This window comes from Sphaerisporangium sp. NPDC004334, from assembly GCF_053602655.1.
Map to the genome: position 1 here is coordinate 1 of NZ_JBSGDZ010000016.1, position 57,671 is coordinate 57,671.

Here is a 57,671-nt window from a genome sequence, read left to right on the forward strand (position 1 = left end):
ACTGTGCCTGGACGCCACCGGACAGGGCACCGCCAACGGCACCACCATCCAGCTCTACACCTGCCACGGCGGCACCAACCAGAAATGGACCTGGAGCGGCGGCACCAGCACCCCCACCCCGACTCCCACCCCGACCGTGACCCCCACGCCGACTCCCACCCCGACGCCCGGCGGGGGCACGCTCCCCTCCAGCCTCCAGTGGAGCTCCAGCGGCTCGCTGATCGCGCCCAAGCCGGACTCCTCGCACAACATCGCGGGGATCAAGGACCCGACGGTGGTCTACTCGGGCGGCAAGTACCACGTGTTCGCCAGCACCGCGCAGGCCTCGGGCTACAACCTGGTGTACCTGAGCTTCAGCGACTGGTCGCAAGCCGGGTCGGCGACGCACTACTACCTGGACAGCACGCCGATCGGATCGGGTTACCGCGCGGCGCCGGAGGTGTTCTACTTCGCCCCGCAGGGCCTGTGGTACCTGATCTACCAGACCGGTAACGCCTCGTACTCCACCAACCCGGACATCTCCAACCCGGCCGGCTGGAGCGCGCCGAAGAACTTCTACTCCAGCATGCCCAGCATCATCTCCCAGAACATCGGCAACGGTTACTGGGTCGACATGTGGGTGATCTGCGACAGCGCCAACTGCTACCTGTTCTCCTCCGACGACAACGGGCACCTGTACCGCTCGGAGACCAGCCTCGCCAACTTCCCCAACGGCATGACCAACACCGTCATCGCCATGCAGGACTCCAACAAGAACAACCTGTTCGAGGCCTCCAACGTCTACAAGGTGCAGGGGCAGAACCAGTACCTGCTGATCGTCGAGGCCATCGGCTCCAACGGCCGGCGCTACTTCCGCTCCTGGACCTCCTCGGCCATCACCGGCCCCTGGTCCCAGCACGCCGCCAGCGAGAGCAACCCCTTCGCCCGCGCGAACAACGTCACCTTCCCCGGCGGGGCCTGGACCCAGGACATCAGCCACGGCGAGATGGTGCGCACCATGACCGACCAGACCCTGACCATCAGCCCCTGCAACATGCGCTACCTCTACCAGGGCATGGACCCCAGCGCCGGCGGCGACTACAACTCCCTGCCCTGGCGCCTGGGCCTGCTCACCCAGACCAACTCCACCTGCTGACCACTCACTCAGACCAATGAGGGGCGTCTCCGGATCGGCACACCCCGCCGCCCCGGAGACGCCCTAGCGCGCCCGACCGCCCCGGCGGCCGCCTGGACGCTGCACCCTGGCCGCACATCCTGGCCATTCCGGGCACCGGCGACCCGGACCACCTCGCCGAGAACATCGCCGCCGGCGCCCTCCGACTCTCCGCCGAGGACCTGACGCGGCTGCAGTCCTCATGACAGGCGCCCATGCCTGAGCGGCCGCTTCGCGAGCGCCAGGCGCCTGGCCGACGACGACGAACAAGCACTAGTCCGCTTGCCCGCTGAAGGCTTCGGCGCGGATGGATCAGCCCGTCGCCATCAGAGCCATCGCCGCGGGGTTCTGGTACTCCCGCCACAGGGCGACCCGTCCGTCCCGGACCCGCACCACCACCGCGAAGGGGGCCGCGGCACGCAGGCCGTCGGTCTCGCGAACCCCTTCGATCTCGTACTCGATGACGGCGAGCTCGGGGTCGGCCGTCTGGTGGACGACCACATCGCGCACGGCCGTGAACCTGACGCGTCCGCGCAGCGCCTCCCGCCGCGGGACGGCGATCGCCGCGAACGCCTCACGTCCCTCGATGCGCCGCGGCGCACCGGGCGGCGCGAACGGGCTCTCCACCACGCCGTCGTCGGCGAGAAGGCTCTCCAGCCCGGCCGCCGTCCCATCCAGCAGGTGGTCCCGGAAGCGTTCGAACGCCTCGCGCGGACCCGTCAGCGCCCCGTCGTTCATCTCGGCCACCGTACACTCCTAACATGAGTCATCACTCAGCATCCTGCGGGCCAGAATATGAGTCACCACTCATCTTGTCCATGTCCGGAGTCCCCCGTGTCTGAGCCGGCTCTGCGCGCCGACGCTCGACGCAACCGGGCCCGTATCCTCGCCGCCGCGGTCGAGGTCTTCGACGAGCACGGCACGTCCGCCTCGACCGAGGAGGTCGCGCGGCGTGCGGGCGTCGCGGTGGGCACGGTTTTCCGGCACTTCCCCACCAAGTCCGACCTGCTCGCCGCGATCATGAAAGAGCTGCAGGGACGCCTCGCCGCGCGGGCCGAGACGCTCGCCGCCGAGGGCGACCCCGCCGCGTTGTTCACCTTCTTCGCCGAGGTCGTCGAGCGCGCGGCCGGCGCCCGCACGGTGGTCCACCTTCTCGCCGCCGATGGGACGGACGTAGGCGTCGCCCCTCAGATCGCGGGACTGGGCGAGGCACTCGACGCCCTCCTCGCGCGGGCCCGGGAGGCGGGCGCCGTCCGCGCCGAGGTGCGACTCGACGAGGTCATCGCACTGCTCACCGCCGCCTGCCACGGCGCCCTCGCCGCCGGCTGGACCCCCGACCTCCGCCACCGCACCGTCACCCGCCTCCTCGACGCCCTACGCCCCTAGATCCACACTGGGGCTGACCGGATTCGTCCGCAGTGCTCCGGCCTTGAGGCCGGGGAGCGCGTCAGTGCTCCGTGCCGTCCGCCAGCAGGCGCTCCGGCAGGCCGAGCCGCGGGAACCGGTCGGCGTGGAAGATGACGATCTCGGTGATCGCCCCGCCGGTGACGCGCAGGACGTCGATCGTCAGCGGCAGGTACGCGTTCTCCCGCTTCCGCCACTGGTAGAAGGCGACGGCGGGCTGCCGGTTCACGGAGGTGGGGACGGCGCGCAGGTGCTTCATGTCGGGGAAGCCGCTCTCGACCCAGTCCTTCACCACCATGTCGCGGCCGACGCACAGGCCCGGCGTGGGCGGCATCGAGCAGCGGACGTCGTCCCGCAGCAGCGCGGCGAGCGCGTCGATGTCGGTGGCCACGCTGGCGTCGGTGAAGCGGCGCACCAGCTGGCGCGTCCCGGCGTCGTCCTGTCCGCCGGTCCAGTCCTGCCGCTCGGCGGGCAGGTGCTCCCGCATCCCGGCACGGGCCCGCTGCAGCGCGCTGTTCACGGAGTTCACCGAGTCCCCGAGCAGCTCCGCGACGTCTTTGGCCGGCCAGCCGAGCACGTCCCGCAGGATCAGCACGGCCCGCGGGCGCGGCGCCAGGTGCTGGACCGCGGCCAGGTACGCCAACTCGATCGTCTCGCGTGCGACGGCGAGGGTCTCCGGCTCGTCCGCGTCGCACGCGGGCAGCTCATCGAGCAGCCGGTCGGGGTAGGGCTGCAGCCACAGCACCTCGCCGCCGGTGGCGGGCTCCGGGCGGAGCTTGGCGAGCAGGTCCAGGCAGGCGTTGGTGGCGATCCGGTACAGCCAGGCACGGAACGTCGAGCGCCCCTCGAAGGTCTCCCGCCGCCGCCAGGCACGCAGGAACGTCTCCTGCACGGTGTCCTCGGCGTCCTCGAACGACCCGAGCATCCGGTAGCAGTGCACGTGCAGCTCCCGCCGGTGCCGCTCCGCCAATCCCGAGAACGCCGCCTCGTCGACCTCCCCCAGCCCGCCCGCGCCCAGCCCACTCACGTCCAGCTCCTCCAGCCGCATGTCCGCACTCATCACGTCATCCTTCCGCCTCGTCGTGTCCCGTCGTAGGTATGACGGGTACGGGCTCGACAACTCATCACCAGGCGTCGGTCGGCCTCGGGGCGTGCTAGGTGGGCGGGTGCCCATCCGGGTCTGTCCAGCGAACGGCTCTGGCCCACTTTCGGTGGTGACGGACGGTGGTTAGCTGAGCAGAATGCGATGGCGGAGGAGTGCGAAGCCGGCTCGTCCGTACATCTGCCTTTTGATCATTTTCGTTTTGGTGTTGACGCCTTCGGTGCCGCCGTTGTGGAAGGGGAGGGTGAGCGCGGCGTTGACGGCGGCCCGGTCGTAGTCCAGCCCGCGGGTGAAGGCGTGCATGTGGGGCAGGTCGGCCTGACGCGCTTGGTCGATCCAGGCAGCCAGTAGCCGGTCGTTGCCCGGCTTGGGATCGAGGAGAGCGGCGAAGTTCCGGACGAGTTCCGCGAGCATGGCCATCTCGTGGCAGGCGGCGATGGCGGCATCCAGCCGCTCGGCGTGGTGGCCGGTGAGCTTGCTTGGTTCGGTGAGGAGAAGGCCGGCCAAGCGCTTGGGCGAGATCGCGGGCCGGTCGCATTCGACGCGGCCTTGGTTGATGTATCGGTAGAGCAGGTTCTGGCTACCGGTGTAGCCGAGCTTCTTGATCTCGACGAGGAGTTGCTGGACCGGGACGGCGGGATCTTCGGCCCGGCGCCGGCGCAGATGGTCGCGGAACGGGTCGACGAGCGTGGGCCGGTACTTCGGCACGCGCACCAGCCGTTCGGGTTCGCTGACCCGGGCGTAGCGCTTGACGGTGTTGAGCGCCAGGCCCAGCCGGCGGGCGCATTCCAGCAACCCGACACCCTGGTTGAGAAGGGCATGAACCTGCTGCCAGCGCTCGCGCGTGGTGGCGGCCCGTACCCCTTCTTTCGGCGGCGGGCCGGTCTTGCCCCAGCAAACCGAGTGCGCGGCGACCTCCCCCGCCACGGCTTCGGCCAGGTTGTGCCAGATATGCCAGCGATCACCGACCTGCACCGCGTCCGGCAGGGCGCGACGGATCGCCTCGGCGTAAGCGCCGCTGCTGTCCCGGCACACCACCCGCACGCCGGGATGGGCACGCAGCCACGCCTCCAAGGTGTCGGCCTGACGATCGGCGAGTACATCGATCCGCTCTCGGGTCACCGCGTCGATGATCACGGTGGCGTAGCGGTGCCGTTTACGGAGTGCGAAGTCGTCCACCCCGATCACCTGCGGCGTCGGACGGACCGGCAGGGGCAGACGCAGCAGCGAACGGACCGCGGTTTGCCGCGAAATCGCGACTCCCAGCACGGCCAGCAGCCGAGACCCCGCCCGCCCGGCCAACTCCCGCACCACTGCCCCCATCTGCGCGGCCAACGCGATCGTGCGGCGCTGGTACGGTCCGGCCAGCGCGGGCAGCGGCTCCCGGAACGTCTGCCGCTCACACCCGACCGTCGCGCACCTCAGCCGCCGCGACCGCAGCCGCACCAGCACTCGCTGCCCGCCAACTGGAAGGTCGGCCAGCTGCCGATCCACATAGCCGTGCCCCCGCCCGGCCGCCCCGTAGCCGGGACACGCCACCGGCGCGCCCGTGGAGGCAACATGCACCACGATCGTCCCTGCTCTGGGCTGAACGCTGCCGATGACGAGGCCGGCCAGTTGCGGGAACACCAGCCCCGAAAGATCCTTTACGTCACACCGGCGTCACGCTGACACAGCACCCCGAGACAGCCGTGGACCGACACGAACTGTCACACTCCGTCACCACCGAAAGTGGGCCAGAGCCGTTCGTGTCTTACAGTCCCGACCATCCTCGAGGTGGACGGTTCACCTGTCATGGCGCGCGGAGATCGATTCGCGGATGCGGCGGGCCGGCCGTGGTGTCACCCGCTCGTCGAGATCATCAGGCGTGACGAACTCCGCCCGGTCCAGCTCATCGTGTCCGTGTTGCTGTTTGTGTCGGTTGGATAACTGTGTGGCAGTAGATGGTGGAGAAGTGGAAACTTTGGCTGAATGCCAGGACGGGACGGGGAGGGCTGTGACGGTGCGGATCGGGCTGGCCGAGGCGATCGAGCAACTGCGGCGGGAGCTGGGGGAGGCCCAGGACGCGGGGGCGAATCAGCAGTTGCGGTTCGAGGTGGCCGAGGTAGAGGTGGAGCTGCTGGTCGAACTGCGCAAGGAAGGAACGGCCAAGGCGTCGTTCGGCGTGGTGGCGATCGGGGCCGAGGGCAAGGTGGCCAAGGGGGCGATGCATCGGTTGAAGCTGCGGCTGAACGTCAAGGACGCGGCGACCGGCGGGCGCAACCTCGAGGTGACCGACGACGAAGAGCGCGTCTGGGAGCAGTGATGGAACCCGGGCGGCTGGCGGACCTCCGCGCCGGAACAGAGCGGGCCGAGCAACGTTGCGGTTCGGGATATCTGATCGGTCCGAGTTTGGTGCTCACCGCTCGCCATGTCGTGGTGGGGGAGGCGGGAGGATTCCCGCGTATCCAGGTTCGCCTTGGGCATCCGCGGCACGGCGACGGGCGGCGCGCACCGGTGGATGGAACGGTGTGCTGGCAGTCACCGGAGTTGGATGCCGCACTGGTACGTCTGGCGCGAGCGGTGCCGGTGGGCGGGGTGCGCTGGGGCCGGCTGGTCGGTACCGAGCCGGTGTCCTACATGGGGATGGGGTTCCCGCGTTTTGCCCGCTACGACGATTCCGGGCGAGGCATCGAGCAGCTTGGCGGAATGATTCAGCCCTGGTCGGTGGGACCGGACGGCTGCCAGGTTCTGGACCAGGACGCGGCACCGGACCCGGACCGCCATCTGCCGGACGGGGACGACAAGGAGCAGCGGTCCTGGCCAGGGGCATCAGGCGCCGCGGTGCTGTGTTCGGGGTTGCTGATCGGCGTGGTGGCCCGCGATGACCGCCTGTTCGGCAACAGGCGGTTGCATGCCCGTCCGGTGCGGGACTTCGTCGCTGATGCGGAGTTCGCGCGGCTGGTCAGGGCGGACACTGGCAGCGTGCCGGTGGTCGAGCCGGTGGAGCTGGCCGATCTGACGGACGTGGTCACCACCCGGTTGCGACCGGCGCCCGCGGAGACTCCCGGATCATTGCTGGCCGCCGCGGCGGAGGTGGTCCACTTCCAGGGCCGCGGGCAGATGCTGCGGCTGTTGGAGGCGTGGCGGGACGGCGGGCGAGAATTGGCGGTGGGGCTGGTCACCGCCGAGGGTGGGCAGGGAAAGACCCGGCTGGCCCGCCAGTTTGCCCGCGCCGGCGGCCGGGCGGGCTGGGCGGTGGCCTTCACCGTCAAACCGCCTCCCCAGCCGCTCAGCGACGACCAGCACACGGCCCGGGCGGTCAAGCTCGCCGAGCGCATCGGCTCCCTGGCCGCCCCCGTGCTGATCGTCTGCGACTACGCCGAGGCGCATCCCGGGTTCGTCGACGCACTCATTTCGGCGCTGATCCAGGCTCCCCCGCCTGAGGGCGCGCGGGTGCTGCTCCTGGCCCGTACGGCCGGTGACTGGTGGGACGGCATCACCAATGCGCTGGGGCAGAGGGCGGAGCGGTGGCGGCTGGCACCGCTGGCGGACACCGAGCAGGACCGGCGCGAGCTGTACCGGGCGACGGTCACCGACCTGGCCGACGCGCTACCCCAGCTGTCCGCCCCGGCCATCGGCCGGCCGCCGATACGTCCGTGGCCGCAACTGGCCGCCGAGTTGGCCGCCGAACCGCCCGACCTGCCGCCGGTATTCGCCAACGCCCTGACCTTGCAGATGACCGCACTGCTGGACCTGCTACAGGCGGCGACCGGACGGCAACGGACGACCGGCGCTCAACCCGAAGAGCAACTTGTCATCCATGAACGCGGCTACCTGCAACGCGTCGCCGCCGGCTGCGGCCTGTTCGACCGCGACGTACTGTCGACGGCCACCGCGCCGCACATGCGGCGACGCCAGGCCTGGCACGCCCTGGAACGGTGCGTGGCCGCCCTGGTCATGCTCGGCCCCTGCGACGCGGCCACCGCGAACGCGCTCGCCGCCCTGGCCACGCCGGCCACCTCGAACCGCACCGATCCGGCCTCCGATCGCACCGCAGATGTCATCGAATGGCTGCGCCGGCTGTACCCGCCGGATCAAGGTCTGACTTTGGGCCACATCCAGCCAGACCGACTGGCCGAACATCTACTGGGCGGCATCCTCACCCCATCCTCCGCCGACAACGACAAACCACCTGCACCCGGCCACAACCGGCTGCCGACCCAGATCGGTGCCCTGGTCTCCGACCTGGACACCGCTCAATCGGCCTTGTTCGCCCTCGTGCGCACCGCCGCGCACCCTGCTTTCGCCGGCACGGTCGGCGAGCAGATCGTCGACCTGGTCGTCGACCGGCCCGACCCGTTCGCCGCGGCCGCCTCGCTGCTGGCCGCCATCCCCTCCCTCCGCGACCTGCTGCTGGCCGGGCTCCATCAACTGGCCACCCGAGACCCCCATGCCCTCAGCCGCCAGCTCACCCGCACCGGCAACCTGCTACCCAAGGCCTCGGTCGGCCTGTCCCATTTCAGCGTGGCCGTCACCGACATCCTGACCACCCTGTACCGCGCCCTGGCCCACACCGACCCGGACACCTACGTGCCCCATCTGGTCGGCTTGATGAACAACCACGCGCTTCGATTGGCGGAGGCGGGGCGGCGGGATGAAGCGTTCACCGTCTCGGCAGAGGCCGTCGGCCTGTGTCGGGAGTTGGGGGTGGTCGATCGGGATGCCTACCTGTCCGACCTGGCCGCCTCGGTTAACGACCACGCGATCTGGCTGGCCGGCGTGGGGCGGCGGGCGGAGGCGGTCTCCTTCTCCGGGGAGGCCGTCGGCCTGTATCGGGAGTTGGTGCTGGTCAGTCGGGATGCCTACCTGTTCGGCCTGGCCGCCTCGGTGAACAATCACGCGGTCCGGTTGGCGGAGGTGGGGCGGCGGGATGAAGCGGTCACCGTCTCGGAAGAGGCCGTCGGCCTGTGTCGGGAGTTGGGGGTGGTCGATCGGGATGCCTATCTGCCCAACCTGGCCGCCTCGGTGAACAATCACGCGGTCCGGTTGACGGAAGTGGGACGGCGGGGCGAGGCGGTCTCCTTCTCCCTGGAGGCCGTCGGCCTGCGTCGGGAGCTGGTGGTGGTCAGTCGGGATGCCTATCTGCCCGATCTGGCGATGTCGATGAACAACCACGCCACCTTGCTCGTGGGGGTCGGACGGCGAGGCGAGGCGGTCTCCTTCTCCCTGGAGGCCGTCGGCTTGTATCGGAAGTTGGTGACGGTCAACCGAGATGCCTACCTGCTTGGCTACATCCGGGGCCTCACGGCCCACGGGCTTGTGCTCGTCGAAGACGATCGATTCCGTGAGTCGATCTCAACTCTGATGGAGGCGTTCATCGCCGCGCAGGAGTTGCCGGAGCACGCCCAAGGCATAATCGGCGCGATCGTCGATCTGCTGCATCGCGCCTACGCGGGGGATGCCGACGGAGTGGCCGAAGAGTTCCTGAAATACTCGCCGTTCCCAGACACGCAAGACGTTACGCCGACCGTCACGTGATCAGAAATCTCGGTCGTCCGGGAAGTGCATGTTGCTGGGAAACCGCGCACCGGCTCAGGACCGCGTCGAGGTGGCACGACATCCCCCGGATAGCACCTCCGAAGGGTGTCATTATGGCGATCATGACATCAGGCAGCTCATGACCGAACTACCTGTGGACGAGCCGGACATGTCCCGTGCCGCCCGCCTCGCTCGCCATGGCGTGGTCTCCGCAGCCCTGGCGCTGCTCGGCGACCGGCGGCTCGCCGAACTCGTGCACGCCGCCCCGTGTCTCGGGTCGGGCGTCGGCGGCGCGACCGCGTTGCTGGAAGTCGAGGGCAGGCCGGTCTTCGTCAAGCGGATCCTGCTCACCGACCTGGAAAAGCGGCCGGAGAACACCCGATCGACGGCGAACCTGTTCGGGCTACCCGCCTTCTGTCACTACGGGCTGGGGCTCGGGTCGGGCTTCGGCGCATGGCGTGAGCTGGCCGCGCATGTGCTGACGACCGGCTGGGTGCTCGACGGGCACTATGAAGGCTTCCCGCTGCTGTATCACTGGCGGGTGCTGCCGGAGGCGATGGCCGGCGAGCGGGCGGAGTTGGAGGAGGCCGTGGCGTACTGGGAGTCCCCGGCGGTGCGCGCGAGGCTTGAATCCGTCGCATCGGCAACGGCCGCCGTCGTGCTGTTCCTGGAGTACATCCCACAAGACGTCAGCCAGTGGCTGGAGGCGCAGGCCGCGCTCGGCGACGACGCCGCCGGATCCGCGTGCGCCCTGCTCGATCGGAAACTGGCCGCCGGGGTCGGCTTCATGAACGCGAATGGGCTGCTCCACTTCGATGCGCATTTCGGCAACATCCTCACCGACGGCCGCCGCCTGTACTTCACCGACTTCGGCCTGGCGGCCGCCTCGAGCTTCGAGTGCTCCGCCGAGGAGCGCGCCTTCCTCCGCCTGAACGCCGGCCACGACGAGTCCTACGCGGCCAGGGAATTGGTCAACCGGATGCTCGTCACTCTGAGCCGCCCGTCCAGCCGAGCAGAACTCCTCGATCTCGTACGGCGGGGTGCCGGGGGCGGCGACCTGCTGGGTGTCCCGGAGTCGGTCGCGGAGGTCATCAGGCGCCATGCGCCGGTCGCCGCCGTCATGAACGAGTTCTACGGCAGACTGTTCGACGAGACCAGAACGGCCCCCTACCCGGCCGCCGACATCCACCGGGCTCGCTCGTCCCACGCCCTCTGAGCAGATGCGTTCGGTCGGTTCCATATCTTCCGCTCGGCGGAATTCGTCACTCCAGACGAAGGCGCGCGGGCGGGTGGCCGTCCTCATGTGCCAGTGATGCACACATTGCCTCGCCGGTCAGTTTGGTCGGGTAGGTGACGATCATCGTCTGGGGACGATCTGGAACCATACCGTCCGGGTTGTTTCGTCCTCCGTCGATCCCCAGGCGGCGGAAAGCTCACGTACCAGCCAGAGGCCGCGGCCGTTCTCGCTGAGGGGGTCGACCTTGGCGGGGATGTGGGGGAGGGGCCCTGGGGAGCCTTGGTCGGTCACCTCGACGCGTATCGTCTCGCCTTCGGCGTATACGCGTAGGTGCACCATGCCGTCCGGCCGGCGTCCTGATTCCGAGTGCTTGATGGCGTTGGCGACGAGTTCGCCGACCAGGAGTTCGATGTCGTCGACCTCCCGCCGTCCGGCGGACAGGAGCAGTCCCCGGACGTAGGCACGCGCGAGGGTGACGGAGCTGACCTGGCCGAGAAGGTCGACGGAGCCAAGCCGGTCGTTGGTCCTGGCGCTCATCGGGCGGCCTGCCGGACGCGGTCGTCCGCCAGCGCCCTTACCTGCTGGGCGCGTCCCCGCCCCCAGCTGAAGAACCATTGGCCGTCCTGCGCCAGCGTCGTCACTTTCAGCAGGCCGGAGCCCTTGGCGACCAGCAGGACCGGGCGTCCTCCGCTCGGCAGGTCAACCGCCGCGCTCAACCCGCGCACGTTCAGATCCCACGCCAACCGGACCAGGTGAATGTACTCCTCTTCCCGCCGCTCGGGCCTTTTCACAGGACGACCTCCGGTTTTCGTTGATGAGGCGCTCGTGACGTGAATGCCGGTCAGGTCGAATCGGCGTCACCATGGCGCTCATCGGTGCAGAATTCGGTTGTCCAAGCGTGCGGCTCGCAGGCGACTTCTGATAGGGAAATAGTCTCCCGATGCCGCCACGTTCTCCAGGAGACCGTGACAGCATGAGTGAGGCCCGGTGATATTAGAAGGAGAAAAGGGGCATGCCTAACCCAATTCAGATCAATCCGGATGAGTCCCCATTAGCTCGTTTCGCCTATGAGCTACGTCAATATCGGCTCGAAAAGGGATGGACGCAGTTACAGCTGTCCCGCAAGCTCACCGTTGCCGTCAGTACGCTGGGCATGGTCGAGACGGTAAGGCGCAGGCCGGACCGCAGATTCGCCGACGCCTGCGACAGCGTCTTCCAACTCGATGGCGTCTTCCGCGAACTGTGGAGGCGGACGAGATGGGAGTCGGCTCCAGACCATTTCCGGGATTTCCTCGCGCTAGAGGCTCAAGCATCAGCTCTGCAAAGCTGGGATCCCCTCCTCATTCCAGGGATCTTTCAGATCAAGTCTTACGCCAAGCGGATATTCGACGACGAGCCGGGCATCACCCCCGAACTAGTCGAACAGCGGCTTACTAATCGCATGGAGCGGCAAACCATGCTGCTCCGCGAGCGCGGCCCCATGATCTTGAGTCTCATAGACGAGGGTGCGCTCCGTCGACCCATGGGAGCAGCAGAGGTGATGCGCGAGCAATTAGCGCGGCTTCTGGAAGTGACTGAACACCCACGAGTGACGATCCAGGTCGTGCCTTACAACGCGTGGTCCGCGGTTGGCCTGCAGACTGCCTTCACGATCGCGGAGCTACGGGGCGCGCCGTATGGCGTGTACATCGAGAGCACGCCACGTGGTCTCACGATTGGAGAACGTGAGACCATCACCTCACTGGTAGGACGCTACGACGCCCTACGAGCCGCGGCCCTTCCGAAGAACCTGTCGTTCGGCATCATCGAGGAAGTGATGGCGCAATGGACCTGAGCAGCGCGAAGTGGCGTAAGTCTTCCCGATCTAGTGGCGACGGTGGCCAATGTGTAGAGGTGGCCTCCAACCTGCCAGGGGTCATCGCCGTGCGGGACAGCAAGAACCCGGGTGGCCCCGTTCTCGTCGTCAGTCCCCGAGAATGGCAGCTGTTCCTCCGCGGTACGGAGACGCAGGAAGTCTGACAAGCGACCTGGGGCTTAACAGGACGCTGCCCCCTCATTCGCGAGGCGTCTCCCACTCGGCATGACCGCCGATCCGGTGGCGGCCAGCGGCGGTCACTAGGTGACCCGCCGTACGACGGGCGCCGGATTCGCCGTACCCCGTCCCGCCGTCGCGGCGCCCTTGATCGCAGCCGACAACGCGGCGGGGCAGGCGGGGCGCTGGTGGTCGGCCGAGTGGTGCGCCGGTGGTTCGTCGGTGGCCCGCCATAGGAGGGGCGCCGGATTCGCCGTACCCCGTCCCGCCCTCGCGGCGCCCTTCGATACAGCCGACAACACGGCGCGGGGGAGGTGGGCGCGTGGCGCGGGGAGGCGGGGGCACGGCGGTTCGTCGCGGTGCGGGGGATCCGTGGTGCGGGGGGCTCCGTGGTGTGGGGGATCTGTGGTGCGGTGAGGGTCGCCTGAAATAAGGCGTGCCGAAGGCGCGATTTTTGGGCGGTCGTCGCATCTGTTCACCGGTGGTGGTGCCAGGTGCGTTCCCAGGCGGGGCGGTAGCGGTGGCGGCGGCTTCGGTGGTGGGCGGGCCAGGAGAGCCAGAGGTCCTCTTCGGGGTGGGTCCAGAAGCGGTCCCACAGGCGCTGGTCGGCGGGACGGTGCCAGTGGCGGCGCAGGCGGCCCTCGCCGGACCGGCCCTCGCCCCGTTCGCCGCCGCGCGCCTCGTCCCACTCCTCGCGGCCGTCCCGGCCGCGTTCGCCGTCGGCCGCGCGCGGGTCGGCGAGCTGGTCCTCGGGCTTGAGGCCCGGGGTGGTGCCGCCGCCGAAGCGGCCGGTGTCGGGATGGTGGAACGGGGTGGCGGGCAGGTGCTGGAGGGCGAGCTCCATGGAGCGCACCCAGATGGGGCCGGGCAGCGTGGCCCCCTGGACGCCGCCGTAGTGCTGCCCGCCGATCTCCACGTCGGTCAGCGGGTACTTGTAGGCGCCCCTGATGTCGCCGAGGCTGACCGCGGCGGCCAGGTCGGGGGTGTACCCGGCGAACCACGCCGAGGTGTACCCGTTGTTGGTGCCGGTCTTGCCGGCGGCGTCCCTGCCGATGCCCTGGCCCTTCATGGTGCCCTTGGTGAACACGCCGGTCAGGATGTAGTTGACGGCGTCGGCGACGTCCTGCTCGACGGCCTGGGTGCAGCTCGGCGCGACGCCGGTGCGCCTGCCGTGCCGTTCGACGACCTCCAGGATGGCCATCGGCCGGCAGTAGCGTCCCCGCGCGCCGAACGCGGCGAAGCCGGCGGCGACCGTCACCGGGTCCATCTCGTTGACGCCGAGGGTGAAGGTGGGCACCTCCTTGAGCGGCTGTCCGTCGGCCCGCGCGATGCCGACCGACCGGGCGGTGCGCACGACGTCGCACAGTCCGACATCGCGTTCGAGCATCATGTAGAAGATGTTGACGGACTGCCAGGTGCCGGTGGCCAGGCTGTACGGGCCGCCCTTGCCCTCGCCGCCGGCGTTGTGCACGACGGTGCCGGGGGCGTTGACCCTCGTGCCCGAGCAGTCCTTGTACCCCGAGGACGGCACGAAACTGCCGGGGGTGTCGAAGCCCTGGTCGAACCGCCAGCCCTTGGCCAGCGCCGTGGCCAGGGTGAACACCTTGAACGTCGAGCCGGCCTGGAAGCCCTGGCCGCCTCCGTGGGCCATGTCGGCGGGCAGGTTGTAGGTCGTGTGGGGCCCGTCCTTGCGCTCGCCGGGGTTGGCGCCGTACCGCTTGCTCGCCGCCAGGGCCCGGATGCGCCCGGTCCCCGGCTCGATCATGGCCTCGGCGGCCACCTGGTCGTCCTTGGGGTGGACGTGCGCGGCGATGGCCTTGTCGGCGGCCTCCTGCGCGGTGCGGTCCAGGGTCGTCCTGATCGTGATCCCGTCGCGGAACAGGCGGCGCTCCCGCTCGGCCCGGGTGCGGCCGAACGCGGGGTTGGCGATCACCTCCTTCTGGACGTACAGGCAGAAGAAGGGATGGTCGCTCTCGGAGCAGCCGCCGGGTTCCGGGCGTAGGTGCAGGGCGAGCGGGGTGGCCTTGGCGGCGTCGGCGCGCACCTGGGCGATCATCTTGAGCTGGGCCATGCGGTCCAGGACGAGGTCGCGGCGCTCCAGCAGCCGGTCGCGGTGCTCGCCGCCGAGGGTGGGGTCGGTGAAGTACGGGGTGCGCACGGCGCCGGCCAGGGTGGCGGCCTGTTCGAGGGTGAGCTTGTCGGCGGAGGTGCCGAAGAACCGGTGCGCGGCGGCCTGGACGCCGAACGCGCCTCCGCCGAAGTAGGCGATGTTGAGGTAGCGGAGCAGGATCTGGTCTTTGGTGTACTTGCGCTCCAGGCTGATCGCGTACCGCAGCTCCTGCATCTTCCTTCGGATGCTGGGCGCCCGGGCCTGGTCGCGCTCGGTCTCCGAGCGGGCGTTCTGCAGCAGGATGTTCTTCACCAGCTGCTGGGTCAGCGACGACCCGCCCTGCTGGATGCTGCCCGCGCGGGTGTTGGTGATGATCGCCCGCAGCGTGCCCTTGAGGTCCAGGCCGCCGTGCTCGTAGAAGCGGGCGTCCTCGATGGCGATGATCGCCTTCAGCATGTCCGGGGCTATCTTGCCGAGGGCGACCGACTGCCGGTTCTGCACGTAGAACTGGGCGAACTGCCGGCCGTCCTTGTCCAGCAGCCGGCTGCGCTCGGGCAGCGGCGCCTCGCGCAGCATGGCCGGCACCTCGAACAGGCCGTGGGCGACGTCGCGCGTGTAGACGCCCGCCCCGCCGACCACGGGCAGGGCGAGCGCGGCGACCAGCACCCCGCCGGCCACGCCCGCCGCGCCCAGCACGGCGACGCCCACCAGCACCGGGTACTCCCGGCTCGGCGAGGAGTCGTCGCCGGGCATGCGGCGGCCGTCGGATCGCGAGGTCACGGGATAGACGTACGACCGAGAGAACCCCGGCAAACGCCACCCCGCGGAATCTTTACGCTTCCCGGTTGATCTTCAGCCCAAGTGAGGTGAACTGGTCGAAAACGCGGTGGTAGCCGCGCTCGATGTGGTTGACGCCCCGCAGCGTCGAGTTGCCCTCGGCGACCGCGGCGGCGAGCACCGCCGAGAACCCGGCGCGGATGTCGGGCAGCGTGACGTCGGCGCCGCGCAGCTTGGACACGCCCCGGACCACCGCCGAGTGCTTGGCGTTGGTGTCGTGGTACCGGCACGCGGGCCCGCCCAGGCACACGTCGAAGATCTCGATCTCGCAGCCCATCTTCTGCAGCGCCGGCACGTACACCAGGCGGTTCTCGAAGACGGTCTCGTGCAGCACCGACATGCCCTCGGCCTGGGTGAACAGGACCATCAGCGGCGTCTGCCAGTCGGTCATGAACCCCGGATGGGTGTCGGTCTGCACGGCGGCGGCGCGCAGGCCGTTCGGCGCCGAGGCGGTCAGCCAGTCGTCGGTGATGTCGAACTGCGCGCCCATGCGGGCCAGCGTGGTGATGGCGGTGACCAGGCGGTCCTGCGGGCAGCCGTGCACCCGCACCTCGCCGCCGGTGATCAGCCCGGCCACCAGGTAGGAGAACGCCTCTATGCGGTCACCGGCGAGCCAGGTGGAGGCCCCGCGCAGCCGCTCGACGCCCTCGATGACGATGCGGCGGTCGGGGCTCATCTCGATGCGCGCGCCCATGCGCTGCAGGAACAGCGCCAGCTCGACCACCTCGGGCTCGGTGGCCGCGCCCTTGATGACCGTCTTGCCCTCGGCCAGGACGGCCGACAGCAGGATCGTCTCTGTGGCGCCGACGCTCGGGTAGGGCAGCTCGATGCGGGCGCCGCGCAGCCGGGTGGCCTTGGCGGAGATGCCGGCCTCGCCGACCTCGACCTCGGCGCCCAGCGCCCGCAGCGCCTCGACGTGGAAGTTGACCGGCCGCCGGCCGATCGGGTCGCCGCCGACCAGCGGGACGAACGCCTCGCCCGCCAGGTGGAGCAGCGGGCCCAGCATGAGGATCGGGATGCGGTTGAGCCCGGTGAAGGCGGCCGGGACCCGGGGGCGGATCTCGGGGCCGCGTTCGAGGGTGATCTCACCCTGCTTGATCTGCACCTCGATGCCGAGGGCCTCCAGCATGGCGGCGGTGATGCCGACCTCGCCCACCTCGGGCGCGTTGTGCAGGGTGCTCGGCCCGCTGCCGAGCATCGCCGCGACCATGTGTTTTGACACCGCGTTCTTGGAACCGCGTACCTCGACGTCCCCCCGCAGAGGCCCGGACGGTTCGATCAGCCATACCTCATCGCTCACGGGGGACAGCCTAACCGGGCGCCCGCCTCCGGCCTAAGGCGCCGCCGGGCGGCCCGCGTCGGTACCATGTGTGGTCCGCGCGCGAGTGCGGTGGGACAGGTGAGGTGATCGGGTGCGGCAGGCGCGAGATTTCGGGCTCACCGTCGTCGTGCTGGCGCTTCTCGGCATCGCGGCCGGGTTCCTGTGGTCGGCCCTCGCCCCTCGCACCCCCTACGTCGTGACCAAGACCGGCCCGGTGCTGGCCGACCCCACGACGCAGAGCCTCATCGCGGCCGACGGCTGGTTCGCCGTGATCACCGGCGGGGCGGGGCTGGCGTGCGGCATCGTCGCCTACCTGGTCGCCCGCAAGGGGCGCCCGCTCGCCCTGCTGGCCGGTCTGGCCGCCGGCGGCATGCTGGCCGGGTGGCTCGCGCTCAGCGTCGGCACCTCGATCGGCGGCTCGATCATTCAGGCCGCGGCCGTGCCGGGCTCGGCGAGCATCGGCGCCACGGTGAACGTGCTGTCGGTCACGGCGCGCGGGGTCCTGCTGGCCTGGCCGCTGGTGGCCGTGGCGGTCTTCGGCATCATCGAGTCGGTCGACGGCTACCGCGAGTCGCCGCTGCGCCAGCCGTACGCGGGCGAGCTCCACGCGGGGGAGCCGTACGCCCTCCCGCAGGACGCCCGCCCGGCCGGCGGCCCGCTCTCGCAGGGCCCGGACGGTCCGCCCTCGGGCGGTTCCGATGGCCCGCCCTCCCAGGGCCCGGACGGTTCGGCCGGTCCGTCCTCGCACGGCCAGGACGGTGCCGCGGGCCCGTCACAGAGCCGGGACGGTTCCGGTGGCCCGCCCTCGCCGGGGCCCGGCGCGGTCTAACGGCCAGCGGAGCCGAGTGGCGGACGCCGGTCGCCGTGGCGGGTGGCCTGCTCGAAGGCGTGCGCCGTCCGCAGCACGGTGAGGTCCTCCCACGGTCGTCCGACGATCTGGACGCCCACGGGCAGCCCGTCGGGGGTGAAGCCGCAGGGCACCGACGCCGCCGGTGCGTGCAGCACGCTGATCCAGTACGCCGAGCGCATCCAGGCCAGGTAGTCGGGCATCGGCGTGCCGTCGACCTCGGTGACGTAGGGCTGCTCCACCGGGAAGGGCGGCACCTGGCTGACCGGGCAGAGCAGGACGTCGAAGGTCTCGAAGAAGGCGTTCATGCGCTGGAACAGGCGGCTGCGCAGCCGCTCGGCGCGGGCGAGGTCGGCGCCGGTGACCCTGAGCCCCTGCTCGACGTTCCAGGCGACGTTCGGGCCGAGCCGGTCGCGTGGCAGGTCGCCGAAGGTGCTCGCGTAGTGCCAGGCGCGGTAGGTGCGGAAGGCGTCCTCGGCGTCGGACAGGTCGAGGGGGACCTGTTCCACCTTCGCGCCGAGGCCGGCCAGCACCTCGGGCGCCCGCGCCGTCACCGCGGCGGTGCGCGGATCGACGGGCAGGCCGCCGAGGTCGGGGCTCCAGGCCACCCGCAGGCCCTGGACGCCGGTGTCCAGCGGCCGGGCGAACGCCGAGCCGTCCTCGCGCACCGCGAACGGCGAGGTGGGCGCGAAACCCGCGATGACGCTCATCAGCAGCGCGGCGTCGCCGACGGTCCTCGCCATCGGGCCGGGCACGCTGAGGGTGAACCAGGCGGCGGCCGGGGAGGCGTCGGGCACGCGTCCGGGGGTCGGCCGCAGCCCGACGACGTTGCAGAACGAGGCGGGGTTGCGCAGGGAGCCGCCCATGTCGGAGCCGTCGGCCAGCGGCACCAGGCCGGCCGCGAGGGCGGCGGCGGCCCCGCCGCTGCTGCCGCCCGCGCTCCTGCCGGTGTCGTAGGGGTTGCGGGTGGCGCCGAAGATCTCGTTGACGGTGTGGGAGCCGGTGCCGAACTCGGGGGTGTTGGTCTTGCCGATCGTCACCGCGCCGGCCGCGCGGGCGCGGCGGACGACCAGCGCGTCGGCGAACGGCACATGGCCGGCGAACAGCGGCGAGCCGTAGGTGGTGCGGATGCCCGCGGTGTCGGTGAGGTCCTTGAACGCGATGGGCAGGCCGTGGAGGGGGCCCTGCCAGTGGCCGCGGGCCCAGCCCTCGTCCAGCCGCCGGGCCTCCTCCAGCGCCCGGTCGGCGGTGAGCGTGACGATCGCGTTGACCTCGCCGCCCACCTCGTCGATGCGCCGCAGGTGCGCCTCGGTCAGCTCGGCCGCGCCGACCTGCCGCTCGCGCAGCAGACGCAGCATCTCGACGGCGGACAAGTAGAACAGCTCGCTCAACCTTCGCTCCTCGGTGTGGGAGTTCGCGGAGGGGTGGGGTCAGGGCGCCTTGGCGATGGGGGCGGTGACGGCGCCGGTGAGGCGGATGAGGTCGGCGGGGGAGGTCTCGATCTGCAGGCCCCGGCGGCCGGCGGAGAAGTAGATCGTCGGGAGGTCCATCGCGGAGGCGTCGACCACCGTGGGCAGGGCCTTGCGCTGGCCGAGCGGGCTGATGCCGCCGACGACGTACCCGGTGACCCGCTCGACCTTGGCGGCGTCGGCCATCGCGGCGCGCTTGCCGCCCAGGGCCGCGGCGAACGCCTTCAGGTCGAGCTTGCCGGCGACCGGCACCACCGCGACGGCGAGCCCGGACTCGACCTCGGCGACCAGCGTCTTGAAGATGCGCTCGTAGGCCACGCCGAGGGCGTCGGCGGCCTCCTCGCCGTAGGCCTGGGCGTTCGGGTCGTGGTCGTAGGGGTGGAGGGTGAACTCGGCCCCGGCCTTGACCAGGGCCACGGTGGCGGGAGTGCCCTGGCCTCCCTTGCTCTTGGTCTTGCTCACGGCCCAAGCCTAGCGGCCGGGTAAAATCTACAATGTAAAGGATTCGTCCCGAATGCCGGACGTTCGCCGGAGCGGGCCGCCACCCTCCGTAGACTGGTCCGGTGATATCCCGTATCGACATGCGCGGTTCCCTGCCGGGCAACCTGCGCGACGTGCTGCCCCGCGCCGAGCTCGACGTCGAGGCCGCCCTGTCGAAGGTGCGGCCCCTGTGCGACGACGTGCGCCATAGGGGGGTGGCCGCCGTACGGGAGTGGACGGCCCGCTTCGACGGCGTCGAGCTGGGCTCCACGCGCGTGCCCGCCGCGGCCCTCACCCGGGCGCTGGACGGGCTCGACCCCGCCGTGCGCGCCGCGCTGGAGGAGTCCATCCGCCGCGCCCGCATGGTGCACCGCGACCAGCGCCGCACCGACACCCTCACCCAGGTCGTCCCCGGCGGCACGGTCACCGAGCGCTGGGTCCCGGTCGACCGCGTGGGCCTGTACGTGCCGGGCGGCAGGGCCGTGTACCCCTCCAGCGTCGTCATGAACGTCGTGCCCGCCCAGGAGGCCGGGGTGGCGTCCCTGGCGGTCAGCTCGCCGCCGCAGGCCGACTTCGACGGGCTGCCGCACCCGACCATCCTGGCGGCGTGCGAGCTGCTCGGGGTCGAGGAGGTCTACGCCGTCGGCGGCGCGCAGGCCGTGGCGATGTTCGCCTACGGCACCGAAGAGTGCGAGCCGGTCACCATGGTCACCGGCCCGGGCAACATCTGGGTGGCCGCCGCCAAGCGCCTGCTCAAGGGGCGCATCGGCATCGACTCCGAGGCCGGCCCCACCGAGATCGCCGTGCTGGCCGACGACACCGCCGATCCGGCCCACGTGGCCGCCGACCTGATCAGCCAGGCCGAGCACGACGTGATCGCCGCCGCGGTGCTGGTGACCACCAGCGAGGCTCTGGCCGACGCGGTCGAGCGCGAGCTTCCCGCGCAGGTGGCCGCCACCAAGCACTCCGAGCGCATCACCGAGGCGCTGTCGGGCCGGCAGTCGGGCATCGTGCTGGTGTCCTCCCTGGATGACGGCCTGCGGGTGGTCGACGCCTACGCCGCCGAGCACCTGGAGATCCAGACCGCCGACGCCCACGCGGTCGCCGCGCGGGTGCGCAACGCCGGCGCGATCTTCATCGGGCCGTACGCGCCGGTGTCCCTGGGCGACTACATGGCCGGGTCCAACCACGTGCTGCCGACCGGCGGCTGCGCCTGCCACTCCTCGGGGCTGTCGGTGCAGTCGTTCCTGCGCGGCATCCACGTGGTCGACTACTCGCGCGAGGCGCTGGCGGAGGCCGCCGGCCACGTGTACGCGCTGTCGGAGGCCGAAGATCTCCCGGCGCACGGCGCCGCTGTGCGCGTGCGGTTCGACGGCGGTGCCCGGTGACCGGGGCGGGCCGGGCGCGCCTGGCCGATCTGCCGATCCGCGACGACCTGCGCGGGCGCTCGCCGTACGGCGCGCCGCAGATCGACGTGCCGGTGCGGCTGAACACCAACGAGAACCCCTACCCGCCCTCCGCCGGGCTGGTGGACGCCCTGGCCGAGGCGGTGCGCCGCGACGCGGCCGAGCTCAACCGCTACCCCGACCGCGACGCCGTCGCCCTGCGTGAGGACCTCGCGGCCTACCTCGGCCACGGCCTGACGCCCGGGCAGGTGTGGGCGGCCAACGGCTCAAACGAGGTGCTCCAGCAGATCCTGCAGGCCTTCGGCGGGCCCGGCAGGTCGGCCATGGGGTTCGAGCCGTCGTACTCCATGCACCCGATCATCACGACCGGCGCCTCCACCCGGTGGATCGCCGGCGCCCGCGAGGACGACTTCGGCCTGGACCCCGAGAAGGCCGTGGCCGCCGTCGAGGAGCACCGGCCCGACATCGTCTTCCTGACCAGCCCCAACAACCCGACGGGCACCGCCCTGCCGATGGAGGCGATCCAGCGGGTCGTGGAGGCCGCGCCGGGCATGGTGGTGGTCGACGAGGCCTACTTCGAGTTCGCCCGCACCGGCACGCCGAGCGCGCTCACCCTGCTGCCCGGCAACCCGCGGCTGATCGTCAGCCGCACCATGTCCAAGGCGTTCGCCATGGCCGGCACGCGCCTCGGGTACCTCGCGGCCGACCCGGCGGTGATCGAGGCGCTGCTGCTGGTGCGCCTGCCCTACCACCTGTCCACGCTCACCCAGGCGGCGGCGCGGGTCGCCCTCGCCCACCAGGACGAGCTGCTCGGCACCGTCGACCGGCTGCGCGCCGAGCGTGACGCCTGTGTGGCGCGGCTGCGCGGGCAAGGGCTGTCGGTCGCCGACTCCGACGCCAACTTCGTGCTGTTCGGCCGCTTCCCCGACCGCCGCGCGGTCTGGGAGGCGCTGCTCGCGCGCGGCGTGCTGATCCGCGAGGTCGGCCCGCCGCAGTGGCTGCGCGTCTCCGTCGGCACCACCGAGGAGATGGCCGCCTTCCACGAGGCCATGACGGCCGTGCTGGCCGTGTCAGACGTCATCCCCGCCTCCGGGATCCCCGGAGGCGACGAACCGGAGGAAATCGCGTGACCAGTCCCGCCGTGGGCGCGCCGAGGCCGAGGGTCGGCCGCGTCGAGCGTACGACCAAGGAGACCTCGGTGCTGGTGGAGGTCGACCTGGACGGCACCGGCAAGGTCGAGGTGTCCACCGGGGTCGGCTTCTTCGACCACATGCTCGCCCAGCTCGGCAAGCACGGCCTGTTCGACCTGACGGTCAAGACCGACGGCGACCTGCACATCGACTCCCACCACACCATCGAGGACACCGCCCTGGCCCTGGGCGCGGCGTTCCGCGAGGCGCTGGGCGACAAGTCGGGCATCCGGCGGTTCGGCAACGCCTCGTGCCCGCTGGACGAGTCGCTGGCCGAGGTCACCGTCGACCTGTCCGGCCGCCCCTACCTGGTGCACGCCGAGCCCGAGGGCATGGCCCCGATGATCGGGCCCGACTACGACACCACGCTCACCCGGCACATCCTGGAGTCCTTCGTCGCCCAGGCGGCGATCTGCCTGCACGTGCGCGTGCCCTACGGGCGCAACGCCCACCACATCGTCGAGGCGCAGTTCAAGGCGCTGGCCCGTGCGCTGCGCGCCGCCAGCGAGCGCGACCCGCGCGCCACCGGCGTCCCGAGCACGAAGGGGGTCCTGTGAGCTCCAACGGGACCGCCGTCGCCATGGTCTTCCTGGGCCTGTTCCTGATCGGCGGGGTCGTCTCCTTCGTCAAGCAAGGCATGCGCGTCGGCGCCGTCGTGTGCGGCGTCGGCGCCGCGCTGTCGATCACCGCGGGGGTGCTGTGGTGGTGAAGGTCGTCGTCCTCGACTACGGCTCGGGCAACCTGCGCTCGGCCGAGCGGGCGCTGGCCCGCACCGGGGCCGAGGTCACGGTGACCGCCGACCGCGACGCCGCGATGGAGGCCGACGGCCTGGTCGTCCCCGGAGTCGGCGCCTATTCGGCCTGCATGCGCGGGCTGAAGGCCGTGCGCGGCGAACAGATCATCGGACGCCGCCTGGCCGGCGGGCGTCCCGTCCTCGGCATCTGCGTCGGCATGCAGATCCTGTTCGCCGAGGGGGTCGAGCACGGCGAGCACACCGAGGGGTGCGGCGAGTGGCCGGGCGTCGTCGAGCGGCTGGACGCGCCCGTTCTGCCCCACATGGGGTGGAACACCGTGCAGGCGCCCGAGGGCTCGGTGCTGTTCGACGGGCTGGACGACTCCACGCGCTTCTACTTCGTCCACTCCTACGGGGTGCGCAAGTTCGAGCTCCAGGCGGGCGACGGGTTCCGCCAGCCTCTGGTCACCTGGGCCGAGCACGGCGTGCCGTTCGTCGCCGCGGTGGAGAACGGCCCGCTCATGGCCACCCAGTTCCACCCCGAGAAGTCCGGGGACGCCGGTGCGGTCCTGCTGCGGAACTGGGTAGGCACACTGTGAGATCCCGTCCGGCGTCGTCACGGCCGGCGGCCACGTGCTCGCCAGGTCACACGTGCTCACCGAGTCACACGTGCTCACCGGGTTAGCGGTGATCGGGTGAGCAAGGAGCGCGCGCGCCGCCGCGCCGAGCGGGAGGCCGAGCAGGCCCGTCAGGCCGCACTGCGCGCCGAGCGTGAGGCCCGGCGGGCCAGGTGGCGCAGGCTGCGCGCCCGGCTGGCCGCGGCGGTGCCCCGCCCGATTCGCGTCGCGCGCCAAGGCGGCGTGATCGCCCGGCGCCACAAGGCGCAGAACGCCGTCGTGGCGATGCTGTTCGTGTTGGTCCAGGCCGGCGCGTGGTTGCTGCTCGACGGCTGGGCGGCCCGGGTGGGCGTCCTGGTGTTGTCCCTTTTGCTGCTGCCGGTGCTCGTCACCGTCGTATTCGACCGGAGGTCCTAGAACAATGTCGCTGGTGCTGTTGCCCGCAGTGGACGTCGCGGACGGCAAGGCCGTGCGCCTGGTGCAAGGCGAGGCGGGTACGGAGACCTCCTACGGCGACCCGCTCGCCGCGGCGCTGGCCTGGCAGCGGGCGGGCGCCGAGTGGGTCCATCTGGTGGACCTGGACGCCGCGTTCGGCCGGGGCTCCAACCGCGAGCTGCTGGCCTCGGTCGTGGCGGCGCTGGACGTCCAGGTCGAGCTGTCCGGTGGCATCCGCGATGACGCCTCGCTGGCGGCGGCCCTCGCCACCGGCTGCCGCCGGGTCAACATCGGCACCGCCGCGCTGGAGGACCCGGCCTGGTGCTCGAAGATCATCGCCGAGCACGGCGACCGCATCGCCGTCGGCCTGGACGTGCGCGGCACCACGCTGGCCGCGCGCGGCTGGACGAAGGAGGGCGGCGACCTGTGGGAGGTGCTCGACCGGCTGGAGGCCGACGGCTGCCCCCGCTACGTCGTCACCGACGTCACCAAGGACGGCACGCTGCGCGGGCCGAACCTCGACCTGCTGCGCCAGGTGTGCGCCCGCACCGACAAGCCGGTGATCGCCAGCGGCGGGGTGTCCTCGCTGGACGACCTGCGGGCGCTGTCGACGCTGGTCCCCGAGGGCGTGGAGGGCGCGATCGTCGGCAAGGCGCTGTACGCGCAGGCGTTCACGCTGGAGGAGGCGCTGTCGGCGGTGCGGGCATGAGCGTCGCCGTACGGGTCATCCCCTGCCTGGACGTGGACGCCGGGCGGGTGGTCAAGGGCGTCAACTTCGAGAACCTCCGGGACGCCGGCGACCCGGTCGAGCTGGCGCGCCGCTACGACGCCGAGGGCGCCGACGAGCTGACCTTCCTGGACATCACCGCATCCTCGGGCGACCGCGGGACCATGATCGACGTGGTGCGCCGGACGGCCGAGCAGGTGTTCATCCCGCTGACCGTCGGCGGGGGAGTGCGGGCCGTGGAGGACGTCGACCGCCTGCTGCGCGCCGGCGCCGACAAGGTGTCGCTCAACACCGCCGCCATCGCCCGTCCCGAGCTGCTGACCGAGGCCTCGCGCCGGTTCGGCGCCCAGTGCGTCGTGCTGTCGGTGGACGCCCGGCGGGTCGTGGACGGCCCGCCCACGCCGTCCGGTTTCGAGGTCACCACGCACGGCGGGCGGCGCGGCACGGGCATCGACGCCGTCGAGTGGGCACGGCGCGGGCAGGATCTCGGCGTGGGGGAGATCCTGCTGAACTCCATGGACGGGGACGGCACCAAGGACGGGTACGACCTGGCGATGATCCGGGCGGTGCGGGCGGCGGTGACCGTGCCGGTCATCGCCAGCGGCGGCGCGGGCGCGCTGGACCACTTCCCGCCGGCCGTGGCGGCGGGCGCCGACGCGGTGCTGGCGGCGAGCGTGTTCCACTTCGGCCAGCTCAAGATCGCCGACGTCAAGGACACCTTGCGCGCGGTCGGTCACCCCGTCCGCTGACCCGTCCGCTGACCCGTCCGGCCCGCCGGTCGTCGTCTTGGTCCTCGTGCTCCACGGGGGCGGAGACCCGGCGGGTCCGTCTACCCAACTTGGGAGCGGTCCAAACCTGCTCGCATGGTGGAATGTCATCGCAAGGCGGGTGATGATCCGCTACGGTCGTGCGGGTTCTCCTATGGTGCCCGCAGACACAAGGATGTCCCGTGACCTCTCCCTCCAATCCGCAGCAGCCGGATTCGCCCTATCAGCAGGGCTCGCCCTATCAGGGAACGCACCAGCAGGGGTCCTACCCGCAGCAGACCTCTCCGCAGTACGGAGCCGGCGCGCCGCAGGACCCGTTCCAGCAGGGCGCCGCCGCGGGACAGACCTACCCGGGTCATGACCCTCTGGGGCAGGGCTACGGCGCCCAGCAGGGCGCCCATCAGCAGCCGGCCCCGTACGGCGGCGCGGCACAGGACGGGCACCAGCAGGCGGCCTACGGTGGCGGGCAGGGCGGGTACCCCGGAGTTCAGGGCGCCTACCCGGGACAGCAGGGCGCCTACTCCGGCCAGCAGGATCCCTACGCCGCCCAGCAGAGCTACGGCGCGCAGGAGAGCTACGGCGCCCAGCAGGGCTATGGGGCTCAGCAGGGTCACGGCGCGCAGGAGAACTACGGCGCCCAGCAGGCCTACGGTCAGCAGCAGAGCTACGGCCTGCAGGACCAGCAGGGCCCGCAGGACCAGCAGGGGCATGGCACCCAGCCGGGCTATGGCGCGCAGACCGGTTATGGCGCGCAGCAGGGTTACGGCGGACAGGACCAGCAGGGCTACGGCGCCCAGCAGGCTCAGGGCGCCCAGCAGGGATACGCGGCTCAGCAGGGCTACGGCGCCCAGCAAGGCTACGGCGGGCAGGGTTACGGGGGGCAGGGTTACGGGGGGCAGGACCAGCAGGGTTACGGGGGGCAGGACCAGCAGGGCTATGGGGCTCAGCAGGCCCAGCCGGGCTACGGCGGATACCAGCAGGCCGCCGACTCCCACCAGCAGACCCAGGTCCAGGAACGCCCCTCGCAGGGCGCCACGGCTCAGGACCCCTACCAGGCTCAGGACCCCTACCAGCAGGGCGCTGGGCAGGCCGGGCAGGAGTCCCAGCAGCAGTACGGCGCGTACGGCCAGACCACGGGCCAGGACCCCTACGCCCAGCAGGGCGGCGCCGGCCAGTGGCAGCCCTCCGAGCCCACGGCCGCCCCGGCCAAGAAGAAGAAGAAGTTCGGCAAGCTGCTGAGCGCGCTCGGGGCGGTGGGCCTCTTCGTCATCATCGCGCTGGTGAAATTCGGCGGCATCTTCGCCGTGCGCGAGGGCGTCGGCGCGGTCGGCGACCAGGTCACCGGCGCCCCGCGCATCGCCCACGTGGGCGACTGCATGTCCGGCCAGAGCGAGAACACCCTGAAGGTCGTCAACTGCAAGGACGCCACCGTCGAGTGGAAGGTCTCCCAGCGGGTCGAGGGCAAGACCGAGGCGCAGTTCGACGCCGACAAGAACCTCACCATGTGCCGCGACAAGAAGGTCACCTCCGCCTACTGGGAAGGCAGCAAGACCGGCGGCGCCGGCTGGATCCTCTGCCTGGTCCCGATGAACAAGAAGAGCTGACGTCCCGACCACTCACCTCCGCCGGGCCCGATGCCAGGCGTCGGGTCGGTGGGAAGGGGGACGGCGGGTCCGGCGCCGTGTGCGGCGGGTGACCTGGCTGACGGTCGCGGGTCACGGCGCTGGAGGTCGGCGAATCCGAAGCGTCCGGCGCCAGGTCATGGGGGGACGCTGGTTGGGGCGTGGCTCAGCCGGTGAGGCGGGAGAAGAACAGGGCCAGCTGACCGGCACCGGTGGTGATGCCGTCGAAGACGCCCTTCACCGCCGTGGCGGCCTCGGCGGGCCGCGAGTACAGGTAGAAGACCACGAAGGCGATGGCGAGGTAGGTGAGCACCTTCTTTGTCTTCATCGGACATCCTCCCGCTGCTGCTGTGGCGTGGTCCTACCGGAACGGTGGGACGCCCGATCTGCGGGAGCGGTCGTGCGCCGCTCCCATGTTGATCATAGCCAGGCATGGTCCGCCCGTGCGGTAACCGCCGCCAGACGGCCGTAACCGTCGAACGAACACCGGCTCCGCCTGGTTCCGTCGCGCCGAGCCGGAGTCCGATGCCGTGCCGGGTGGGGTCCGGATGCCGTGCCAGGCCGGAGTCGGAGGCTGTGCCGGGCCGCTGCCGGACGCCGGGGTGGGTCTGGCGTCAGACGCCGAGGTGGGCCTGGCGGAGGCGGTCGATGGAGGTCTGGTCGCCCTCGTAGGCGACGCGGGCGTGCTCCTGCCGGCCGAAGGCGAACAGCAGCAGCTCGACCGGCTCCCCGGTGACGATGACGTGCGGCTCGGCCTTCTTGCCTCCCGCCTTGCGCCCGTCGGGCAGTCGCAGCACGACCCCGACCGGTGAGCGGCGCAGCATCATGCGGGCGCCGCTCGATACCCGCTTCCACACGGTCTCGGTGAGGTCGGCCGGCAGCTCGCGCGGCTCCCAGCCGGGCTGGGCCCGTCGGACGTCCTCGTGGTGGACCAGCAGCTCAAGGGTGTTGACGAGCGCGTCCACGCCGGGCAGGAAGCCGTACGGCGACCATGGGGGCGGGCCCTGGCGGACGGCGTCGACGAGCTCGGGGTAGCTCCGGCCCGACTTGACGCCCTCCTGCACCCGGGCGGTGTAGCCGGCGAGCGGCTTGAGGACGATGCCGCCCGCGGCGTCGATGCGGCGCTCGCGCAGGACGAGGTGGGCGGCCAGGTCGGCGGTCGCCCATCCGGCGCAGAGCGTCGGGGCGTCGGGTCCGAGGTGGTCGAGGAGGTCACAGAGTGCGGCGCGTTCGGTGCGTGAGTGCGTCATCCTGATCACCCTAACTGCGTCGTTCTGATCACCCTAACAAGGCCCGTGCCCGGCCGATCGGCCCGCCCTGGGGTGACGTCCAAGGTGGGGCGGTCACCCTTGACGAGGCCCGTGCCCGCTGATCGGCCCGCTCCGAGGTGACGGTGGGGCGATCAGCTCTGACAAGCCCCGTGCCCCGCTGATCGGCCGGCCCTGGGGGACGTCCAAGGTAGGCCGATCAGCCCAGACGAGGCCCGTGCCCGCTGGTCGGGCCACCCAGGGGTGATGCCCGAGTTGGGACGTAGGGGTGGGAATAAATGAGTTGCCGCGGATGATAGGGATTGTGGCGGACCGGTTCCCCCGGCGAGCTCCGGCCGGCCCGCCAGGTCTCGTCCCCCATCGAGAGGATCCCCCGCGTGCCGAGCGAGCGCGATCACAGTCCGACCGTCATGCGCCAGGGGTTCGGTGTCATCGGCCACGCCATCCGGGGTGAGCCGCGCATCTTCATCGGCGCCGTGCTGAGCAGCTCGCTCTACGGCGCGATGACCGTCGCCTCCTCGTGGGCGCTGGGCTGGGCGACCGAGAACGCCGTGCTGCCGGCCTTCCGGTCGGGGCACGCGGTCACCGGCACCCTGGTCACCGCGGCGCTGCTGATCGTCGGCGTGGCGGTGCTCAAGGCGGCGGGGGTGATCGGCCGCAGGGTGCTGGCCGGCATCATGCAGTACCGGATGCAGGCCCGCTCGCGGCGCGAGGTGACCCGCCAGTACCTGCGGCTCCCGCTGGCCTGGCACCACCGTCACCCGACCGGCCAGCTGCTGTCCAACGCCAGTTCCGACGTCGAGGCCGCCTGGGCGCCGCTCGCGCCGCTGCCGATGGCCGTCGGCGTCGTGGTGATGCTGGTCACCGCGGCCGTCGCCATCCTGGTCGTCGACCCGGTGCTCGCCCTGGTCGGCTTCCTGATCTTCCCGGCCATCGCCGTGCTGAACCTGGTCTACCAGCGCAGACTCTCCCCGCTGGTGATGCGGGCACAGCAACTGCGCGCCGAGGTCAGCGAGATCGCGCACGAGAGCTTCGAGGGGGCGCTCGTCGTCAAAACCCTCGGCCGGGAGGACACCGAGGCGGCGCGGTTCCAGGCCACGGCCGACCGGCTGCGCGACGCCAACATCGCCGTGGGCCGCATCCGCGGCCTGTTCGACCCGCTGCTGGAGGCGCTGCCCACCTTGGGCGTGCTGGCGGTGCTGCTGTTCGGCTCGGTCCGCCTGGCCGCGGGGGACGTCTCCTCCGGAGAGCTCATCCAGATCTCCTACCTGTTCACGCTGCTCGCCTTCCCGATCCGCGCGCTCGGCTGGGTGCTCGCCGAGCTGCCGCGCAGCGTCGTCGGCTGGCGGCGGGTGCAGGACGTGCTGAACGCGTCCGGGTCGATGGAGTTCGGCCAGGCGCGCCTGGCCGAGGCCGGCCCGGCGCGCATCGAGGTGCGCGACCTCAGCTTCGCCTACGTGCCGGGCGCGCCCGTGCTGTCGGACGTGGGCTTCGAGGTCAGGCCGGGCCGGACGGTGGCGCTCGTCGGCCCCACCGGGTCGGGCAAGTCGACGCTGACCCAGCTGCTGGTCCGCCTCGTCGACCCCGACGAGGGCCGGGTGCTCATCGACGGGGTGGACCTGCGCGAGGTCGCCCGCGGCGAGGTGAGCACCGCCGCGGCCCTGGTGCCGCAGCAGACGTTCCTGTTCGACGACACCGTCCGCGGCAACCTGACCCTGGGCTCGCAGGAGGACGTGCCGGACGAGAAGGTGTGGGCGGCGCTGCGCCTGGCGCAGGCCGAGGGCTTCGTCAGCGCCCTGCCCAAGAGCCTGGACACCCGCATCGGCGAGCGCGGCGCGACCCTGTCGGGCGGGCAGCGGCAGCGCCTGGCGCTGGCCCGGGCCCTGGTCAGGACACCCCGGCTGCTCATCCTGGACGACGCCACCTCCAGCGTGGACGCGCAGGTCGAGGGCCGCATCCTGTTCGGCCTGCGGGACGGGTCTCCCGACTCCACGGTGATCGTGGTCGCCTACCGCATGGCGACGATCGCGCTGGCCGACGAGGTGGTCTACCTGGAACAGGGGCGCGTGGTCGACCGCGGCCCCCATGACGAGCTGCTGGCCCGCTGCGAGGGCTATCGCAACGTGGTCACCGCGTACGAACGTGAAGAGGCCGAGCGCGCGGCGCTGGACGCCGGCGAGGAGATCGTGGCATGACGACGCAGGTCGAAGAACGCGGCGCCGCCGCCGTGAAGGCGGGCGGCGCGCTGCGCATGGAGGAGCGCTCGGCCCTGGCGACGCTGCGGCGCGGCCTCGCGCTGTCGCCGGAGTTCCGCACCGGGCTGCCGGTCACGCTGCTGCTGGCGGTGCTCGCCACGCTCGGCAAGGTGATCGTCCCCTTCGCGGTACAGCAGGTCATCGACCGCGGCCTGAAGGACACCACGTCACCGGACATGCCGTTCATCACCGAGGCCGTCCTGCTCTGCGCCGTCGCGGTGCTGCTGACCGCCCTGTGCGGCTACCTGATGAACGTGCGGCTCTACCGCTCGACCGAGTCGGGGCTGGCCTCGCTGCGGGGCAAGGCGTTCCGGCACGTCCACGACCTGTCGGTGCTGACCCAGAACACCGAGCGGCGCGGCGCGCTGGTCTCCAGGGTCACCAGCGACGTGGACCAGATCAGCACGTTCATGCAGTGGGGTGGCCTCATGGTCATCATCTCGGTGGGCCAGCTGCTCATCGCGAGCGTGATGATGGCCCTGTACTCCTGGCAGCTCGCGCTGGTCGTCTGGGGCTGCTTCCTGCCGATGGCCGTCGCGCTGCCGCGGTTCCAGAAGCTGGTGGCCCGCGCCTACACCCAGGTCCGCGAGCGCACCGGCGACATGCTGGCGGCGGTCAGCGAGTCGGTGGTGGGCAGCGCGGTGATCCGGGCGTACGGGTCGGAGGAGCGCACCGCGCGCCGCATCGACGACGCCGTCGGCCTGCACCAGCGGGCGCAGACCCGCGCGCAGAAGATCATCGCCTTCACCTTCCCGGCCACCGAGCTGGTGGGCGCGGTGGCGATCGCCGGAGTGGTCCTGCTCGGCGTTCACCTCGGAGTGGGCGGCACCATCTCCGCCGGGCGGCTGGTCGCGTTCCTGTTCCTGATCACGCTGTTCATCAGCCCGCTGCAGACGGCGACCGAGGTGCTCAACGACGCGCAGAACGCCGTCGCCGGCTGGCGGCGGGTGCTCGGTGTGCTGGACACCCCCGCGGACGTCGCCGACCCCGCGGACAAGGGCGCGGTCCTGCCGCGCGGCCCCATCACGGTGTCCTTCCAGGACGTCGGCTTCCACTACCCCGACGGCCCGCAGGTGCTGCACGAGGTGTCGGTCGAGATCGGGCCCCGCACGCGCGTCGCGGTCGTGGGGGAGACCGGCTCGGGCAAGACGACCTTCGCCAAGCTGCTCACCCGGCTCATGGACCCGACCTCCGGGCGCATCCTGGTCGACGGCGCGGACCTGCGCAAGGTGCGGTTCTCCTCGCTGCGCGAGCGCATCGTCATGGTTCCGCAGGACGGGTTCCTGTTCGACGGCACGCTCGCCGACAACATCCGCTACGGCCGCCCCTCGGCCACCGACGCCGACATCGCCCTGGCCATCACCGAACTGGGCCTGACCGACTGGCTGGAGGGCCTGCCCGCGGGCCTCGCCACCTCGGTCGGCCAGCGCGGCGAGTCGCTGTCGGCCGGGGAACGCCAGCTCGTCGCCCTGGCCCGGGCCTACCTGGCCGACCCCGACCTGCTGCTGCTGGACGAGGCCACCTCCGCGGTGGACCCGGCGACGGAGGTGCGGCTGGCCCGCGCGCTCGACGGCGTCACCCGTGGCCGCACGGCCGTGTCGATCGCCCACCGCCTGTCCACCGCCGAGGCGGCGGACGAGGTGCTGGTGTTCGAGCACGGGCGCATCGTCCAGCGCGGCCCGCACGCCGAGCTGGTGCGCCAGGACGGCGTCTACGCCGACCTGTACGCCTCCTGGACCTCCGCAGCCCGCACCTCCTGACCCCGGACGCGGCTCGCCGCGCCGCCTCCGGGCGACCTCAGCGGTCTCACCGCCTCACCGGCCCGGCGGTGACCTTCGGGTGATCCCGGCGGCTCGCCTGGCGTGCCGCCGCGGTCTCAGCGGTCGTGGCGGGGGGCCGGGCGCAGGGCCTGACAGACGTGCGTGGCCGCCGTCTGGGGGTCGTCCACGGGGGCGATGCGCTCGGCCCAGGCCCACCAGAACCACCAGCTCTCCTCGGCCCGGGCCGCGAAGATGACCTCCGAGAACGTGGGCACCGAGGTGCTGACCACGATGAGCTGGGGCACCCCGCCGCGGGTCACCCCGACGCGCACGTGCAGGCCGCGCGCGCGCAGCAGGTCGCCGAGCCGTCTGAGGTGGTCGGCCGCCGTAGCGGCGCTCATCACCTTGTCCGCGGTCGCCATGGGCGTGATCTCCGTCCGGGCGGAGGTGAACGTGCGAGACGGGGGCGTGCCCCGCGTCGCCACGGAGTGCGTCCCTGGTGACGCTAGGCGACCACCGGCGGGCGGTTCAACGATGTTGCTTCATGTTCCTCGCAGGCGTTCCGCCTCCGCCTGGACCAGCTCGCGCGCGGCCTGGCCGTAGACGGCCGTCTCGGACAGGCGGGCGAAGGCCCTTTCGTACAGGGCGACGTCGCTGGGGATCTTGATGCGGTACTGGCCGGGGATGGTGTCCACCCTGACCTGCGTGGCGTCGTAGATCCAGAAGTTCTCCGGCGGCAGGATCGCCGGGCGGGCGGTGGCGGGGATGACGCCGAAGCTGAGCTGCGGGGTGTTGGCCGTCAGCCCCGCCAGCCGGTCGAGCTGCTCCAGCATGCCCTCGACCCCGCACACCCGGGTGCGCAGCGCCTGCTCGCCGACGATGAACATGAAGCGCTTGCCGCCGGCCGACAGCACCTGCTGCTGCGCCAGCCGCGCCGCCACCGCGTCGTCCAGGTCGTCGGGAATGCCGCGGAAGTCGATGACCGCCCGCAGGTGCGCGCGGGCGTAGCCGGGGGTCTGCAGCAGGCCGGGGACCGCGGAGTGCTGGAAGACCCGGAACTGCTGGGTGTCGCGGTAGAGCGGCTGGAAGGACTCCTGCACATGGCGCAGCCCGGTGGACTCGAGGCGCCGCCACTCGGTGTACATGGAGTCGATGTTGCGAACGGCGGCGATCAGGTCCACCACGTACTCCTCGGCGTCGCATATCCGGCACCAGACCCGGATGTCGGTCTCGTTGGGCATCTGCGCCGCGTTCTCGATCTTGGACACCTTGGAGTAGTGCCAGCCCGCCTGGGAGGCCAGGAGCCGCCCGGTCATGCCGGCCTCGCTGCGGATCTCGCGCAGCCGCGCGGCGAGGATTCCCTTGGCTTCGGTGATGCGCGGGGGAGGCATGGGAGGCCACCTCTCCGGAGCGTGGACCGGGTGACGTCGCCGACTCGACGACCGTAGCGTGAACGCCGCGCGTGGTTCCCCCATGTTGCGTGATGTTGCTCGGCACGGCCGGCCGGCGCGGCATACCCCTGCGGTGACCTGCCCCTGTGGGGGGTTGCGGCAGAATTGCCCCATGCCTCTTGAGCAGAAGATCGCCGACCGCCTCAAGCGCACGGCGGACGGGCTGGTGCCCGCGGTGGTCCAGCAGCACGGCACCGGGGAGGTGCTGATGCTGGCCTGGATGGACGACGAGGCGCTGCACCGCACGCTCACCACCGGCCGGGCGACCTACTGGTCGCGCAGCCGCCGCTCCTACTGGGTCAAGGGCGAGACCTCCGGCCACGTCCAGCACGTCAGGCACGTGGCCCTCGACTGCGACGGCGACACCATCCTGCTCCAGGTCGACCAGGTGGGGGCGGCCTGCCACACCGGCGACCGCACCTGCTTCGACGCCGACGTGCTGCGGGTCCAGGAGCCCCAGTGACCCCGCCCGCGGCCCCCGTCCGTGCCGGCGCGGCGCGCGGCGGCACCCGCCGCGGGCTGCTGGCCTGGGTGGCGGCCGGCGTCCTGGGAGCGGCGCTCATCCTGCTCGCCTCCGGGCGCATCTGGGCCGAGGTCGCCTACCCGCCCGCTCCCGGCGCCACCCGTTCCGGCACGGTCGCCCTGTCCGGCGGAGACCTGGCGCCCGTCCTGAGCCCGCTCGCCCTGGCCTGCCTGGCCGCGGTGGTCGCCGTGCTCGCCACCCGCGGCCTGTGGCGCAGGGTCGTCGGCGCCCTCATCGCCCTGCTCGGCGCGGCGGCCGCCCTGGCCGCCGGGCAGGGGGCCTCCCCTTCCCGCGCGGTGGAGGTCGCAGGGACGCGCGGCACGCTGACCGGCCTGGCCGAGACGGCGGTGTCCGCCATGCCCGCGTGGCCGATCGCCGCCGCCGCGGGGGGCCTGGCGCTCGTCGCGGCCGGCGCGGTCGCGGTGGCGCGCGGCGGCCGCTGGCCCGCCATGTCCGAGCGGTACGAGCGGCGGGGCCCTCACCCGGAAGGCGCCGCCCGTGGAGAGCGTGGAGAGCGTGGAGAGCGTCCGGCCAGGTCCGAGCGGTCCGAGCGGTCGCTGTGGGACGCGCTCGACCAGGGCGTCGATCCGACCGAGGGCGAGGGGCCGGGCGGGCGGCAGGGCTGACCTGATGTCCCCGCAATATGACAAGTTGTCCACAAAGCGGAACAACGCCCATGCGCGTCACCGGTCGTCGCTATGCTGCCGCAGCGCAATACGCGATTTCACTCACAGGAGCCTTCCATGAGCTACGGGAATCAGCCGGGCAATCCTGAGGGGTACGACCCTCAGCAGCCCGGTGGCCAGCCCTCCGGGGGGTACGGCCAGCAGGACGGCGGCTACGGGCAGCAGCAGCCGGGGTACGGACAGCAAGGCGGGGGATACGGCCAGCAGGGCGGATACGGCCAGCAGGGGTACGGGCAGCAGGGCTACGGTCAGCAGGGCGGGTACCCGCCGCCCCAGGGCGGTTACGGGCAGGGCCCCTACGGAGGCGGGCCGCCCGCGCCGGACAACCACCTGGTCCCGGCGATCCTCACCACCCTGTTCTGCTGCCTGCCCTTCGGCATCGTCTCGATCGTCAAGTCGTCCCAGGTCAACTCCAAGTGGGCCGTCGGCGACTACCAGGGGGCCATCGCCGCCTCCGAAGAGGCGAAGACCTGGTGGAAGCGGGCCCTCATCTGGGGCATCGTCGTCGACGTCGTCGTGATCGTCGGGTACTTCCTGCTGCTGGCCGTGGTCTTCAGCACCGCGAGCACCCACGGCTACAACTACTGATGACGACGCACGCGGAACACACCGGGAGGCGCGGCACGGGCCGCCTGCGGTCCATGCTCGCGCCCTTCGGCGCCGCGGCGCTCACGGGGGCGGTGTTCACCTACGTGGGCATGGTCGACCCCAACCAGGCCGGCCACTACCCGACCTGCCCCTTCCTGTTCATCACCGGGCTGTACTGCCCCGGTTGCGGCACACTGCGCACCATCCACGCCCTAGCGCACGGCGACGTCGTGGCGGCCCTCGGGCTCAACCCGCTGGCCGTGGCGACCGTCCCTTTTCTGCTGTTCTGGTGGGGGCGGTGGGCTCTGCGCACCTGGCAGGGGCGGCCGGTCCGCACGACGCTCGCCCACCCGGCCTACATCTGGGCGTTCCTCGCGCTGGTGATCGTCTACTGGATCGTGCGGAATCTGCCTTTCGGCAGGTTCCTCGCGCCATGACGCTTCACGATCGCCACCCTGTGGCGAGGCGACGGCGGTAAGCCCGATACCATCGGCAGGGCAAGGTCGGGAGAGGAAGCGGGCCTCCGAGCCGATCAGCCGATCGGGGCGAGGCCGTCCTCGGCCCGGGGGTACAGCGACGGAGGGACCCGGTACGGGTGAGCGAGCCAAGCGAGGAGATCAAGTGAGCGTGCTCGACGAGATCCTGGACGGCGTGCGGGCCGACCTCGCCGACCGGCAGCAGGCCGTGTCGCTGGCGGAGCTCAAAGAACGGGCCCAGCGCGCGCCCGCCACCAGGGACGCCTACGCCGCGCTGGGCGGCGACAAGGTCTCCGTCATCGCCGAGGTCAAGCGGTCCAGCCCTTCCAAGGGGGCCCTGGCCGCGATCGCCGACCCCGCGGCGCTGGCCGGCGACTACGAGGCGGGCGGGGCGCACGTCATCAGCGTGCTGACCGAGGGCCGCCGCTTCGGCGGCAGCCTGGACGACCTCGCCGCGGTCCGCGCGGCGGTGGACATCCCGGTCCTGCGCAAGGACTTCGTGGTCAGCTCCTACCAGTTGTGGGAGGCCCGGGCGCACGGCGCCGACCTCGCGCTGCTGATCGTGGCCGCCCTCGAGCAGAACGCCCTGGTCTCTTTGATCGAAAGGGCCGAGTCGATCGGCCTGGCGCCGCTCGTCGAGGTGCATACTGAAGACGAGCTCGACCGGGCGCTGGAAGCCGGTGCCAAGATCGTCGGAGTGAACGCGCGGAACCTCAAGACCCTGGAGGTCGACCGCGACGTCTTCGCCCGGATCGCGCCCAAGATCCCGGACGGCGTCATCAAGATCGCCGAGTCCGGCGTGCGCGGCCCGCACGACCTGCTGGCCTACGCCCGCGCCGGCGCCGACGCCGTGCTCGTCGGCGAGAGCCTGGTCACCGGCAAGGACCCCCGTGCCGCCGTGGTCGACCTGGTCACCGCCGGAGCGCACCCCGCATCGCGACTCGACAACGGACCCGAGAGGCAGCAGTGACCATCGCAGAAGGTCCCATCATCACCGCCGCCGACCTCGTGGGCGGCGGCGTGGCCGGCGACGACCCCGACACCCGGGGGCGCTTCGGCGTCTTCGGCGGCCGGTTCGTGCCCGAGGCGCTGATCCCGGCCCTCGACGAGGTCGCCAAGGTCTACGCCGAGGCCAAGAACGACCCCGGGTTCATCGCCGAGTTCGACCACCTGCTGCGCACCTACGCCGGGCGGCCGACCACGATCACCGAGGTCAAGCGGTTCGGCGAGGTGGCCGGCGGCGCCCGCGTGCTGCTCAAGCGCGAGGACCTCACGCACACCGGCGCCCACAAGATCAACAATGTGCTCGGCCAGGCCCTGCTCACCAAGCGCCTCGGCAAGAGCCGCGTCATCGCCGAGACCGGCGCCGGCCAGCACGGCGTCGCCACCGCCACCGCCTGCGCGCTGCTCGGCCTCGAGTGCGTCATCTACATGGGCGAGGTCGACTGCGAGCGCCAGGCGCTCAACGTCGCCCGCATGAAGCTCCTCGGCGCCCGGGTCGTCCCGGTCGCCAACGGCAGCCGCACCCTCAAGGACGCCATCAACGAGGCCTTCCGCGACTGGGTGACCAACGTCGACGACACCCACTACCTGTTCGGCACCGTCGCCGGCCCCCACCCCTTCCCCGAGATCGTCCGCGACTTCGCGCGCATCATCGGCGTCGAGGCCCGCCGCCAGGTGCTCGACCTCACCGGCCGCCTGCCCGACGCCGTGGCGGCGGCGGTCGGCGGCGGCTCCAACGCCATCGGCCTGTTCCACGCCTTCATCGGCGACGAGGGCGTCGCCCTGCACGGCTACGAGGCCGCGGGGCACGGCGTCGAGTCGGGCGAGCACGCCTGCACCCTCACCGAGGGCTCCATCGGCGTCCTGCACGGCTCGCGCACCTACGTCCTGCAGGACGACGAGGGCCAGACCATCGAGTCCCACTCCATTTCGGCGGGCCTGGACTACCCCGGCGTCGGCCCCGAGCACGCCTGGCTCAAGGACACCGGCCGCGCCACTTACCACGGCATCACCGACGATGAGGCGATGGAGGCCTTCTCGCTGCTCGCGCGCACCGAGGGCATCATCCCCGCCATCGAGTCGGCGCACGCCCTGGCGGGCGTCGTCAAGCTCGGCCGCGAGCTCGGCCCGGAGGCGACCATCCTGGTCAACCTCTCCGGGCGCGGCGACAAGGACATGGGCACCGCCATGAAGTACTTCGACCTGTAGGCCTCCAGACACCTGTAAGCGGGACATCCTGACATGACGACTCTTCAGACGGTGTTCGAGAAGGCGCGGGCCGACAAGCGGGCCGCCCTCGTCGGGTACCTCCCGGCCGGCTTCCCCACCAAGGACGGCGCCATCGCCGCGGCCACCGCCATGGTGGAGGCCGGCTGTGACGTCATCGAGATCGGCCTGCCCTACTCCGACCCGCTGATGGACGGTCCCACCATCCAGGACGCCGTGCACCGCGCCCTCGTCAACGGCACGCGCATCGCCGATGTGATGCGCACCGTGGAAGGCGTGGCCAAGAGCGGTGCCGCGGTGCTCGTCATGACCTACTGGAACCCGATCGACCGCTACGGCGCCGAGCGATTCGCCCGCGAGCTCGCCGACGTCGGCGGCACCGGCACCATCACCCCCGACCTCACTCCCGAGGAGGCCGGGCCCTGGCGCGAGTACAGCGCGGCGGCCGGCATCGACACCGTCTTCCTCGTCGCGCCGAGCTCGCCCGACGAGCGCATCAAGGCCGTCACCGAGTGCTGCACCGGCTTTGTGTACGCCGCCTCGCTCATGGGCGTCACCGGCGCGCGCGCCAGCGTGAGCAGCGCCGCCGAGGGCCTGGTGAAGCGCTGCCGTCCGCACACCGGCCTGCCCGTGTGCGTGGGTCTCGGCGTCGGCACCGGCGCGCAGGCCGCCGAGGTGGCCGGTTACGCCGACGGTGTCATCGTGGGTTCGGCGTTCATCCGCCGGCTGCTGGACGCCCCCGACGAGGCCGCGGGCCTCGCGTCGGTGCGCGAGCTGGCGGCCGAGCTGGCCACCGGCGTCCGCGCCTGACCGGCTCGTCCGCTCCTAGAACGTTTGACCGGTTCGCTCGCTCCTGCAACGTCTGACCGGTTCGCTCGCTCGTGCAACGTCTGACCGGCTCATGCGCTCCTGGAACGTCTGACCGTTCGCTCGCCCGGGGAGTAGATGACCGGCTCATCCTTTGCGGGAGCGTGGTCGGTTCGCCCGGGCCTGCCCGGGCAAGGGTCTTTCGTCCTCCAGCGAGGGCGATGCGTCCGTTTCCCGAGCTCACGGCCGTGTGGCAGTCTACGGACGAAGATTGCTTACCGGGTGCTTATCGGCCTCATGATGGGCTGGTCAGCCGGTAGCCTTCGGCGAGGAAGGCCGTCGCGCGCCGTCGTGACCGGCCCCGATCGCCCGGGGCGTCCACGGCGTTACCCGTCCCGGGCGTCGGCTCGTGGGGATAAGGAGACGATGATGCTGGTGAGGTCGGGAAGGCCGCGCCGATGAGGTCGCTCAACGCGCACCCGGCGGTACCCTGGGTGACGACGCTCGCGCGGCTGGTGGTCGCCGTCGTGCTGATCGTCGCCGGCTGGCTCAAGATCGGCACACCGGCGCTGTCGATCCAGGCGGTGCAGGCCTACGAGCTGCTGCCGGCGCAGGTCGCCACGGCGGTGGGCTACGGCCTGCCGATCGTCGAGATCGTCGTCGGGGTGCTGCTGGTCGCCGGGCTGCTCACGCGCGCGGCGGGCGTGGTGTCCGCGCTGCTCATGCTGGCCTTCGTGATCGGCATCGCCTCGGCGTGGGCGCGCGGCCTGCGCATCGACTGCGGCTGCTTCGGCGGCGGCGGCAAGCTGGCCGCCGGGCAGAGTCCCTCCTACTTCTGGGAGATCCTCAGAGACGGCGGCCTGTTCCTGCTGGGGGTGTGGATCATCCGGTTCGCCCCGGGCCGCCTCTCGCTCGACTCCGCCCTCGGGCTGGTGCCGGCCAGGGCGGCCCGCGACGACGACGAGGACGCCGACGAGAGCGGCGAGGACGACGGGGAAGGCCGCGTGACCGACGACGATCACCGGCCCGACATGAAGGAGAGTCTCTGATGGGAAAGGCCGCGCGGGAGGTCTCGGCCCGCGAGCGCATCAAGGCGCAGCGCGAGAAAGAGCGCGCCCAGCAGCAGCGCAGGCGTCTGGCGACCATCATCACCTCGGTGGTCGTGGTGCTCGCCGTGGTCGGCGGCGGCTGGTGGTACGTCCAGTCGGGCAGGTCCGAGACGCTCAGCGGCGACCTCGCGCCGATCAGCCTGGCCGCCGACGGCTCGACGGTCATGGCCAAGCCGGGCGTCACCAAGCCCGTCCTCGACATCTACGAGGACTTCCAGTGCCCGGCGTGCAAGGCGTTCGAGCAGACCAGCAGCGCCACGGTGAAGAACATGGCGGCGGCCGGCCAGGTCAAGGTCGTCTACCACGTCGTGAACATCTTCACCCAGGAGCCGACGCTCGGTAACACCACGCGCGCCTCGGCGGCCGCCCGATGCGTGCCCGGGGGCGGGCAGTGGATGGCCTTCCACGACCGCATCTACAAGGAGCAGCCGCCCGAGACCAAGCAGGGCTTCGCGCTCGACGACCTGGTCGCCTGGGGCAAGGACGCCGGTGTCACCGACCCCGGCTTCGCGCAGTGCGTCAAGACCCAGAAGTACGCCCAGACCCAGGCCGACTACAACAAGAAGATCATCGACTCGAAGGTCTTCGAGGGCACCCCGACGCTGCGGCTCGACGGGAAGGAAATCGACAACAAGATCGCCTTCAGCCCCTCGTCGCTGCGTCAGACCATCCTTGATGCCGCGAAGTAGGCCTGGAACCGGTAACGTCACCTGACATGCCCCTGGCCTCCATTCCCAGCCCGCCAGAAGGGGTCTGGTACCTCGGACCGATCCCTCTGCGCGCCTACGCTTTCTGCATCGTGCTCGGCGTCATCGCCGCCGTATGGATCGGCGAGCGCCGCTGGCGCGCGCGCGGCGGCGAGCCCGGCACCATCACCGACCTGGCCGTCTGGGCCGTTCCGTTCGGCCTGGTCGGCGGCCGGCTCTACCACGTCATCAGCGACTGGCAGCTCTACTTCGCCGACGACGCCCCGAACCGCCCGATCGACGCGCTGTACATCTGGCACGGCGGCCTCGGCATCTGGGGCGCCATCGCGCTCGGCGCGGTCGGAGTGTGGATCGCCTGCCGCAGGCGGGGCATCTCGCTGTCGGCGGTCGCCGACGCGGTGGCACCGGGCATCGCGGTGGCGCAGGCCATCGGCCGCTGGGGCAACTACTTCAACCAGGAGCTGTTCGGCGGGCCGACCAGCCTGCCCTGGGGGCTGGAGATCGACCCGGGCCGTCCCGGCACGATCCCCGGGGTGTCGACCTACCACCCCACTTTCCTGTACGAGTCGCTGTGGGACCTGGCCCTCGCCGGCGTGCTGGTGTGGGCGGGCAGGCGCTACGCGCTGCGTCACGCCCGGCTGTTCGCGGTGTACGTCGCCGGCTACACCCTGGGCCGCTTCTGGATCGAAGGCATGCGGGTCGACCCGGCCCACCAGATCCTCGGCCTGCGGCTCAACCAGTGGACCTCCATCGTCATCTTCCTCGGCGCCCTGGTCTACCTCTACCTGACCAGGAACAAGACCACCGAGGAGATCGTCGTCCCGCTGCACGGGGCCGGCGCCGATCCCGCGCACGACGCCGCGCAGGCGGACGACCACGAGATCGCCGCCGCCTCCGCGGCCGGCGGGTCCTCCTCCGCCGAGCCGGGGGAGCAGGCCGAGGGCGAGGCCCCCGCGAAGGACGGGCCGGAGGCCGGCGACCCTCCGGCCGGCGAGCGGGCCGAGGCCACTTCACCGGCTCCAGACGAGCAGGCCGATGTCACTTCACCGGCCCCGGGCGGGCGGGCCGAAGCGGCCTCACCGGCCGACGCCCCCGAGGGCGCGCCGGTGGCGTCCGGTGACGCGGCGCGGGAAGGCGAAGGCGCGGCGGCGGCCCCGGTGGCACCGGCGTCGGAGGCGAATTCACGATGACCCATGGCGGCCTCTCGGGGGGGCACGCCGAGATGGGGCCCGGTAGCGGTCCGGCGGGAGACGGCGCCCAGTGAGCACGCGCAGCAAGCGGCGCCGCGCCTCGTTCGAGGTGGACGCCCTGTCCGAGCGCGGGCTGACCCAGCGGCAGCAGCGCATCCTGTTCGGCGCCGGCACGGTGGTGGCGGTGCTGGTGGGCGGCTTCGGCCTGACCGCCGTCGTGAGCAACCTCGGCGTGTCGGCCCCGGCCGCCGAGGAGTCCTCCGCGCCCGACGCGATCGGGCTGCTCAGCCCGGAGGACTACCAGGCCTGGCCCTCGCCCAAGCTGTTCGGGCCGATCGACGACCGCAAGGCCGACCAGGCGCCGCTGCGCGCCGAGGAGGTCTTCCCGGTCAAGACCGTCCGCAGCGGGACGCTGACGCTCAAGCTCGCCGGCCGCCGTCTCGACGGCGCCTGCGCTCCCGCGGTGTGGGGCGGCGGCGTGCTGGCGAAACTCGGGCAGACCGGCTGCACCCAGGCCGTGCGCGGCATCTACCTCAGCGCCGACCGCCGGTACGTCGCCCAGTACACGTTGTTCAACATGGCCGACGCCGCCGCGGCCGGCGGGTTCGTGCAGCAGATGACCACGCTCTACCGGGGCGGCGGCTGGGTGCGCCCGCTGGAGTCCAAGGGGGCGGCGTTCCCGCAGGACGGCTACTCCGAGGCCAGCGGCCACGCGATGGGGCACTACGCCGGGTTCGTCTGGGTCGGGCGGGCCGATGGCCAGGAGGCCACGCCCAAGGACGACTTCGTCTCGCTGGCCCTGGGCGCCCGGGCGGCCGAGAAGGCCATCTACCGTCGCGTCGTCGCCGTCACGGGCCCGACCGCGCCGCCGCCGGCCGGGTAGGGTGCGTGCCCATGCCCAGCCGTAAGGTGATCGCCGGGGCGGTCGCGGCCGTCCTGGCCGGGGCCGGAGCGGCGGTGTTCCTGCTCACCCGGCCTGAGACCGGGCCGGTTCCCGGCAGGGTCCGCGCCGAGCGCACCTCCGCGTTGTACGCCCCCATCGCGAGCCGGCGCGACGATCCGCGCCCGTTGAGCGAGGCCGAGGTGTTCGGGCAGGCCGCCGCCCTCTCGGCCTCGGGGGTGACCATGCGGCGCGGCCAGGTCGCGGTGTCGGCCGACTGCTCGCGGGCGCTGTGGGGGAGCGGCCCGGCCGCGGCGGCGGCCGGGTGCGCCCAGGTGGTGCGGGCGAGCTTCGCCGGCGCGGACGGCGGGGTGTCCGGGCAGTACGCCGTGTTCGACATGCCCGACGCGGCCGCGGCGGACCGGCTGGCGGACGCGCTGGCCGCCCGGCCGGACCAGGGGTTCCTGCGGCTCGCCGCGGGCCAGCCCGCCTCGTTCGACGCCGGGCACAGCAGGGCCGAGGTGCGGGCGCTCGGGCACTTCGTCGTGGTCAACTGGGTGGGCCCGGTCGGCGACACCGGCCGCGCCGACCTGACGCTGCCACAGGTGGCGCTGGAGGGGCTGGGCGGCTTCGTGCAGAGCCGGGTCCTGGCCGCGAGCGGCTGACCCGCCCCGGGCACCGGCCGGCGGCCGGGCGGGGGAGGGAAGGGGCGGCCGGGCGCGCGGGGTGGGTGGAGCGTGGTATAAGGAGTGGGGACCGTAGGGAACTTGACTCTCGCCTGACCGGTTACAGAACCCTTACCGGGGCCTTCACCTGGAATAACGTCCATTTTTCCGGCGTTCCTTCACTGCGGCCGGGGACGCACGGCAGCGGGCACATCGCAGTGCCCCCACATGGTGAATGTTCGCGATTCCCACCGGGTGGGCACTATTCCGGCAGGGTGCGGTAGTCTCTACACACCTAACAGCAGCAGGGCCAACGTCGTCCCTCTTGCCTGCAATCGCCAATCAAGACGAAGCAGACGAAGACGACGGGAGGGATTCAATGCCTGCTGCCCGCCTCGGGTTCCCCGAGCCCCAGGGCCTATATCACCCCTCGCAGGAGCACGACGCCTGTGGTGTGGCGATGGTCGCGGACGTCGCCGGGCGCCGGAGCCACGACATCGTCGCCAAGGCCCTGACGGCACTCTGCAACCTGGACCACCGAGGGGCGAAGGGTAGCGAACCAGACACCGGTGACGGCGCGGGAATTCTCACCCAAATACCTGACGCGTTCCTCCGTGACGCGGTGGACTTCCCCCTTCCCCCGGCCGGTTCCTACGCCGCCGGCGTCGCCTACCTGCCGATGGACGAGCAGGCCCGCGCGACCGCCGTCCGGATGATCGAGGAGATCGCCGCCGAGGAGGGCCTGACCGTCCACGGCTGGCGCGAGGTGCCGATCGACACCGCCCACGCCGGGCCGAGCGCCCGCGCGGTCATGCCGGCCTTCCGGCAGCTGTTCGTGTCCTCTCCGAACGGCGAGTCCGGGCTGGAGCTGGACCGGCTGGCCTTCTGCCTGCGCAAGCGGGCCGAGCACGAGGTGGACGTCTACTTCCCCTCGCTGTCCTCGCGCACCATCGTCTACAAGGGCATGCTGACCACCCCGCAGCTCGAGCCGTTCTTCCCCGACCTGTCCGACGAGAGGTTCGTCAGCGCGATCGCCCTGGTGCACTCGCGGTTCTCGACCAACACCTTCCCGTCGTGGCCGCTGGCCCACCCCTACCGGTACGTCGCGCACAACGGTGAGATCAACACCGTCAAGGGCAACCGCAACTGGATGCGGGCCCGCGAGGCGATGCTGGCCACCGACCTGATCCCCGGCGACCTGACGCGGCTGTTCCCGATCTGCGACCCCGACGGCTCCGACACCGCCTCCTTCGACGAGTGCCTGGAGCTGCTGCACCTGGGCGGCCGGAGCCTGCCGCACGCGGTGCTGATGATGATCCCCGAGGCGTGGGAGAACCACACCGAGATGGATCCGGCGCGGCGCGCCTTCTACGAGTACCACTCCACCTCGATGGAGGCGTGGGACGGCCCCGCGTCGATCACCTTCAGCGACGGCACCCTGGTCGGCGCGGTCCTCGACCGCAACGGCCTGCGCCCGGGCCGCTTCTGGGTGACCGACGACGGCCTGGTCGTGCTGGCCTCGGAGGCCGGCGTGCTGGACATCGAGCCGTCCAAAGTCGTGCGCAAGGGCCGCCTTCAGCCGGGCAAGATGTTCCTGGTCGACACCTCGCGCGGCAAGATCATCGAGGACGACGAGATCAAGGCCGAGCTGGCCGCCGCCCACCCTTACGGCGACTGGCTGCACGCCGGGCTGATCCGCTTCGAGGAGCTGCCCGAGCGCCAGCGCCCGATCGTCACCCACGAGGCCCTGGTCAAGCGCCAGCAGACCTTCGGTTACACCGAGGAGGAGCTGCGCGTCATCCTGGCCCCGATGGCCAAGGCCGGCGCCGAGCCGATCGGCTCGATGGGCACCGACAGCCCGGTCGCCGTGCTGAGCGAGAAGCCCCGGCTGCTGTTCGACTACTTCAGCCAGTTGTTCGCCCAGGTCACCAACCCGCCGCTGGACGCGATCCGCGAAGAGCTGGTCACCTCGCTGCAGACGACCATCGGCCCCGAGGGCAACCTGCTCGCGCCGGACCCGGCGTCCTGCCGCCGGCTCGTCCTGCCCTACCCGGTGGTCGACAACGACGAGCTCGCCAAGATCATCCACATCAACGACGAGGGCGCGCTGCCCGGCTTCCAGCCGCACGTCGTCTCCGGCCTGTTCGAGGTCGCGGGCGGCGGCGAGGCGCTGCTGCACCGCCTCGAGGAGATCTGCGCCGAGGTGTCGCGGGCCATCGCGGACGGCTCGCGCACCATCGTGCTGTCGGACCGCGGCTCCGACGCCCGCCTGGCGCCGATCCCGTCGCTGCTGCTCACCGGCGCGGTGCACCACCACCTGATCCACGAGAAGTCGCGCACCCGCGTCGGCCTGGTCGTCGAGACCGGAGAGGCCCGCGAGGCCCACCACATGGCGCTGCTCATCGGCTACGGCGCCTCGGCGGTCAACCCGTACCTGGCGATCGAGACCATCGAGGACCTGATCGCCGCCGGGGCGCTGGCCTTGGAGCCGCGCGCCGCGGTGCGCAACCTGATCAAGGCGTACGGCAAGGGCGTCCTGAAGATCATGTCCAAGATGGGCGTGTCCACGGTCGCCTCCTACACCGGCGCGCAGATCTTCGAGGCGCTCGGGCTGAGCCAGGAGGTCATCGACGCCTGCTTCGCGGGCACCACCTCCCGGCTGGGCGGCGTCGGCTTCGACGTGCTCGCCAAGGAGGCCGCGCTGCGCCACCAGCGGGCCTACCCGCGCGCCGAGAACCCCCACCGCCGCCTGGAGGTCGGCGGGGAGTACCAGTGGCGCCGCGAGGGCGAGCCGCATCTGTTCAACCCCGACACCGTCTTCCGGCTCCAGCACGCCACCCGCACCCGCCGGTACGAGATCTTCAAGCAGTACACCGAGCTGGTCGACACCCAGGCCGAGAAGCTCATGACCCTGCGCGGGCTGTTCAGGTTGCGCGAGGGCGTGCGCCCGCCGGTGCCGATCGAGGAGGTCGAGCCGGTCTCGGCGATCGTCCGGCGGTTCTCCACCGGCGCGATGTCCTACGGGTCGATCTCCAAGGAGGCCCACGAGACCATCGCGATCGCGATGAACCGGCTGGGCGCCAAGTCCAACACCGGCGAGGGCGGCGAGGACCCCGAGCGGCTGTACGACGCGACGCGCCGCAGCGCCATCAAGCAGGTGGCCTCCGGCCGGTTCGGCGTGACCAGCGAGTACCTGGTCAACGCCGACGACCTGCAGATCAAGATGGCCCAGGGCGCCAAGCCGGGCGAGGGCGGCCAGTTGCCCGGCCACAAGGTCTACCCGTGGATCGCCAAGACCCGGCACTCCACGCCGGGCGTCGGCCTGATCTCGCCGCCGCCGCACCACGACATCTACTCCATCGAGGACCTGGCCCAGCTCATCCACGACCTGAAGAACAGCAACCCCACGGCGCGCGTGCACGTGAAGCTCGTCGCGGAGGTCGGGGTCGGGACGGTCGCGGCCGGGGTCAGCAAGGCGCACGCCGACGTGGTGCTCATCTCCGGCCACGACGGCGGCACCGGCGCCTCGCCGCTCACCTCGATCAAGCACGCGGGCGCCCCCTGGGAGCTCGGCCTGGCCGAGACCCAGCAGACGCTGCTGCTCAACGGCCTTCGCGACCGCATCGTCGTACAGGCCGACGGCCAGCTCAAGACCGGCCGGGACGTGGTGGTCGCCGCGCTGCTCGGCGCCGAGGAGTTCGGCTTCGCCACCGCGCCGCTGGTGGTCTCCGGATGCGTCATGATGCGCGTCTGCCACCTGGACACCTGCCCGGTCGGCGTCGCCACCCAGAACCCCGAGCTGCGCAAGCGGTTCGCCGGCAAGCCCGAGTTCGTGGTCAACTTCTTCGAGTTCATCGCCGAGGAGGTCCGCGAGTACCTGGCGGCGCTCGGCTTCCGCTCGATCGACGAGGCCGTCGGCCACGCCGAGATGCTGGACACCACGGCCGCCGAGGACCACTGGAAGGCCGCGGGCCTGGACCTGTCGCCGATCCTGCACGTGCCTTCCCTGCCGGAGGGCACGCCGCTGCGGCGCGTGGTCGAGCAGGACCACGGCCTGGACAAGGCGCTGGACAACACACTGATCCAGCTCGCCGAGGGCGCGCTGCAGTTCGGCGAGCGGGTGACGCTGGAGCTGCCCATCCGCAACGTCAACCGCACGGTCGGCACCATGCTCGGCCACCAGGTGACCAAGCGGCACGGCGGCGCCGGCCTGCCCGACAACACCATCGACGTGAGCTTCACCGGCTCGGCGGGCAACTCCCTCGGGGCCTTCGTGCCCAGGGGAGTCACCCTGCGGCTCACCGGCGACGCCAACGACTACCTGGCCAAGGGGCTGTCGGGCGGGCGGGTGACCGTGCGCCCGCACCCTGACGCGCCGTTCAGCGCCGAGACCCAGGTGATCGCCGGCAACGTCGGCCTGTACGGGGCGACCTCCGGCGAGGTGTTCATCAGCGGCGTCGTCGGCGAGCGGTTCTGCGTGCGCAACTCCGGCGCCACCGCCGTCGTGGAGGGCGTGGGCGACCACGGCTGTGAGTACATGACCGGCGGCCGGGTGGTCGTGCTCGGCCCGACGGGGCGCAACTTCGCGGCCGGCATGTCCGGCGGCATCGCCTACGTGCTCGACCTCGACGCCGAGCGGGTCAACCGCGAGATGGTCGCCATCGAGGAGCTCACCGAGGAGGACTCGGAGTTCCTGCGCGACGTCGTCGAGCGCCACCTCGCCGAGACGGGCTCGACGGTCGCCAAGACGCTGCTGGACGACTGGGACGGCACGCTCACCCGCTTCGGCAAGATCATGCCGGTGGACTACAAGCGGGTCCTGCTGGCGCAGGAGGCCGCGCGCGCCGAGGGCAGGGACATCGACCAGGCGGTCATGGCCGCCGTACAGGGTTAAGGGAGGTTTCACCGATGGCCGACCCCAAGGGGTTTTTGACGCACGAGCGTGAGCTGCCGGCGCGCCGCCCGGTCGACGTCCGCATCCGCGACTGGCGGGAGGTCTACGAGGACTTCCCGCGGCCCGCCCTGACCAGGCAGGCCGCCCGCTGTATGGACTGCGGCATCCCGTTCTGCCACAACGGCTGCCCGCTCGGCAACCTCATCCCCGAGTGGAACGACCTGGTCTACCGCGACGACTGGCGCGAGGCGATCGAGCGGCTGCACGCCACCAACAACTTCCCGGAGTTCACCGGCCGCCTGTGCCCGGCTCCGTGTGAGGCGGCGTGCGTCCTCGGCATCAACGCGGACCCGGTGGCGATCAAGCGGGTCGAGGTGGAGATCATCGACCGGGCCTTCGACGAGGGCTGGGTGACGCCGCAGCCGCCGTCGGCCAAGACCGGCAAGCGGGTCGCCGTCGTCGGCTCCGGCCCGGCCGGGCTCGCCGCCGCCCAGCAGCTCACCCGCGCCGGTCACGACGTGGTGGTCTTCGAACGGGCCGACCGTGTCGGCGGCCTGCTGCGGTACGGCATCCCCGAGTTCAAGATGGAGAAGCGGCACATCGACCGGCGCCTTTCGCAGATGCGCGCCGAGGGCACCGACTTCCGCGCCGGCGTGAACGTGGGCGTGGACGTCACCGCCGAGCGGCTGCGCGAGGAGTTCGACGCCGTCGTCCTGGCGGGCGGCGCCACCGCCTGGCGCGACCTGCCGGTGACAGGCCGCGAGTACGAGGGCATCTACCAGGCGATGGAGTACCTGCCCCTGTCCAACAAGGTGCAGGAGGGCGACCTGCCCGCCTCGCCGGTGTCGGCCGAGGGCAAGCACGTCGTGGTGATCGGCGGCGGCGACACCGGCGCCGACTGCATCGGCACGGCGGTGCGCCAGGGCGCGCTGTCGGTCACCCAGCTGGAGATCATGCCGAAGCCGCCGGAGCTGCGGCCGGACTCCCAGCCGTGGCCGACCTACCCGATGCTGTTCAAGATGGAGAGCGCCCACGAGGAGCTGGAGGCCGAGGGCGGCGCGCGGGTGTACGCCGTCTCGACCACCGAGTTCGTCGCCGACGAGCAGGGACGGGTGAAGGCCCTGCGGCTGGTGGACGTCGAGGGCCCGGCGAGCGGGTTCCGGCCGATCCCCGGCACCGAGCGGGAGATCCCGGCCGAGCTGGTGACGCTGGCGATGGGCTTCCTCGGTCCCGAGAAGGGGGCTCTGCTCACCGATCTGGCGGCCCTGTCCGCCGACCCGGACGCGTTCTTCGACGCCCGGGGCAACGTCGCGCGCGACAAGTCCTACATGTCGGGCGTGGAGGGCGTCTTCGTCGCCGGTGACATGGGCCGGGGGCAGTCGCTCATCGTGTGGGCGATCGCGGAGGGCCGCTCGGCGGCCGCCGCGGCCGACCGCTTCCTGAGCGGCCGGACGGCGCTGCCCGTCGCGATCCCGCCGACGGCCCGGCCGCTGGTGTGACGCTCTGAAGGACGGCCTGAAGGACGGCGTCCCCCGATTCGGGGCGCCGTCCTTTTTGTAGTAATCCGGTCATCCCATACGGTGTTTATAGCTATATATGTGTGTAATGGGTCGAATGCCGGAGTATCTGACCGCAGTTTGCTTTGGTGCTCGATCCCCTGAAAGATGCTGCCTCGTTGAAGACAGGCATGAGGGGAAGGTCCATGGTGCGGGGGTACAAACGCCTGGCGGGCGCCGCCGTCTCACTCGCGGTGGCGGGCACGCTCGCCGCCGCCTCGCTGGTGACGGGGGCGGGTCCGGCGGGCGCCGCGCCGCCGGTCGCGGGCAGGGGTGAGTACCTCGTCTTCTACGGCGCGGGCGCCCAGGCCGAGGCGATGAGCGCCGTCAAGGCGGGCGGAGGCGTCGCCGCCGCCGTCGAGGCCAAGCTCGGCTACATCATCGCCCAGGGCCCTCGCACGGGCTTCGCCGAGGCGCTCGGCGCGAGCCCCGCCGTCGTGGGCGTGACCGACAACCGCCGCATCGGCGCCGCAACGGCCGTCGCCGCCGGCGCCGGCCCGCTCACGGCGCCGCTGTCGCCGGCCGCCGCCGAAGGCGCCTCGGCCGAGGATGCCTCCGCCCTGAACGCCTCCGCCGCGGGCGCGCCCGCCGCGATCGCCTCCAACGGGAAGTCGGTCAAGGCCGAGCCCCTGGCGGGACGCCAGTGGGACATGAGGATGATCGGCGCCACACCCTCCGGCTCCTACGCCGTCAACCGGGCGAACAAGAAGGTCACGGTCGGCATCATCGATACCGGCGTGGACGGCAGGCACCCCGACATCGCCCCGAACTTCAACCGGGCGCTGAGCCGCAACTTCGTGACCGACCACCCGAAGGACCCCAACGGCAAGACGCTCGACGGGCCGTGTGAGGTCAAGAGCTGCAAGGACCCCGCCGACGTGGACGACGACGGGCACGGCACCCACGTCGCCAGCACCATCGGCTCGCCGATCAACGGCATCGGCGTCGCGGGCGTGGCGCCCGATGTCTCGCTGGTCAACATCCGCGCCGGCACCGACGCCGGGTTCTTCTTCCTCAAGCCGGTCCTCGACGCGCTCACCTACGCCGGCGACGCGGGCATCGACGTGGTCAACATGAGCTTCTTCGTCGACCCGTGGACGTTCAACTGCGCCAACAACCCGGCCGACTCCAAGGCCGACCGGCTCCAGCAGGCCGGCATCGTCACCGGCGTCCAGCGCGCGCTCGACTACGCCCGGGCCCGCGGCGTCACGCTCATCAGCGCCCTCGGCAACGGCTCGACCGACCTCGGCGACCCCACGACCGACAAGGAGAGCCCCGGCTACCCGCTGGGCAAGGAGCGCGAGCGCACCATCGACAACTCGTGCGTGAACGTCCCGGCCGAGTCGCGCGGCGTCATCTCCGTCTCCGCCCTCGGCCCCAGCAAGCGCAAGGCCTGGTACTCCGACTACGGCACCGAGCAGACCGACCTGTCGGCCCCCGGCGGCGACCCCTCCGACGCCGGAACCTCGCTCAAGGGCGCGACCAGGGAGATCCTGGCCGCCGCGCCGACGCACGTGCTGCGCCGCGAGAAGCTCATCAACGCCGCGGGCAAGCCCGCCGGCGGCTCGGTGGTGCGCGAGTGCCACCACGGGCACTGCTCCTACTACCAGTACCTGTCCGGCACCTCCATGGCCTCCCCGCACGCCGCCGGCGTCGCGGCCATCCTGGTCGCCCGTTTCGGCAGGCCGGGCAAGGGCGGGCTGACGCTGTCCCCGTCCAGGGTCGAGCAGCTGCTGTACGCCACGGCCACCCCGGTGAGCTGCCCGGCCTCGGGCTCGACCACCTACTCGGTGAGCGAGGAGACCCACACCTGCGCCGGGCCGGCCGCGAAGAACGGCTTCTACGGGCACGGCCTGGTCAACGCCTACCGGGCGGCTACGGCCAAGGGCTGAACGGCCTCCGAACGCCTCCTGCGGCCCCGCCCGGCGCGTCCGGGCGGGGCCCGCGGGCGTTCACCGGGCAGGGCGCCCGCCGTTCACCCGCCGGGCCGCCGGCGGTCCACCGGGCCGTACGGCCTGCGGGCACGCTGCGGGGCAACTATCCTTCCTAGAGCACGCAACACGAAAACGGACCCCGCGCGCCCTTCCGCGCCGGTCGCGGCCTCTGCCCGCAAGAAACGGGCCCCACCTGCGGCGACGTGCGGAGCGCACGCGATGGCAAGGCTGATGTCACCTGGATTTCCCCAGGGGCTGTGCACTTCGTCATCATCAAGTGGTCTGTACCAATTAGGGTAGGACTTGTGAGTCGTCGAGCGAAGATTGTCTGCACACTGGGGCCCGCCACCTCCTCCCCGGAGCGGCTGCGCGAGCTGATCGCCGCCGGAATGAACGTGGCGCGTTTCAACCTCAGTCACGGGAGCCACGAGCTCCACAAGGAGATCCACGGCCGGGTGAGAGAGGCGGCCGCCGAGCTCGGCAAGGCCGTCGGCGTCCTCGCCGACCTGCAGGGCCCGAAGATCCGTGTGGGGCGTTTCGCCGAGGGCCCCGTCCGGCTCGGCTTCGGAGACGTCTTCACCATCACCACCGAGGACGTCCCCGGCGACCGCGAGATCGTCTCCACCACCTACGAGGGCCTGCCCAACGACGTCCAGCCGGGCGACAAGATCCTCGTCGACGACGGCCGCCTGGCCCTGGAGGCCATCGAGGTCGACGGCCCCCGCGTGGTGACCAAGGTGCTCGTCGGCGGCATGATCTCCGACAACAAGGGCCTCAACCTGCCCGGCGTCGCGGTCTCGGCCCCCGCCCTCACCGAGAAGGACGAGGAAGACCTGCGCTGGGCGCTGCGCACCGGCTTCGACATGATCGCGCTGTCCTTCGTGCGAAGCCCCGAGGACGCCCAGATCGTCCGCGCCATCATGGACGAGGAGGGCGTCCACCTGCCCCTTCTCGCCAAGATCGAGAAGCCGCAGGCCGTCGAGTGCCTCGAAGAGATCGTCGACGCCTTCGACGGCATCATGGTCGCCCGCGGCGACCTCGGCGTGGAGCTCCCGCTGGAGCAGGTGCCGATCGTGCAGCGCCGCGCCATCGCCCTGGCCAGGGAGAAGGCCCACCCGGTCATCGTGGCCACCCAGATGCTCGACTCCATGATGAGCGCCCCCCGGCCCACCCGCGCCGAGGCCTCCGACGTCGCCTACGCCGTCATGGACGGGGCCGACGCCGTCATGCTGTCCGGCGAGACCTCCGTCGGCAGCTATCCGGTCGAGTCGGTCGCCACCATGGCCCGCATCGCCTCGGCCGCGGAGGCCGAGTCGCTGGAGGCCACCCACACCTTCGACCGGCTTCCCGAGACCACCGGCGGGGCCATCGCCCGCGCGGCGGCCGAGGTCGGCGCCATCGTCGGCGCCAAGGCCCTGTGCGCCTTCACCATGTCGGGGGAGACCGCGCGGCGGCTGGCCCGCTACCGCTCGCCGATCCCGCTGCTGGCCTTCACCTCGGCCCCCGAGGTGCGCGGCCAGCTCGCCCTCACCTGGGGCGTCGAGACCTTCGAGGTGCCGTTCGTGCACCACACCGACGACATGGTGCGCCAGGTGGAGTCGGCCCTGCTGTCCATCGGCCGCTACGAGAAGGGCGACAAGGTCGTCATCGTCGCCGGCTCGCCTCCCGGCAACCACGGCTCCACCAACGCCCTGCGCGTCCACACCATCGGCTCCGCGGTCTCCAGCGACCACTGACCCACGCCGGCGAGCACCGGCAGGCGGCTTCCCGCCTGCCGGTCATCGGTGTTTCCGCGCGATGACGGCCGCATCGCGCGGACGGGCGGCGGACGGGCGTGCCAGGGGAGCGGGAGCCGCGGGACGAAGGCGCCGAGATGATCGCGAAGGCCGAGGGACGGCAGAGCGAGGCGTCGGGGCTTGAGAAGAGCGAAGCCGCGCGGCGGTGCCGCGCGGCTGCCCATGCGTGTGCCCCGAGTGGGATTCGAACCCACACTGTATGGATTTTGAGGCCATCGACTCTGCCGTTGGTCTATCGGGGCGCCGTGGTGCTCGTGCCCCTAATCTAGCGGACGTCGGTACTCTCTTGGTCGTGAGTACGCAGCGGCGAGTGGTGATCGCGGAAGACGAGGCGCTGATCCGCCTCGATTTGAAGGAGATGCTGGAAGAAGAGGGCTATGCCGTCGTCGGCGAGGCCGGTGACGGCGAGACGGCGATCAAGCTGGCTCTGGAGCAGCGCCCCGATCTGGTGATCCTGGACGTCAAGATGCCGATCCTCGACGGCATCTCGGCCGCCGAGCGCATCGTGTCCGAGCGCGTGGCGCCGTGCCTGATCCTGACGGCGTTCTCGCAGCGCGACCTGGTCGAGCGGGCGCGGGACGCCGGGGCGATGGCCTATCTGGTCAAGCCGTTCACCAAGTCCGACCTGGTGCCGGCGATCGAGATGGCCGTGAGCCGGCACGAGGAGATCGCGGCCCTCGAGCGCGAGGTCACGACCCTCGGCGAGCGCCTCGAGACGCGCAAGCTCGTCGAGCGGGCCAAGGGCCTGCTGATGGCCGAGCACGGCTGGACCGAGCCGCAGGCGTTCCGCTGGATCCAGAAGGCGTCGATGGACCGGCGGTTGAGCATGCGCCAGGTCGCCCAGGCCGTCGTGAGCGAGGCCAAGCCTCCCGAGGAGTCCTGATCTGACGGCGCGGTTGACACCGTGCCGTCCCGCCGTGTCAGATCGGACGGGTCCGGCGGCGCCCCGTCGCCCGCGAGCCCATACAGTCGATCTTGGTCGGCCGTGCAACCGCGATGTGACCTTTACTTTTCGTGCTGATCGCCGAAGAGGACCGGTGTGATAACGAAGCGGTAACGTGATGTGACTCTGTACCGACCTGTGACTTGAGCTGGGTGTAATGCCGTCAACGAACCCTGGCTGAACTGCCAGGGTGACTCTGTGAACCCGATCCCGGGATGCGGGATCAGGCGAAAGGAAGGCAACCTTGCGGCCCAAGATTGCTCGCCTCGGGGGCGTGCTCGCCGTCGGTGTGGCACTTACCGTTGGTCTCGCCGCCTGTGGTGGCGCTGACTCGGGCTCCAGCACCGGTGGCGGCGATTCCGCGGCGCCCAGCACGCTGAAGATCGGCTTCATGGGGGACCTCACGGGGCCCGACTCCGCGATCGTCATCCCGCCGAAGAACGGCGCCACGCTGGCCTTCGAGGAGTACAACGCCACGAACCCGAAGATCAAGATCGAGCTGGTGCCCTACGACACCCAGGGTAAGGAGAACCAGGCCGCCGCGCTCGCGCCCCAGGCCATCTCCAAGGACAAGGTCGTCGGTCTCATCGGCCCGGCCTTCTCCGGTGAGTCGGAGGCCGCCGGCCCCATTCTTGAGCAGGGCAAGATCCCCAGCCTCACGCCTTCGGCGACCCGGCCGACTCTGTCCGAGCACGGCTGGAAGTTCTGGCACCGCATGGTGGCCACCGACGCCTACCAGGGCTCCGGCGTGGCCGACTTCATGATCAAGGCTAAGTCGCCCAAGAAGGCCTACGTCATCAACGGCAAGAAGGCCTACAGCGTCGGCATCGGCGACTCGGCGTTCAACGAGTTCAAGACCAAGGGCGTCCCGACCGAGCGCGACCAGATCGACGAGGCCAGCTCGGACTTCTCCTCCACCGTGACCAAGGTCAAGGCGGCCAACCCGGACGTCATCTTCTATGGCGGTTACTACTCCGAGGGTGGCAAGCTGCTCAAGCAACTCCGTGACGGTGGCGTGAAGGCTCTGTGGGCGTCCGGCGACGGCTCCCTGGACGCTCAGCTCATCTCCGGTGCCGGTGCGGCCCAGGCCGAGGGCGCCGTCCTCGCCTGCCCCTGCTTCATCCCCTTCGGTGAGCAGTCCGACCCCAAGCTGAAGACCTTCGTCGACACCTACAAGACGAAGTTCAACGTCGACCCCGCGATCTACGCGACCGAGGGCTACGACGCCGCCCAGGCGTTCGTCGCAGCGGTCAAGGCGGGCAACACCACCGGCGAGAAGATCAACGAGTTCTTCAAGACGTACTCCGCCGACGGCGTGTCCAAGCCGATCAAGTGGGGCGACAACGGTGAGCTGGGGTCGACCACGATCCACATCTACGAGGTCGTGAACGGCGCGCTGGCCTGGCTCGGGAAGTCCGACGAAGCCACCCTCAAGAGCTGATTCGCTTCAGGATCTAGAGGTTTCGTAACGTGACACTCCAGAGGCGGGAACGCCAGGACGTTCCCGCCTCTGGCATGGGCGGCCCCTCCGCCCCGTCCTGAAGGCGGCTCACTTTGCACGATTTCCTGCAGCAGTTTCCGGGATCGACCATCGGTGGTCTGACCTACGGAGCCATTTACGCGCTGATCGCTCTGGGCTACACGATGGTCTATGGCGTTCTGCGACTCATCAACTTCGCGCACTCAGAGATCTTCATGATCGGCACGTTCGCGTCGTTGTTCACACTGACGCACCTCATGACGGTGACTCACCCGTTCACCGGCGTCGCGCTGGTCGGCGTTCTCGTCCTCCTCTTCGTGGTCGCCATGGCGGTCTCCGGCGGTTCGGCCGTCCTGCTCGAACAGGTGGCGTACAGACCCTTGCGCAAGCGGGGGGCATCGCGCCTCGCGGCCCTGATCTCGGCGATCGGCGCGTCGTTCTTCCTCCAGGAGCTCTTCGCCCTGGTGGTGCTGCCCAAGTTCTTCAACCTGCCAGGCCGTAACCAGACGCCCCTCCCGCGTATCGTCGAAAGAGAGACGATCTTCAGTATCGGGAATGCCGATGTGCGCCTGGATCACATCATCATCATCATCTCGGCTGTGATCATGATGGTGGCGCTCGACCAGCTGGTCAATCGCACGAAGCTCGGACGGGGCATCCGCGCGACCGCTCAGGACCCGGAGACCGCGGTCCTGATGGGCGTGAACATCGACACCATCGTGCGCATGACCTTCCTGCTGGGCGGCGCGATGGCGGGCGTGGCCGCGGTACTGTTCACCATGGAGGTTGAGAACACCCAGTTCAACATCGGGTTCATCCTCGGCATCAAGGCGTTCACGGCCGCGGTCCTCGGCGGCATCGGCAACCTGCGCGGCGCCCTTATCGGCGGTGTGCTCCTCGGTTTGATCGAGAACTGGGGGGCCATCTTCTTCGGCTCCGATTGGAAGGACGTCATCGCGTTCGTCGTCCTGGTCATCGTGCTCATGTTCCGTCCCACCGGGCTTCTCGGTGAATCTCTCCAGCAGGCGCGCGCATGAACGACAAAGCATCCACCCGTTCGATCTCGGGAGCCTTCGACCGCGTCAGGGACCGGTGGGCGACCGCTCCGGGATACCAGCGGTGGCTGGTCTACCTCCTGGTCATCGTCTTCGCCCTGTTGCTGCCCAACGAGTCGATCGCCTCGTTCATGTCGCCGGACGCCGACTGGACGACGATCCTGTTCGACCCGATCGGCATCTACATCCTGCTGGCGCTCGGGCTCAACATCGTCGTCGGTCACGCCGGCCTGCTGGACCTGGGATTCGTGGCCTTCTTCGCCATCGGCGCCTACAGCCTGGCGTACATGGGCACGAAGCACGGCTGGTCCTTTTGGACCTGCCTGATCCTCGGCATCGTGCTGGCGGCCATCTCCGGTGTGATCCTCGGCGGCCCGACGCTCCGGCTGCGCGGTGACTACCTGGCCATC

Annotated in this window: 52 protein-coding genes and 1 tRNA gene (1 of these 53 running past the window's edge); 39 read left to right on the forward strand and 14 right to left on the reverse strand. The window is 71.1% G+C overall.

Going from position 1 to position 57,671, the window contains the following annotated elements; genetic code table 11:
• On the forward strand, positions 1-1,135 hold a 1,135-nt coding region (locus tag ACWEN6_RS21595; RefSeq protein WP_452572196.1), incomplete at its 5' end, for a non-reducing end alpha-L-arabinofuranosidase family hydrolase.
• 330 nt (positions 1,136-1,465) lie between these two features.
• Here ACWEN6_RS21595 and ACWEN6_RS21600 read toward each other — a convergent pair.
• A complete protein-coding gene (locus ACWEN6_RS21600) occupies positions 1,466-1,891 on the reverse strand; it encodes a nuclear transport factor 2 family protein (RefSeq protein ID WP_452572534.1) in 426 nt (141 codons plus the stop codon).
• Between the two features lie 96 nt (positions 1,892-1,987).
• Between ACWEN6_RS21600 and ACWEN6_RS21605 the strand changes: the two genes are divergently transcribed.
• Positions 1,988-2,539 carry a TetR/AcrR family transcriptional regulator gene (locus tag ACWEN6_RS21605; protein WP_452572198.1) on the forward strand — a complete coding sequence of 184 codons (552 nt, stop codon included), beginning with the start codon at positions 1,988-1,990 and terminating at the stop codon, positions 2,537-2,539.
• A 61-nt stretch (positions 2,540-2,600) separates the two neighbouring features.
• On the opposite strand, the gene ACWEN6_RS21610 is transcribed toward ACWEN6_RS21605, so the two are convergent.
• Together ACWEN6_RS21610 and ACWEN6_RS21615 are read right to left on the reverse strand one after the other, a co-directional pair.
• Positions 2,601-3,617, reverse strand: a complete 1,017-nt coding sequence (locus ACWEN6_RS21610) for an RNA polymerase subunit sigma-70 (RefSeq protein WP_452572200.1) — start codon at positions 3,615-3,617, stop codon at positions 2,601-2,603.
• Between the two features lie 168 nt (positions 3,618-3,785).
• Positions 3,786-5,288, reverse strand: coding sequence for an ISL3 family transposase (locus ACWEN6_RS21615; protein ID WP_452572202.1), 1,503 nt, complete (start codon positions 5,286-5,288; stop codon positions 3,786-3,788).
• Between the two features lie 367 nt (positions 5,289-5,655).
• Between ACWEN6_RS21615 and ACWEN6_RS21620 the strand changes: the two genes are divergently transcribed.
• The 3 genes from ACWEN6_RS21620 to ACWEN6_RS21630 all read left to right on the forward strand — a co-directional run bounded on the left by ACWEN6_RS21620 (position 5,656) and on the right by ACWEN6_RS21630 (position 10,395).
• Positions 5,656-5,964 carry a trypco2 family protein gene (locus ACWEN6_RS21620; RefSeq protein WP_452572204.1) on the forward strand — a complete coding sequence of 103 codons (309 nt, stop codon included), beginning with the start codon at positions 5,656-5,658 and terminating at the stop codon, positions 5,962-5,964.
• The gene (locus ACWEN6_RS21625; RefSeq protein ID WP_452572206.1) at positions 5,964-9,179 is read left to right on the forward strand and encodes a trypsin-like serine protease; all 3,216 of its coding nucleotides are present in this window, start codon (positions 5,964-5,966) and stop codon (positions 9,177-9,179) included. Before ACWEN6_RS21620 ends, ACWEN6_RS21625 begins: the two co-directional genes overlap by 1 nt.
• Before the next feature lie 139 nt (positions 9,180-9,318).
• A complete protein-coding gene (locus ACWEN6_RS21630) occupies positions 9,319-10,395 on the forward strand; it encodes a serine/threonine protein phosphatase (RefSeq protein WP_452572208.1) in 1,077 nt (358 codons plus the stop codon).
• Between the two features lie 141 nt (positions 10,396-10,536).
• Here ACWEN6_RS21630 and ACWEN6_RS21635 read toward each other — a convergent pair whose 3' ends face one another.
• Both ACWEN6_RS21635 and ACWEN6_RS21640 read right to left on the reverse strand, forming a co-directional pair.
• Positions 10,537-10,953, reverse strand: coding sequence for an ATP-binding protein (locus tag ACWEN6_RS21635; protein ID WP_452572210.1), 417 nt, complete (start codon positions 10,951-10,953; stop codon positions 10,537-10,539).
• Positions 10,950-11,207 (reverse strand): hypothetical protein, encoded by a 258-nt coding sequence (locus ACWEN6_RS21640; protein ID WP_452572212.1) that lies wholly within the window; start codon positions 11,205-11,207, stop codon positions 10,950-10,952. The genes ACWEN6_RS21635 and ACWEN6_RS21640 overlap by 4 nt, the downstream gene beginning before the upstream one ends.
• Positions 11,208-11,428: 221 nt before the next feature.
• On the opposite strand from ACWEN6_RS21640, the gene ACWEN6_RS21645 reads away from it, so the two are divergent.
• Positions 11,429-12,250, forward strand: coding sequence for a helix-turn-helix domain-containing protein (locus ACWEN6_RS21645; RefSeq protein ID WP_452572214.1), 822 nt, complete (start codon positions 11,429-11,431; stop codon positions 12,248-12,250).
• Entirely contained in the window at positions 12,241-12,435 is a 195-nt protein-coding gene (locus ACWEN6_RS21650; RefSeq protein WP_354918744.1) for a DUF397 domain-containing protein, read from the forward strand. Before ACWEN6_RS21645 ends, ACWEN6_RS21650 begins: the two co-directional genes overlap by 10 nt.
• Before the next feature lie 488 nt (positions 12,436-12,923).
• Here ACWEN6_RS21650 and ACWEN6_RS21655 read toward each other — a convergent pair whose 3' ends face one another.
• Entirely contained in the window at positions 12,924-15,338 is a 2,415-nt protein-coding gene (locus ACWEN6_RS21655) for a transglycosylase domain-containing protein (protein ID WP_452572216.1), read from the reverse strand.
• Between the two features lie 52 nt (positions 15,339-15,390).
• Entirely contained in the window at positions 15,391-16,695 is a 1,305-nt protein-coding gene (gene murA, locus ACWEN6_RS21660) for a UDP-N-acetylglucosamine 1-carboxyvinyltransferase (RefSeq protein ID WP_452572218.1), read from the reverse strand.
• Between the two features lie 112 nt (positions 16,696-16,807).
• On the opposite strand from murA, the gene ACWEN6_RS21665 reads away from it, so the two are divergent.
• Complete coding sequence (locus ACWEN6_RS21665; protein WP_452572219.1) at positions 16,808-17,545, forward strand: hypothetical protein; 738 nt, start codon at positions 16,808-16,810, stop codon at positions 17,543-17,545.
• Here ACWEN6_RS21665 and ACWEN6_RS21670 read toward each other — a convergent pair.
• Together ACWEN6_RS21670 and ybaK are read right to left on the reverse strand one after the other, a co-directional pair.
• On the reverse strand, positions 17,542-18,954 hold the full coding sequence (locus ACWEN6_RS21670; protein ID WP_452572220.1) for an amidase: 1,413 nt from the start codon (positions 18,952-18,954) through the stop codon (positions 17,542-17,544). The two genes, ACWEN6_RS21665 and ACWEN6_RS21670, sit on opposite strands and share 4 nt — an antisense overlap.
• Before the next feature lie 39 nt (positions 18,955-18,993).
• Positions 18,994-19,494, reverse strand: coding sequence for a Cys-tRNA(Pro) deacylase (gene ybaK / locus ACWEN6_RS21675; RefSeq protein WP_452572222.1), 501 nt, complete (start codon positions 19,492-19,494; stop codon positions 18,994-18,996).
• 101 nt (positions 19,495-19,595) lie between these two features.
• On the opposite strand from ybaK, the gene hisD reads away from it, so the two are divergent.
• From hisD to ACWEN6_RS21720, 9 genes are all read left to right on the forward strand, one after another.
• Positions 19,596-20,900, forward strand: a complete 1,305-nt coding sequence (gene hisD / locus ACWEN6_RS21680; protein ID WP_452572224.1) for a histidinol dehydrogenase — start codon at positions 19,596-19,598, stop codon at positions 20,898-20,900.
• A complete protein-coding gene (locus ACWEN6_RS21685; RefSeq protein ID WP_452572226.1) occupies positions 20,897-22,048 on the forward strand; it encodes a histidinol-phosphate transaminase in 1,152 nt (383 codons plus the stop codon). The genes hisD and ACWEN6_RS21685 overlap by 4 nt, the downstream gene beginning before the upstream one ends.
• Positions 22,045-22,665, forward strand: coding sequence for an imidazoleglycerol-phosphate dehydratase HisB (hisB, locus tag ACWEN6_RS21690; RefSeq protein WP_354845974.1), 621 nt, complete (start codon positions 22,045-22,047; stop codon positions 22,663-22,665). The genes ACWEN6_RS21685 and hisB overlap by 4 nt, the downstream gene beginning before the upstream one ends.
• The gene (locus ACWEN6_RS21695; protein WP_354845977.1) at positions 22,662-22,817 is read left to right on the forward strand and encodes a hypothetical protein; all 156 of its coding nucleotides are present in this window, start codon (positions 22,662-22,664) and stop codon (positions 22,815-22,817) included. The genes hisB and ACWEN6_RS21695 overlap by 4 nt, the downstream gene beginning before the upstream one ends.
• A complete protein-coding gene (gene hisH / locus ACWEN6_RS21700) occupies positions 22,808-23,440 on the forward strand; it encodes an imidazole glycerol phosphate synthase subunit HisH (protein ID WP_452572228.1) in 633 nt (210 codons plus the stop codon). The genes ACWEN6_RS21695 and hisH overlap by 10 nt, the downstream gene beginning before the upstream one ends.
• A 96-nt stretch (positions 23,441-23,536) precedes the next feature.
• Positions 23,537-23,875 (forward strand): hypothetical protein, encoded by a 339-nt coding sequence (locus ACWEN6_RS21705; RefSeq protein WP_452572230.1) that lies wholly within the window; start codon positions 23,537-23,539, stop codon positions 23,873-23,875.
• 4 nt (positions 23,876-23,879) lie between these two features.
• Complete coding sequence (gene priA / locus ACWEN6_RS21710) at positions 23,880-24,602, forward strand: bifunctional 1-(5-phosphoribosyl)-5-((5-phosphoribosylamino)methylideneamino)imidazole-4-carboxamide isomerase/phosphoribosylanthranilate isomerase PriA (RefSeq protein ID WP_452572232.1); 723 nt, start codon at positions 23,880-23,882, stop codon at positions 24,600-24,602.
• On the forward strand, positions 24,599-25,369 hold the full coding sequence (gene hisF, locus ACWEN6_RS21715) for an imidazole glycerol phosphate synthase subunit HisF (protein ID WP_452572234.1): 771 nt from the start codon (positions 24,599-24,601) through the stop codon (positions 25,367-25,369). The genes priA and hisF overlap by 4 nt, the downstream gene beginning before the upstream one ends.
• 200 nt (positions 25,370-25,569) lie before the next feature.
• Positions 25,570-26,991 carry an LppU/SCO3897 family protein gene (locus ACWEN6_RS21720; protein WP_452572236.1) on the forward strand — a complete coding sequence of 474 codons (1,422 nt, stop codon included), beginning with the start codon at positions 25,570-25,572 and terminating at the stop codon, positions 26,989-26,991.
• A gap of 184 nt (positions 26,992-27,175) precedes the next feature.
• On the opposite strand, the gene ACWEN6_RS21725 is transcribed toward ACWEN6_RS21720, so the two are convergent.
• Complete coding sequence (locus tag ACWEN6_RS21725) at positions 27,176-27,337, reverse strand: hypothetical protein (RefSeq protein WP_354845994.1); 162 nt, start codon at positions 27,335-27,337, stop codon at positions 27,176-27,178.
• 286 nt (positions 27,338-27,623) lie between these two features.
• Positions 27,624-28,259, reverse strand: coding sequence for a TIGR03085 family metal-binding protein (locus ACWEN6_RS21730; RefSeq protein ID WP_452572238.1), 636 nt, complete (start codon positions 28,257-28,259; stop codon positions 27,624-27,626).
• 428 nt (positions 28,260-28,687) lie between these two features.
• Between ACWEN6_RS21730 and ACWEN6_RS21735 the strand changes: the two genes are divergently transcribed.
• Together ACWEN6_RS21735 and ACWEN6_RS21740 are read left to right on the forward strand one after the other, a co-directional pair.
• Complete coding sequence (locus ACWEN6_RS21735; RefSeq protein ID WP_452572536.1) at positions 28,688-30,472, forward strand: ABC transporter ATP-binding protein; 1,785 nt, start codon at positions 28,688-28,690, stop codon at positions 30,470-30,472.
• Positions 30,469-32,292, forward strand: a complete 1,824-nt coding sequence (locus tag ACWEN6_RS21740) for an ABC transporter ATP-binding protein (RefSeq protein WP_452572240.1) — start codon at positions 30,469-30,471, stop codon at positions 32,290-32,292. Before ACWEN6_RS21735 ends, ACWEN6_RS21740 begins: the two co-directional genes overlap by 4 nt.
• A gap of 116 nt (positions 32,293-32,408) precedes the next feature.
• Here ACWEN6_RS21740 and ACWEN6_RS21745 read toward each other — a convergent pair whose 3' ends face one another.
• Both ACWEN6_RS21745 and ACWEN6_RS21750 read right to left on the reverse strand, forming a co-directional pair.
• On the reverse strand, positions 32,409-32,714 hold the full coding sequence (locus ACWEN6_RS21745; RefSeq protein ID WP_452572242.1) for a hypothetical protein: 306 nt from the start codon (positions 32,712-32,714) through the stop codon (positions 32,409-32,411).
• 120 nt (positions 32,715-32,834) lie between these two features.
• Positions 32,835-33,683 (reverse strand): helix-turn-helix domain-containing protein, encoded by an 849-nt coding sequence (locus ACWEN6_RS21750; protein WP_354918777.1) that lies wholly within the window; start codon positions 33,681-33,683, stop codon positions 32,835-32,837.
• 172 nt (positions 33,684-33,855) lie between these two features.
• On the opposite strand from ACWEN6_RS21750, the gene hisI reads away from it, so the two are divergent.
• The 16 genes from hisI to pyk all read left to right on the forward strand — a co-directional run bounded on the left by hisI (position 33,856) and on the right by pyk (position 53,723).
• The gene (hisI, locus tag ACWEN6_RS21755) at positions 33,856-34,206 is read left to right on the forward strand and encodes a phosphoribosyl-AMP cyclohydrolase (RefSeq protein WP_354846016.1); all 351 of its coding nucleotides are present in this window, start codon (positions 33,856-33,858) and stop codon (positions 34,204-34,206) included.
• Positions 34,203-34,892 carry a TIGR02234 family membrane protein gene (locus tag ACWEN6_RS21760; RefSeq protein ID WP_452572244.1) on the forward strand — a complete coding sequence of 230 codons (690 nt, stop codon included), beginning with the start codon at positions 34,203-34,205 and terminating at the stop codon, positions 34,890-34,892. Before hisI ends, ACWEN6_RS21760 begins: the two co-directional genes overlap by 4 nt.
• A 117-nt stretch (positions 34,893-35,009) precedes the next feature.
• Positions 35,010-35,540 carry a CD225/dispanin family protein gene (locus ACWEN6_RS21765; RefSeq protein ID WP_354846022.1) on the forward strand — a complete coding sequence of 177 codons (531 nt, stop codon included), beginning with the start codon at positions 35,010-35,012 and terminating at the stop codon, positions 35,538-35,540.
• Positions 35,540-35,977 carry a DUF2752 domain-containing protein gene (locus tag ACWEN6_RS21770; protein ID WP_354846025.1) on the forward strand — a complete coding sequence of 146 codons (438 nt, stop codon included), beginning with the start codon at positions 35,540-35,542 and terminating at the stop codon, positions 35,975-35,977. The genes ACWEN6_RS21765 and ACWEN6_RS21770 overlap by 1 nt, the downstream gene beginning before the upstream one ends.
• Positions 35,978-36,161: 184 nt before the next feature.
• The gene (gene trpC, locus ACWEN6_RS21775) at positions 36,162-36,986 is read left to right on the forward strand and encodes an indole-3-glycerol phosphate synthase TrpC (RefSeq protein WP_354846028.1); all 825 of its coding nucleotides are present in this window, start codon (positions 36,162-36,164) and stop codon (positions 36,984-36,986) included.
• Positions 36,987-37,006: 20 nt separating this feature from the next.
• Positions 37,007-38,227: a tryptophan synthase subunit beta gene (gene trpB, locus ACWEN6_RS21780; RefSeq protein ID WP_452572538.1), complete on the forward strand. Its 1,221-nt coding sequence runs from the start codon at positions 37,007-37,009 to the stop codon at positions 38,225-38,227.
• Between the two features lie 33 nt (positions 38,228-38,260).
• Complete coding sequence (gene trpA / locus ACWEN6_RS21785) at positions 38,261-39,055, forward strand: tryptophan synthase subunit alpha (RefSeq protein WP_452572246.1); 795 nt, start codon at positions 38,261-38,263, stop codon at positions 39,053-39,055.
• 455 nt (positions 39,056-39,510) lie between these two features.
• Positions 39,511-40,101, forward strand: coding sequence for a MauE/DoxX family redox-associated membrane protein (locus ACWEN6_RS21790; RefSeq protein ID WP_452572248.1), 591 nt, complete (start codon positions 39,511-39,513; stop codon positions 40,099-40,101).
• Positions 40,101-40,850 carry a DsbA family protein gene (locus tag ACWEN6_RS21795; RefSeq protein ID WP_452572250.1) on the forward strand — a complete coding sequence of 250 codons (750 nt, stop codon included), beginning with the start codon at positions 40,101-40,103 and terminating at the stop codon, positions 40,848-40,850. The genes ACWEN6_RS21790 and ACWEN6_RS21795 overlap by 1 nt, the downstream gene beginning before the upstream one ends.
• A gap of 26 nt (positions 40,851-40,876) precedes the next feature.
• Positions 40,877-42,058: a prolipoprotein diacylglyceryl transferase gene (lgt, locus tag ACWEN6_RS21800; RefSeq protein ID WP_452572253.1), complete on the forward strand. Its 1,182-nt coding sequence runs from the start codon at positions 40,877-40,879 to the stop codon at positions 42,056-42,058.
• A gap of 70 nt (positions 42,059-42,128) precedes the next feature.
• A complete protein-coding gene (locus tag ACWEN6_RS21805; RefSeq protein ID WP_452572255.1) occupies positions 42,129-42,941 on the forward strand; it encodes a hypothetical protein in 813 nt (270 codons plus the stop codon).
• An 11-nt stretch (positions 42,942-42,952) separates the two neighbouring features.
• Complete coding sequence (locus ACWEN6_RS21810) at positions 42,953-43,603, forward strand: hypothetical protein (protein WP_452572257.1); 651 nt, start codon at positions 42,953-42,955, stop codon at positions 43,601-43,603.
• A 379-nt stretch (positions 43,604-43,982) separates the two neighbouring features.
• Complete coding sequence (gltB, locus tag ACWEN6_RS21815; RefSeq protein WP_452572259.1) at positions 43,983-48,497, forward strand: glutamate synthase large subunit; 4,515 nt, start codon at positions 43,983-43,985, stop codon at positions 48,495-48,497.
• Between the two features lie 14 nt (positions 48,498-48,511).
• Entirely contained in the window at positions 48,512-49,996 is a 1,485-nt protein-coding gene (locus ACWEN6_RS21820) for a glutamate synthase subunit beta (RefSeq protein WP_452572261.1), read from the forward strand.
• Positions 49,997-50,199: 203 nt separating this feature from the next.
• Positions 50,200-51,945, forward strand: coding sequence for a S8 family peptidase (locus tag ACWEN6_RS21825; protein ID WP_452572263.1), 1,746 nt, complete (start codon positions 50,200-50,202; stop codon positions 51,943-51,945).
• A 347-nt stretch (positions 51,946-52,292) separates the two neighbouring features.
• Positions 52,293-53,723, forward strand: a complete 1,431-nt coding sequence (pyk, locus tag ACWEN6_RS21830; protein WP_354846054.1) for a pyruvate kinase — start codon at positions 52,293-52,295, stop codon at positions 53,721-53,723.
• A gap of 229 nt (positions 53,724-53,952) precedes the next feature.
• Here the strand turns inward: pyk and ACWEN6_RS21835 are convergent.
• Positions 53,953-54,025, reverse strand: a tRNA-Leu gene (locus ACWEN6_RS21835).
• Between the two features lie 50 nt (positions 54,026-54,075).
• Between ACWEN6_RS21835 and ACWEN6_RS21840 the strand changes: the two genes are divergently transcribed.
• The 4 genes from ACWEN6_RS21840 to ACWEN6_RS21855 all read left to right on the forward strand — a co-directional run.
• On the forward strand, positions 54,076-54,666 hold the full coding sequence (locus ACWEN6_RS21840; protein WP_354846057.1) for an ANTAR domain-containing response regulator: 591 nt from the start codon (positions 54,076-54,078) through the stop codon (positions 54,664-54,666).
• A gap of 349 nt (positions 54,667-55,015) precedes the next feature.
• A complete protein-coding gene (locus ACWEN6_RS21845; RefSeq protein WP_452572540.1) occupies positions 55,016-56,167 on the forward strand; it encodes a branched-chain amino acid ABC transporter substrate-binding protein in 1,152 nt (383 codons plus the stop codon).
• 113 nt (positions 56,168-56,280) lie between these two features.
• Complete coding sequence (locus ACWEN6_RS21850) at positions 56,281-57,243, forward strand: branched-chain amino acid ABC transporter permease (protein WP_452572265.1); 963 nt, start codon at positions 56,281-56,283, stop codon at positions 57,241-57,243.
• Positions 57,240-57,671, forward strand: the start of a protein-coding gene (locus ACWEN6_RS21855; RefSeq protein WP_452572267.1) for a branched-chain amino acid ABC transporter permease. It continues 678 nt past the right edge of the window; only the first 432 of its 1,110 coding nucleotides appear in the window; its start codon is at positions 57,240-57,242; its stop codon lies off the right edge, out of view. Before ACWEN6_RS21850 ends, ACWEN6_RS21855 begins: the two co-directional genes overlap by 4 nt.

Bases quoted from the DNA above. Each gene is read 5' to 3' on its own strand.
- gltB (WP_452572259.1), top strand. From the start codon at position 43,983: ATGCCTGCTGCCCGCCTCGGGTTCCCCGAGCCCCAGGGCCTATATCAC.
- ACWEN6_RS21770 (WP_354846025.1), top strand. From the start codon at position 35,540: ATGACGACGCACGCGGAACACACCGGGAGGCGCGGCACGGGCCGCCTG.
- ACWEN6_RS21795 (WP_452572250.1), top strand. From the start codon at position 40,101: ATGGGAAAGGCCGCGCGGGAGGTCTCGGCCCGCGAGCGCATCAAGGCG.
- ACWEN6_RS21600 (WP_452572534.1), bottom strand. From the start codon at position 1,891: ATGAACGACGGGGCGCTGACGGGTCCGCGCGAGGCGTTCGAACGCTTC.
- ACWEN6_RS21810 (WP_452572257.1), top strand. From the start codon at position 42,953: ATGCCCAGCCGTAAGGTGATCGCCGGGGCGGTCGCGGCCGTCCTGGCC.
- ACWEN6_RS21750 (WP_354918777.1), bottom strand. From the start codon at position 33,683: ATGCCTCCCCCGCGCATCACCGAAGCCAAGGGAATCCTCGCCGCGCGG.
- ACWEN6_RS21645 (WP_452572214.1), top strand. From the start codon at position 11,429: ATGCCTAACCCAATTCAGATCAATCCGGATGAGTCCCCATTAGCTCGT.
- lgt (WP_452572253.1), top strand. From the start codon at position 40,877: ATGCCCCTGGCCTCCATTCCCAGCCCGCCAGAAGGGGTCTGGTACCTC.
- ACWEN6_RS21725 (WP_354845994.1), bottom strand. From the start codon at position 27,337: ATGAAGACAAAGAAGGTGCTCACCTACCTCGCCATCGCCTTCGTGGTC.
- ACWEN6_RS21635 (WP_452572210.1), bottom strand. From the start codon at position 10,953: ATGAGCGCCAGGACCAACGACCGGCTTGGCTCCGTCGACCTTCTCGGC.
- ACWEN6_RS21825 (WP_452572263.1), top strand. From the start codon at position 50,200: ATGGTGCGGGGGTACAAACGCCTGGCGGGCGCCGCCGTCTCACTCGCG.
- ACWEN6_RS21650 (WP_354918744.1), top strand. From the start codon at position 12,241: ATGGACCTGAGCAGCGCGAAGTGGCGTAAGTCTTCCCGATCTAGTGGC.
- ACWEN6_RS21745 (WP_452572242.1), bottom strand. From the start codon at position 32,714: ATGGCGACCGCGGACAAGGTGATGAGCGCCGCTACGGCGGCCGACCAC.
- ACWEN6_RS21740 (WP_452572240.1), top strand. From the start codon at position 30,469: ATGACGACGCAGGTCGAAGAACGCGGCGCCGCCGCCGTGAAGGCGGGC.
- hisI (WP_354846016.1), top strand. From the start codon at position 33,856: ATGCCTCTTGAGCAGAAGATCGCCGACCGCCTCAAGCGCACGGCGGAC.
- ACWEN6_RS21610 (WP_452572200.1), bottom strand. From the start codon at position 3,617: ATGAGTGCGGACATGCGGCTGGAGGAGCTGGACGTGAGTGGGCTGGGC.
- ACWEN6_RS21765 (WP_354846022.1), top strand. From the start codon at position 35,010: ATGAGCTACGGGAATCAGCCGGGCAATCCTGAGGGGTACGACCCTCAG.
- ACWEN6_RS21790 (WP_452572248.1), top strand. From the start codon at position 39,511: ATGAGGTCGCTCAACGCGCACCCGGCGGTACCCTGGGTGACGACGCTC.
- ACWEN6_RS21625 (WP_452572206.1), top strand. From the start codon at position 5,964: ATGGAACCCGGGCGGCTGGCGGACCTCCGCGCCGGAACAGAGCGGGCC.
- ACWEN6_RS21630 (WP_452572208.1), top strand. From the start codon at position 9,319: ATGACCGAACTACCTGTGGACGAGCCGGACATGTCCCGTGCCGCCCGC.
- ACWEN6_RS21820 (WP_452572261.1), top strand. From the start codon at position 48,512: ATGGCCGACCCCAAGGGGTTTTTGACGCACGAGCGTGAGCTGCCGGCG.
- hisF (WP_452572234.1), top strand. From the start codon at position 24,599: ATGAGCGTCGCCGTACGGGTCATCCCCTGCCTGGACGTGGACGCCGGG.
- ACWEN6_RS21730 (WP_452572238.1), bottom strand. From the start codon at position 28,259: ATGACGCACTCACGCACCGAACGCGCCGCACTCTGTGACCTCCTCGAC.
- priA (WP_452572232.1), top strand. From the start codon at position 23,880: ATGTCGCTGGTGCTGTTGCCCGCAGTGGACGTCGCGGACGGCAAGGCC.
- trpA (WP_452572246.1), top strand. From the start codon at position 38,261: ATGACGACTCTTCAGACGGTGTTCGAGAAGGCGCGGGCCGACAAGCGG.
- ACWEN6_RS21735 (WP_452572536.1), top strand. From the start codon at position 28,688: ATGCGCCAGGGGTTCGGTGTCATCGGCCACGCCATCCGGGGTGAGCCG.